This is a genomic window from Streptomyces sp. NPDC049915 (genome assembly GCF_040656475.1).
GTDB lineage: Bacteria > Actinomycetota > Actinomycetes > Streptomycetales > Streptomycetaceae > Streptomyces.
In genome coordinates, this window is the sequence record NZ_JBFAMH010000013.1 from 1 (window position 1) to 56923 (window position 56923).

The 56923-nt window shown below is 72.5% G+C and carries 45 protein-coding genes and 1 pseudogene (1 of these 46 cut by a window edge); 12 read left to right on the forward strand and 34 right to left on the reverse strand.

Features of this window, described 5'->3' with window-relative positions; genetic code table 11:
* Positions 1-150 precede the first annotated feature (150 nt).
* Entirely contained in the window at positions 151-549 is a 399-nt protein-coding gene (locus AB0J12_RS22625; protein ID WP_363266157.1) for a RidA family protein, read from the reverse strand.
* Positions 546-1727 carry an acyl-CoA dehydrogenase family protein gene (locus AB0J12_RS22630; protein ID WP_363266158.1) on the reverse strand — a complete coding sequence of 394 codons (1182 nt, stop codon included), beginning with the start codon at positions 1725-1727 and terminating at the stop codon, positions 546-548. Before AB0J12_RS22630 ends, AB0J12_RS22625 begins: the two co-directional genes overlap by 4 nt.
* A 140-nt stretch (positions 1728-1867) precedes the next feature.
* Between AB0J12_RS22630 and AB0J12_RS22635 the strand changes: the two genes are divergently transcribed.
* Together AB0J12_RS22635 and AB0J12_RS22640 are read left to right on the forward strand one after the other, a co-directional pair.
* A complete protein-coding gene (locus AB0J12_RS22635) occupies positions 1868-3451 on the forward strand; it encodes an AMP-binding protein (RefSeq protein WP_363266159.1) in 1584 nt (527 codons plus the stop codon).
* Positions 3452-3493: 42 nt separating this feature from the next.
* Positions 3494-4327, forward strand: coding sequence for a PaaX family transcriptional regulator C-terminal domain-containing protein (locus tag AB0J12_RS22640; RefSeq protein WP_363266160.1), 834 nt, complete (start codon positions 3494-3496; stop codon positions 4325-4327).
* Positions 4328-4354: 27 nt separating this feature from the next.
* Here the strand turns inward: AB0J12_RS22640 and AB0J12_RS22645 are convergent, their stop codons facing one another.
* Positions 4355-6730, reverse strand: a complete 2376-nt coding sequence (locus AB0J12_RS22645) for a bifunctional salicylyl-CoA 5-hydroxylase/oxidoreductase (RefSeq protein ID WP_363266310.1) — start codon at positions 6728-6730, stop codon at positions 4355-4357.
* 2 nt (positions 6731-6732) lie between these two features.
* Positions 6733-7560: an enoyl-CoA hydratase family protein gene (locus tag AB0J12_RS22650; protein WP_363266161.1), complete on the reverse strand. Its 828-nt coding sequence runs from the start codon at positions 7558-7560 to the stop codon at positions 6733-6735.
* A gap of 271 nt (positions 7561-7831) precedes the next feature.
* On the opposite strand from AB0J12_RS22650, the gene AB0J12_RS22655 reads away from it, so the two are divergent.
* Positions 7832-8284: an ATP-binding protein gene (locus tag AB0J12_RS22655; protein ID WP_363266162.1), complete on the forward strand. Its 453-nt coding sequence runs from the start codon at positions 7832-7834 to the stop codon at positions 8282-8284.
* Here AB0J12_RS22655 and AB0J12_RS22660 read toward each other — a convergent pair.
* From AB0J12_RS22660 to AB0J12_RS22690, 7 genes are all read right to left on the reverse strand, one after another.
* Positions 8244-9686, reverse strand: a complete 1443-nt coding sequence (locus tag AB0J12_RS22660; protein WP_363266163.1) for an amino acid permease — start codon at positions 9684-9686, stop codon at positions 8244-8246. The genes AB0J12_RS22655 and AB0J12_RS22660 overlap by 41 nt on opposite strands.
* A 126-nt stretch (positions 9687-9812) precedes the next feature.
* On the reverse strand, positions 9813-10820 hold the full coding sequence (argF, locus tag AB0J12_RS22665) for an ornithine carbamoyltransferase (RefSeq protein ID WP_363266164.1): 1008 nt from the start codon (positions 10818-10820) through the stop codon (positions 9813-9815).
* 97 nt (positions 10821-10917) lie between these two features.
* Positions 10918-12141 carry an arginine deiminase gene (locus AB0J12_RS22670; RefSeq protein WP_363266165.1) on the reverse strand — a complete coding sequence of 408 codons (1224 nt, stop codon included), beginning with the start codon at positions 12139-12141 and terminating at the stop codon, positions 10918-10920.
* A 120-nt stretch (positions 12142-12261) separates the two neighbouring features.
* Positions 12262-13956, reverse strand: a complete 1695-nt coding sequence (locus tag AB0J12_RS22675) for an HEXXH motif domain-containing protein (protein ID WP_363266167.1) — start codon at positions 13954-13956, stop codon at positions 12262-12264.
* Positions 13957-14088: 132 nt separating this feature from the next.
* Positions 14089-14319 carry a hypothetical protein gene (locus tag AB0J12_RS22680; protein ID WP_363266168.1) on the reverse strand — a complete coding sequence of 77 codons (231 nt, stop codon included), beginning with the start codon at positions 14317-14319 and terminating at the stop codon, positions 14089-14091.
* Positions 14320-14419: 100 nt separating this feature from the next.
* Positions 14420-15556, reverse strand: coding sequence for a caspase family protein (locus AB0J12_RS22685; RefSeq protein WP_363266169.1), 1137 nt, complete (start codon positions 15554-15556; stop codon positions 14420-14422).
* Complete coding sequence (locus AB0J12_RS22690) at positions 15553-16764, reverse strand: hypothetical protein (protein ID WP_363266170.1); 1212 nt, start codon at positions 16762-16764, stop codon at positions 15553-15555. The genes AB0J12_RS22685 and AB0J12_RS22690 overlap by 4 nt, the downstream gene beginning before the upstream one ends.
* Positions 16765-16915: 151 nt before the next feature.
* Between AB0J12_RS22690 and AB0J12_RS22695 the strand changes: the two genes are divergently transcribed.
* Positions 16916-18229, forward strand: a complete 1314-nt coding sequence (locus tag AB0J12_RS22695) for a cation:proton antiporter (RefSeq protein WP_363266171.1) — start codon at positions 16916-16918, stop codon at positions 18227-18229.
* Positions 18230-19091: 862 nt separating this feature from the next.
* On the opposite strand, the gene fxsT is transcribed toward AB0J12_RS22695, so the two are convergent.
* The 8 genes from fxsT to AB0J12_RS22735 all read right to left on the reverse strand — a co-directional run bounded on the left by fxsT (position 19092) and on the right by AB0J12_RS22735 (position 33548).
* Positions 19092-23570 carry an FxSxx-COOH system tetratricopeptide repeat protein gene (gene fxsT, locus AB0J12_RS22700; protein ID WP_363266172.1) on the reverse strand — a complete coding sequence of 1493 codons (4479 nt, stop codon included), beginning with the start codon at positions 23568-23570 and terminating at the stop codon, positions 19092-19094.
* Position 23571: 1 nt separating this feature from the next.
* Complete coding sequence (locus tag AB0J12_RS22705) at positions 23572-24621, reverse strand: MoxR family ATPase (protein ID WP_363266173.1); 1050 nt, start codon at positions 24619-24621, stop codon at positions 23572-23574.
* On the reverse strand, positions 24618-26168 hold the full coding sequence (locus AB0J12_RS22710; protein WP_363266174.1) for a hypothetical protein: 1551 nt from the start codon (positions 26166-26168) through the stop codon (positions 24618-24620). Before AB0J12_RS22710 ends, AB0J12_RS22705 begins: the two co-directional genes overlap by 4 nt.
* 228 nt (positions 26169-26396) lie before the next feature.
* Positions 26397-28943, reverse strand: a complete 2547-nt coding sequence (locus AB0J12_RS22715) for a polynucleotide kinase-phosphatase (RefSeq protein ID WP_363266175.1) — start codon at positions 28941-28943, stop codon at positions 26397-26399.
* Positions 28940-30448: a 3' terminal RNA ribose 2'-O-methyltransferase Hen1 gene (locus AB0J12_RS22720; RefSeq protein WP_363266176.1), complete on the reverse strand. Its 1509-nt coding sequence runs from the start codon at positions 30446-30448 to the stop codon at positions 28940-28942. Before AB0J12_RS22720 ends, AB0J12_RS22715 begins: the two co-directional genes overlap by 4 nt.
* A 20-nt stretch (positions 30449-30468) precedes the next feature.
* The gene (locus tag AB0J12_RS22725; RefSeq protein ID WP_363266177.1) at positions 30469-31659 is read right to left on the reverse strand and encodes an SGNH/GDSL hydrolase family protein; all 1191 of its coding nucleotides are present in this window, start codon (positions 31657-31659) and stop codon (positions 30469-30471) included.
* Complete coding sequence (locus AB0J12_RS22730; protein WP_363266178.1) at positions 31656-32237, reverse strand: TetR/AcrR family transcriptional regulator; 582 nt, start codon at positions 32235-32237, stop codon at positions 31656-31658. The genes AB0J12_RS22725 and AB0J12_RS22730 overlap by 4 nt, the downstream gene beginning before the upstream one ends.
* 387 nt (positions 32238-32624) lie before the next feature.
* A complete protein-coding gene (locus AB0J12_RS22735) occupies positions 32625-33548 on the reverse strand; it encodes an LLM class F420-dependent oxidoreductase (RefSeq protein ID WP_363266179.1) in 924 nt (307 codons plus the stop codon).
* A 176-nt stretch (positions 33549-33724) separates the two neighbouring features.
* On the opposite strand from AB0J12_RS22735, the gene AB0J12_RS22740 reads away from it, so the two are divergent.
* Entirely contained in the window at positions 33725-33889 is a 165-nt protein-coding gene (locus AB0J12_RS22740) for a hypothetical protein (RefSeq protein ID WP_363266180.1), read from the forward strand.
* Positions 33890-34096: 207 nt separating this feature from the next.
* On the opposite strand, the gene AB0J12_RS22745 is transcribed toward AB0J12_RS22740, so the two are convergent.
* The 4 genes from AB0J12_RS22745 to AB0J12_RS22760 all read right to left on the reverse strand — a co-directional run bounded on the left by AB0J12_RS22745 (position 34097) and on the right by AB0J12_RS22760 (position 36789).
* Positions 34097-34558, reverse strand: a complete 462-nt coding sequence (locus AB0J12_RS22745) for a DUF6099 family protein (protein WP_363266181.1) — start codon at positions 34556-34558, stop codon at positions 34097-34099.
* A gap of 182 nt (positions 34559-34740) precedes the next feature.
* Positions 34741-35112, reverse strand: coding sequence for a nucleotide pyrophosphohydrolase (locus tag AB0J12_RS22750; protein ID WP_363266182.1), 372 nt, complete (start codon positions 35110-35112; stop codon positions 34741-34743).
* On the reverse strand, positions 35109-36281 hold the full coding sequence (locus AB0J12_RS22755; protein WP_363266183.1) for an ATP-binding protein: 1173 nt from the start codon (positions 36279-36281) through the stop codon (positions 35109-35111). Before AB0J12_RS22755 ends, AB0J12_RS22750 begins: the two co-directional genes overlap by 4 nt.
* 91 nt (positions 36282-36372) lie before the next feature.
* Positions 36373-36789, reverse strand: a complete 417-nt coding sequence (locus tag AB0J12_RS22760; RefSeq protein ID WP_363266184.1) for a cell division protein SepF — start codon at positions 36787-36789, stop codon at positions 36373-36375.
* 198 nt (positions 36790-36987) lie between these two features.
* Here AB0J12_RS22760 and AB0J12_RS22765 point away from each other — a divergent pair, with 198 nt between their 5' ends.
* Positions 36988-38733 (forward strand): hypothetical protein, encoded by a 1746-nt coding sequence (locus AB0J12_RS22765; protein ID WP_363266185.1) that lies wholly within the window; start codon positions 36988-36990, stop codon positions 38731-38733.
* Between the two features lie 189 nt (positions 38734-38922).
* On the opposite strand, the gene AB0J12_RS22770 is transcribed toward AB0J12_RS22765, so the two are convergent.
* Complete coding sequence (locus AB0J12_RS22770; RefSeq protein WP_361788964.1) at positions 38923-40062, reverse strand: helix-turn-helix domain-containing protein; 1140 nt, start codon at positions 40060-40062, stop codon at positions 38923-38925.
* A gap of 132 nt (positions 40063-40194) precedes the next feature.
* On the opposite strand from AB0J12_RS22770, the gene AB0J12_RS22775 reads away from it, so the two are divergent.
* The 3 genes and pseudogenes from AB0J12_RS22775 to AB0J12_RS22785 all read left to right on the forward strand — a co-directional run.
* Positions 40195-41205, forward strand: coding sequence for a ferredoxin reductase (locus AB0J12_RS22775; RefSeq protein ID WP_363266311.1), 1011 nt, complete (start codon positions 40195-40197; stop codon positions 41203-41205).
* A gap of 7 nt (positions 41206-41212) precedes the next feature.
* A complete protein-coding gene (locus AB0J12_RS22780; protein WP_363266186.1) occupies positions 41213-42331 on the forward strand; it encodes an acyl-CoA desaturase in 1119 nt (372 codons plus the stop codon).
* Positions 42332-42540: 209 nt separating this feature from the next.
* Positions 42541-42781, forward strand: a pseudogene (locus AB0J12_RS22785) (transposase); the annotation flags it as partial.
* A 749-nt stretch (positions 42782-43530) separates the two neighbouring features.
* Here AB0J12_RS22785 and AB0J12_RS22790 read toward each other — a convergent pair.
* The gene (locus AB0J12_RS22790) at positions 43531-44871 is read right to left on the reverse strand and encodes a TRAM domain-containing protein (protein ID WP_363266187.1); all 1341 of its coding nucleotides are present in this window, start codon (positions 44869-44871) and stop codon (positions 43531-43533) included.
* Positions 44872-44944: 73 nt separating this feature from the next.
* Entirely contained in the window at positions 44945-46999 is a 2055-nt protein-coding gene (locus AB0J12_RS22795; protein WP_363266188.1) for an APC family permease, read from the reverse strand.
* Positions 47000-47122: 123 nt separating this feature from the next.
* On the opposite strand from AB0J12_RS22795, the gene AB0J12_RS22800 reads away from it, so the two are divergent.
* From AB0J12_RS22800 to AB0J12_RS22810, 3 genes are all read left to right on the forward strand, one after another.
* Positions 47123-47275, forward strand: coding sequence for a hypothetical protein (locus AB0J12_RS22800; RefSeq protein WP_363266315.1), 153 nt, complete (start codon positions 47123-47125; stop codon positions 47273-47275).
* A 171-nt stretch (positions 47276-47446) separates the two neighbouring features.
* Positions 47447-48118: a TrkA family potassium uptake protein gene (locus tag AB0J12_RS22805; protein ID WP_103783733.1), complete on the forward strand. Its 672-nt coding sequence runs from the start codon at positions 47447-47449 to the stop codon at positions 48116-48118.
* Entirely contained in the window at positions 48118-48789 is a 672-nt protein-coding gene (locus tag AB0J12_RS22810; RefSeq protein WP_361624895.1) for a TrkA family potassium uptake protein, read from the forward strand. Before AB0J12_RS22805 ends, AB0J12_RS22810 begins: the two co-directional genes overlap by 1 nt.
* A gap of 72 nt (positions 48790-48861) precedes the next feature.
* Here AB0J12_RS22810 and AB0J12_RS22815 read toward each other — a convergent pair whose 3' ends face one another.
* From AB0J12_RS22815 to dut, 8 genes are all read right to left on the reverse strand, one after another.
* A complete protein-coding gene (locus AB0J12_RS22815; protein ID WP_363266189.1) occupies positions 48862-49641 on the reverse strand; it encodes a DUF3159 domain-containing protein in 780 nt (259 codons plus the stop codon).
* Positions 49642-49644: 3 nt separating this feature from the next.
* Positions 49645-50043 (reverse strand): OB-fold nucleic acid binding domain-containing protein, encoded by a 399-nt coding sequence (locus AB0J12_RS22820; RefSeq protein ID WP_363266190.1) that lies wholly within the window; start codon positions 50041-50043, stop codon positions 49645-49647.
* A 92-nt stretch (positions 50044-50135) separates the two neighbouring features.
* A complete protein-coding gene (locus tag AB0J12_RS22825; RefSeq protein ID WP_363266191.1) occupies positions 50136-50819 on the reverse strand; it encodes a response regulator in 684 nt (227 codons plus the stop codon).
* On the reverse strand, positions 50816-53374 hold the full coding sequence (locus AB0J12_RS22830) for a sensor histidine kinase KdpD (RefSeq protein ID WP_363266192.1): 2559 nt from the start codon (positions 53372-53374) through the stop codon (positions 50816-50818). The genes AB0J12_RS22825 and AB0J12_RS22830 overlap by 4 nt, the downstream gene beginning before the upstream one ends.
* A 177-nt stretch (positions 53375-53551) precedes the next feature.
* Entirely contained in the window at positions 53552-54256 is a 705-nt protein-coding gene (locus tag AB0J12_RS22835; RefSeq protein ID WP_363266193.1) for an ABC transporter ATP-binding protein, read from the reverse strand.
* 174 nt (positions 54257-54430) lie between these two features.
* Positions 54431-55600 carry an alginate lyase family protein gene (locus AB0J12_RS22840; protein ID WP_363266194.1) on the reverse strand — a complete coding sequence of 390 codons (1170 nt, stop codon included), beginning with the start codon at positions 55598-55600 and terminating at the stop codon, positions 54431-54433.
* Between the two features lie 374 nt (positions 55601-55974).
* Positions 55975-56742: a DUF3710 domain-containing protein gene (locus AB0J12_RS22845; RefSeq protein WP_363266195.1), complete on the reverse strand. Its 768-nt coding sequence runs from the start codon at positions 56740-56742 to the stop codon at positions 55975-55977.
* Between the two features lies 1 nt (position 56743).
* On the reverse strand, positions 56744-56923 hold the end of the coding sequence (dut, locus tag AB0J12_RS22850) for a dUTP diphosphatase (RefSeq protein WP_363266196.1). Its footprint extends 372 nt past the window's final position; the window shows 180 of its 552 coding nt (coding positions 373-552); its start codon lies off the right edge, out of view; the stop codon is at positions 56744-56746.

Below are 56923 nucleotides of genomic sequence, written 5' to 3' on the forward strand. Positions count from 1 at the left end.
CCCCACCGGGCCGCCGCAGGCACAAAAAGGGGCGCGGGGAACTGCGCGACCAGCCACAAAGAAACCCGCAGACAAAAACCGGCCCAGGCGCCGCAGGCACCCGCACCCGCACAGACCAACAGCGGCCCGCCAAGCGCCCAAGCGCCCGCCTCACGGCAGGACGGCGAAACCGTCCAGTTCGACCAACGCTTCCTCGTCCCACAGGCGTACGACCTGGACGACCGCCATCGCCGGGTAGTCGCGGCCAGCCGACTCCCGCCAGATGCGGCCGAGTTCGGCGGCATGTGCGCGATAGGCGGCGACGTCCGTGGCGTACACGGTGACCCGGGCGAGGTCGGCGGGGGTGCCGCCCGCCGCGTGCAGCGCGGTCAGCAGATTGGCCAGCGCCCGCGCGAACTGCTCGGGCAGCGTCGTGCCGGTGACCTTGCCCTCGGCGTCCAGCGCGGTCTGCCCGGCGAGGAAGACCACGCGCGAGCCGCCGGCGACGACGGCGTGGGAGAAGCCGGCGGGCGGGGACATCCCGGGCGGGTTGATGCGCTCGGTGGTCACTCGGTGGCCTCCTGACGGGCGTACAACTCCTTGGCGATGATGGAGCGCTGCACCTCGCTGGCACCCTCGTAGATGCGCGGGGCGCGGACCTCGCGGTAGAGGTGCTCCAGCAGGTGCCCGCGCTGCAGCGCGCGGGCGCCGTGCAGCTGGACGGCCGTGTCGACGACGAACTGCGCGGTCTCGGTGGCCAGCAGCTTCGCCATCGCCGCGCGCCCCGGCACATCGGGGGCGCTCTCGTCGTACGCCGATGCCGCCGCGTACACCAGCAGGCGGGCGGCCTCGGTGCGCAGCGCCATCTCGGCCACCTGGTGGGAGACGGCCTGCAGGTCGCTCAGCGTGCCGCCGAAGGCGCCGCGACGGGCGGTGTGGGCGACGGTGGCGTCCAGAGCGGCCCGGGCCATGCCGACGGCGAAGGCTCCGACGCTGGGGCGGAAGAGGTTGAGGGTGCCCATGGCGACGGCGAAGCCGCGGTCGACCTCGCCGAGGACGTCGTCACCGGTCACGGGGACGGCGTCGAAACGCAGGGCCCCGATCGGATGCGGGGAGAGCATCTCCAGGGGGCTGCCGGTCAGTCCCGGGCGGTCGGCCGGGACGAGGAAGGCGGTGACGCCGCGGGCGCCGGCCCCGGGGGTCGTCCGGGCGAAGACGGTGTAGAAGTCGGCCTCGGGAGCGTTGGAGATCCAGCACTTGTCCCCGGTGAGCCGCCAGCGACCGTGCCCGTCGGGTTCGGCGAGCGCGGCGTCGTCGCCCCCGGACCCCCGCCGATCCTCCTCCCCTTCCGCCGCCAGCCCCAGCGCCCCCGCGTCCGAGCCCGCTCCCGGCTCGCTCAGGGCGAAGGCCGCGATCGCCGTGCCGTCGGTGACCGCCGGGAGCCAGCGGGTGCGCTGGGCCTCGGTGCCGTGGGCGTGCACGGGGTGGGCGCCCAGGCCCTGCAGGGCGAGGGCGGTCTCCGCCTCGGTGCAGGCGTACGCCAGGGACTCCCGCATCAGGCACAGATCGAGCGCGCCGGAGGTGAACACGCGGCGCAGCAGGCCCAGCCGGCCCAGTTCCGCGACGAGGGCACGGTTGACGTGGCCGGGCTCGCCCTTCTCGGCGAGCGGGCGGAGCCGCTGTGCGGCCAGGGCGCGCAGCTCGGCACACCAGGCGGTCTGTTCCGGTTCGAGCGAGAATGCGGGCATTGCCGGTCCTCTCTCCCACGGGCTCGCATCGACGATATCGCGTACCGTTGACTGTCGTCACCAAGGCGATACGCTCCCGACAAGCGAGCCCGGTAAGCGAGCCCACCACCACGGCCGACCCGGCAAGGGGGCGAACCGCCATGAACACCTCGGCGCACCTCGACACCTTCGCGCGCGACCACCTCCCGCCGCGCGAGCAATGGCCCGAGCTCCGCTTCGACCTCCCGGAGCTGCGCTACCCCGAACGGCTGAACTGCGCGGACGTCCTGCTGACCGGCCCCCCGGACGGCCGCCCCGCCTTCCGCACCCCCACCGGGGATTTGTGGACCTACGGCGACCTGCGCGCCCGCGTCGACCGGCTCGCGCACCTGCTCTCCCGTGACCTCGGTGTCGTCCCCGGCAACCGGGTGCTGCTGCGCGGACCCACCACCCCGTGGCTGGCCGCGTGCTGGCTGGCGGTGCTGAAGGCGGGCGCGATCGCCGTCACCGTGCTGGCCCAGCAGCGCCCGCACGAGCTGGCCACGATGTGTGAGATCGCCCAGGTCCGGCACGCGCTGTGCGACATCCGCGCCGTCGACGACCTGGCCAAGGCCGAGATACCCGGACTCGCCATCACCACCTACGGCGGCGACTCCCCCGACGACCTGCTGCGCCGCCCCGCGCCCGAGGAGCCGTACGTGGCCGTGGACACCGCGGCCGACGACGTGGCGCTGATCGCCTTCACCTCCGGCACCACGGGCCGCCCGAAGGGGTGCATGCACGTCCACCGTGACGTGCTCGCCATCGCCGACACCTTCTCCCGGCACGTCCTGAAACCCACCGCCGACGACGTGTTCACCGGCTCTCCCCCGCTCGGCTTCACCTTCGGCCTCGGCGGTCTGGTCGTCTTCCCGCTGCGCGCGGGCGCCGGCGCGCTGCTGCTCGAACAGGCGCACCCGGCGCAGCTGTTGCCCGCGATCGCCGAGCACCGCGTCTCGGTCCTGTTCACCGCGCCGACCGCGTACCGGGCGATGCTCGCCGAACTCGACGGCCACGACGTCTCGTCGCTGCGCCGCTGTGTGTCGGCCGGCGAGAACCTGCCGGCCGCGACCTGGCACGCCTGGCGCGAGAAGACCGGGCTGAGGATCATCAACGGCATCGGTGCCACCGAGCTGCTGCACATCTTCATCTCCGCCGCCGACGACGACGCCCGGCCGGGCACCACCGGCGTCCCGGTACCCGGATGGCAGGCGCGGGTGCAGGACGCCGACGGCCGTGAACTGCCCGCCGGCGAGCCCGGACTGCTCGCCGTGCGCGGCCCGATCGGCTGCCGCTACCTCGCCGACCCGCGTCAGCGCGAGTACGTCCGCGGCGGCTGGAACATCACCGGTGACACCTATGTCCGCGACGACGACGGCTACTTCCGCTATGTCGCCCGCGCCGACGACATGATCATCTCGGCCGGGTACAACATCGCCGGGCCCGAGGTCGAGGACGCCCTGCTGCGCCACCCCGACGTGGTCGAGGCGGCGGTCGTGGGCCGGCCGGACGAGGACCGCGGACAGGTGGTCGTGGCCCACGTCGTCCTGAAGGAGGGCGCGGTCCAGGACGCCGAGGCGCTGCGCTCGCACGTCAAGTCCGAGCTGGCGCCGTACAAGTGCCCGCGCGAGATCGTGTTCCTCGACGCGCTGCCGCGCACGGCGACCGGCAAGCTGCAGCGGTTCCGGCTGCGGGCGGACGAATGAGGTGCAAGCGAACGTGACCAGCAGCGATTCCGACGACCTAAAATGATCAACGTGTCCGACCAGCACGCTCCCCGGTCCCTGATCGTCACGCTCTACGGCGCCTACGGCCGCTTCGCCCCGGGCCCGGTGCCCGTGGCCGAACTGATCCGGCTGCTGGCCGCGGTCGGCGTCGACGCGCCCTCGGTGCGCTCCTCGGTGTCCCGGCTCAAACGGCGCGGGCTGCTGCTGCCCGCCCGCACGGACCACGGCGCGGCCGGTTACGCACTCTCCCCCGAGGCACGGCAGCTGCTGGAGGACGGCGACCGCCGTATCTACGCCACCGCTCCGCCGGAGGACGAGGGCTGGGTGCTGGCGGTGTTCTCGGTGCCGGAGTCGGAGCGGCAGAAGCGGCACGTGCTGCGCTCCCGGCTGGCCGGCCTCGGCTTCGGCACGGCGGCACCCGGCGTGTGGATCGCCCCGGCCCGGCTGTACGAGGAGACCCGGCACACCCTTCAGCGGCTGCGCCTGGACGGCTACGTCGACTTCTTCCGCGGCGAGCACCTCGGCTACACGCCGACCGCTCAGGCGGTGGCCCGCTGGTGGGATCTGGCGGCCATCGCCAAGGAGCACGAGGCGTTCCTCGACCGCCACGAACGCGTGCTGCACGCCTGGCAGCAGCGCGCCGGCACCCCGCCGGAGGCGGCCTACCGCGACTACCTCCTCGCCCTCGACACCTGGCGCCACCTGCCCTACGCCGACCCCGGCCTGCCCGCGCGGCTGCTGCCCGCGAACTGGCCGGGGGCGCGCTCGGCGGCGGTGTTCCGCGCCCTGCACGAGCGTCTGCGCGACGCGGGCGGCGAGTTCGCGGGCGTGACTCCCGGCCGGCCTGCGGCCTGACTCGGCGGCCGCCCGGCGCGGGCCGGTTCAGCGGCCCCCACCCAGCGCGAGGCGGGGCTTCGGCGCGTCCGTACGGCCCGTCTGCGGGCGGCGGCTGCCCGCGCGGTACGGTGTGGGCCAGACGGCGCCCGGGCCGGTGTAGCCCTGCTCGGCTGCCGCGTGCAGGGTCCAGTGCGGGTCGTACAGGTGCGGGCGGGCCAGCGCGCACAGGTCGGTGCGCCCGGCGAGAATCAGGGAGTTGACGTCGTCCCAGGAGGAGATGGCGCCGACCGCGATCACCGGGACGCCCACCTCCTGCCGGATCCGGTCCGCGTACGGCGTCTGGTACGACCGCCCGAACTCCGGCCGTTCCTCGGCGACGACCTGCCCGGTGGACACGTCGATCGCGTCGGCGCCGTGCGCGGTGAAGGCCCGGGCGATCTCCACGGCGTCCTCGGCGGTGGTGCCGCCGTCGGCCCAGTCCGTGGCGGAGATCCGTACGGTCAGGGGCCGTTCGGCCGGCCACACCTCGCGGACGGTGTCGAAGACCTCCAGCGGGAACCGCAGCCGCTTGTCGAGGCTGCCCCCGTAGGCGTCCGTGCGGCGGTTGGTCAGCGGGGACAGGAAGCCGGAGAGCAGATAGCCGTGCGCGCAGTGCAGTTCGAGCAGGTCGAAACCGGCCCGGGCGGCACGCACGGCGGCACCGGTGAACTGCTGCCGGATGTCGGTCAGTTGCGCGCGCGACAGCTCGCGCGGCACCTGGCTGCCCGGCTTGTACGGCAGCGGGGAGGGGGCCAGCACCGGCCAGTTGCCGTCCGTCAGCGGCTCGTCCATGCCCTCCCACATGAGCTTCGTCGAACCCTTGCGCCCGCTGTGACCGAGCTGCACACCGATCGCCGTACCGGGCGACTGCGCGTGCACGAAGGACACGATCCGTTTCCAGGCCGCCGCCTGCCTGCCGTCGTACAGGCCCGCGCAGCCGGGGGTGATCCGGCCCTCGGGGCTGACGCAGACCATCTCGGTCATCACCAGGCCGGCGCCGCCGAGCGCCCGGGCGCCGAGGTGGACGAGGTGGAAGTCGCCGGGGACTCCGTCGACGGCCGAGTACATGTCCATCGGGGAGACGACGACCCGGTTGCGCAGGGTCAGGCCGCGCAGCCGGAACGGCGTGAACATGGGCGGCGTGCCGGGCGGGCAGCCGAACTCTTGCTCCACGGACGCGGTGAAGCGGGCGTCGCGCAGGCGGAGGTTGTCGTGGGTGACGCGGCGTGAGCGGGTCAGCAGGTTGAACGCGAACTGCAGGGGCGGCTGGTCGAGGTACAGCGCGAGGTTCTCGAACCACTCCAGGCTGGCGCGGGCGGCGCGTTGCGTGGAGGCGACGACCGGTTTGCGCTCCTCCTCGTAGGCCGCGAGGGCCCGGTCGAGGGAGGGCTGTTCCTCCAGGCAGGCGGCCAGCGCGAGCGCGTCCTCGACGGCGAGCTTGGTGCCGGAGCCGATGGAGAAGTGGGCGGTGTGGGCGGCGTCGCCGAGCAGGACCACGTTGCCGTGCGACCAGCGGTCGTTGACGACCGTGCGGAAGGTGGTCCACGCGGAGTTGTTCGAGCGCAGCGGCCGGCCTCCGAGTGCGTCCGCGAAGATCTTGGCGCAGCGGGCGATCGACTCGCTCTCGGTCAGCTCGTCGAACCCGGCGGCCCGCCAGACCTCCTCGCGCATCTCGACGATCACCGTCGAGGCGTCGGCCGCGTAGGGATAACCGTGCAGCTGCATCACGCCGTGCTCGGTCTCGGCGATCTCGAAGCGGAAGGCGTCGAAGGCGAAGTCGGCGGCGAGCCAGATGTAACGGCAGCGGTGCGAGGTGACGCTGGGGCGGAAGGTGTCGGCGTAGGTCGCCCGGGTGGTGCTGTGGACTCCGTCGGCTGCGATGACCAGGTCGTACGTCGCCGCCAGGGTGTCCGCCTGCGGAGCATGTTCACGGAAGCGCAGTGCGACGCCGAGGTCCCGGCAGCGGTCGTGCAGGATCTGCAGGAGGCGTTTGCGGCCGAGGGCGGCGAATCCGTGGCCGCCGGAGGTGTGCTTCACGCCCCGGTGGACGATGTCGATGTCGTCCCAGCGGGTGAAGTCCTTCTGCAGAGCCGCGTAGACGACGGGGTCGGCGTGTTCGATGCCGCCGAGGGTTTCGTCGGAGAGGACGACGCCGAAGCCGAAGGTGTCCTGCGGGGCGTTGCGTTCCCACACGGTGATGTCGCGGGTGGGGTCCCTGCGTTTCAGCAACGCGGCCGCGTAGAGGCCGCCTGGGCCTCCGCCGGTGATCGCGATGCGTTGGGGGTGGTTGTTGTTCGCGGGCGGCTGCGGGTTCGTTGTGGCTGGTCGCGCCCCGCGGCGGAGCCGCATATCGGCACTGCCCCGCGCCCCTTGGGTGGGCATCCTCACCGCCCCCTCCATTTGGGAGGCCGCTTCTCCGTGAACGCCGCGTGGAATTCCGCGTAGTCCTCGCCGTTCATCAACAGGGCCTGGGTCGAGGCGTCCAGCTCGATCGAGGCCGCCAGTGGCATGTCCAGCTCGGCTGTCAGCAGGGCCTTCGTCTGGGCGTACGCCAGGGCCGGGCCGTCGGCCAGGCGGCGGGCGAGGGTCCGGGCTGCCTCGTCGGCTCGGCCGTCCTCCGTCAGTTCGCTGATCAGGCCGATGCGCTCGGCCTCCAGGGCGCGGACCGGTTCGCCGAGCATGAGCAGGCGGGTCGCGTGGCCCAGGCCGACGACCCGGGGCAGCAGGTAGGCCGCGCCCATGTCGCCGCCTGACAGACCGACGCGGGTGAAGAGGAAGGCGAACCGGGCCGACGGGTCGGCCACCCGGAAGTCCGCCGCCAGGGCCAGCACCGCTCCGGCGCCGGCGGCCACGCCGTGCACCGCGGCGATCACCGGGAACGGGCACTCGCGGATCGCCCGTACGACCTGGCCGGTCATCCGGTTGAAGTCCAGCAGCTGGGCCGTGTCCATGGACAGCGTGGCGCCGATGATCTCGTCGACGTCGCCGCCGGAGCAGAAGCCGCGGCCCTCGCCGGCCAGCACCAGGGCCCGCACGGACCGCTCGCGGGACAGTTCGGCCAGCAGGTCGCGCAGGTCGGCGTATGCGCCGAAGGTGAGGGCGTTGAGCTTGTCGGGGCGGGCCAGGGTGACGGTGGCGACCCCGTCGGCGAGCTCCACCCGCAGGTGTTCCCAGGCGGGGGTGCGGGCGGCGGAGCCGGTGAAGGGACTCATGCGGGCGGCCTCCTCACTGAGGGCTACCTCACGAAGCTATCACCGATCCGTGACTGTCGTCACGAGGGCGCAATACGACGGCCGGCACATTGGCCGAAGAACGTCACGGCTCCTCGATGACCCGGTAACAGGGAGACCCGTGGGGCTCGGCGGGGCGCGGTGACGGGTAGGTCGCCCGGTGCCGGGGCCGCTGGTTCCGGACGGCGCCCGGCCGGGGAACCGGACGGGCGGCGCCGTATCCTTCATACGTTGAAAGCAGGACAGCCTGCTGATGAACGGACTCGCTGTGTACGAACCCCCCACCTCGTCCGCCTCCTGGCGGATCGCGCTGCCGCACACCGCCGCGGCCGTGCCCGTGGCGCGCGCCCTGGTGCGCACGGCCCTGGCCGAGCTGGAGCACGGGGCGGACAGCGACACCGCGGAACTGCTGACGGCGGAGCTGGTCGCGAACGCCGTCGAGCACACCGCCGGGGGCTCGCCGATTGAGCTGGTCGTGGAGCTGCTGCCGTCCGGCTGCCAGGTCGAGGTGCACGACCCGGACCCGGCGCCGCCGGGCGATCTCACCCGGCCCACCTTCGCCATGCCGGATCCGTGGCAGGAGGGCGGGCGCGGGCTGCTGCTGATCCGCGCGCTCAGCTCGTCGTGCGGGCACCGCCCCACCGAGTCCGGCAAGGCGGTGTGGTTCAGACTCCCAGCCGTTCCCGCTCAGCGGCGTCCGGTGTGACCTCGGCGGCCCGGTGCCGCGCGAGCCGCGAGTTGCGGCGCCCGTAGGCGGCGTACACGCCCAGGCCGACGGCCAGGAAGGCGGCGAACTGGAGCCAGGCGCTCCAGCCCGTCTCGTACATCAGGTACAGGCAGAAGCCGACGCCGAGCAGCGGCAGCACCGGGTAGAGCGGGACCCGGAAGGTGCGGGCGAGGCCCGGCTCGCGGCGGCGCAGGGCGATGACGGCGATGTTGACGACGGCCATGATCGCGAGCGTGCCGATGGTGCACAGATCCACCACCGCGTCCAGCGAGGCGAAGGCCGCCGGGACGGCGAAGACGATGGCGATGATCATGGTGCCCGCGACGGGGGTGGAGGTGCGCGGGGAGACCTTCTCGAAGACGCGCGGGACCAGGCCGTCCCGGGACATCGACATCAGGATGCGGCTCTGGCCGTACATGACCGCGAGCGTCACCGAGGCGATGGCGACGACCGCGCCGAAGGCGATGATGCCGCCGCCGACCGTGGAGCCGGTGACCTGGTTGACGACGTAGGACAGCGCGGCGGGGCGGCCGGCGACCTCCTTGCCGCCGACGGCGCCGGTGGCGGCGAGGGCGACCGCGCAGTACAGCAGGGTCACCACGCCCATGCAGACCAGGATGGCCACGGGGATGTCCCGGCGCGGGTTCTTGGCCTCCTCACCGGCCGTGGTGATCGCGTCGAAGCCGATGTAGGAGAAGAACGCGGCCGTGGTGCCCGCGCCGATGCCGCCGAGCCCGGCCGGTGCGAACGGGGTGAGGTTGCCGTCCTTGAACGCGTAGAAGCCGATGGCGCAGAACGCGAGCAGGATGGCGAGCTTGACCGCGGCCATCGCGGCGGTCGCGCGGGCGCTCTCGCGCACCCCGCGCACCAGCAGCACGCAGGCCAGGGCGATGACGATCACGGCGGGGAGGTTCACGATCCCGCCGTCGCCGGGACCGGAGGACAGGGCGGCGGGCAGCTGCCATCCGGTGAGGCTGTTCAGCAGTTCGTTGACGTACTGGCTCCAGCCGACGGCGACGGCGGAGATGGACACGCCGTATTCGAGGAGCAGGCACCAGCCGACCAGGAAGGCGGTGGTCTCGCCGAGGCCGGCGTAGGCGAAGGAGTACGACGATCCGGAGACCGGGATCGCGCCGCCCAGTTCGGCGAAGGAGAAGGCGGTGAAGACGCAGGTGATCGCCGCGAGCAGGAAGGAGACGACGACGGCGGGCCCGGCCTGGGCGACGGAGTCGGAGAGGCCGACGAAGATGCCGGTGCCGACGATCGCGCCGACGCCGAAGCAGATGAGCTGGGACAGACCCATCGTGCGCTTCAGGCCGTGGCCGTCCCGGTCGGCGCCGGATTCGGCGACCAGGAGCGCGGGGGACTTGATGCGGGGCATGCGGGTGGTGCTCGTTTCTGGGGACGGATGCGCCCGGGTGGGGGCGCGCGACGGCCGCGGAAGGGGTGGCTCCGGGCCGCCGGACAGCATAAGGCCTGGTGGTCAGGCCGGGTTCGGATGCGGGGATCAGGCCAGGGTGGCGACGAGGACGGCCTTGATGGTGTGCAGCCGGTTCTCGGCCTCGTCGAAGACGACGGAGTGCGCCGACTCGAAGACCTCGTCGGTGACCTCCAGCGAGTCCAGGCCGTGGGTCTCGAAGATCTCGCGCCCGACCTTGGTGCCGAGGTCGTGGAAGGCGGGCAGGCAGTGCAGGAACTTCACGTCCGCGTTGCCGGTGGCGCGCAGCACGTCCATCGTGACGGCGTACGGGGCGAGGGCGGCGATGCGCTCGTCCCAGACCTCCTTGGGCTCACCCATGGACACCCAGACGTCGGTGGCGACGAAGTCGGCGCCGCGCACGCCCTCCTCGAGCGCCTCGGTGAGGGTGACGCGGGCGCCGGTCGACTCGGCCAGCTCGAGCGCCCGGTCGACGATCTCCTGGGCGGGCCAGTAGGGCTTCGGGGCGACGATGCGCACATCCATGCCGAGCAGGGCGCCGGTGACCAGGTAGGAGTTGCCCATGTTGAAACGGGCGTCGCCCAGGTAGGCGAAGGCGATCCGGCTGAGCGGCTTGCCGCTGTGCTCGGTCATGGTGAGCACGTCGGCGAGCATCTGGGTGGGGTGCCAGTCGTCGGTGAGCCCGTTGAACACGGGCACACCGGCGCAGGCGGCCAGCTCCTCGACCTTCTCCTGGCTGTCGCCGCGGTACTCGATGCCGTCGAACATCCGGCCCAGCACCCGCGCGGTGTCCCGCACGGACTCCTTGTGGCCGATCTGGGAGCCCGACGGGTCCAGGTAGGTGGTGTGGGCTCCCTGGTCGGCGGCCGCGACCTCGAACGCGCAGCGGGTGCGGGTGGAGGTCTTCTCGAAGATCAGCGCGATGTTCTTGCCGCGCAGGTGCTGCGTCTCGGTCCCGGCCTTCTTGGCGGCCTTCAGCTCGGCGGCCAGCTCAACCAGACCGCGGAACTCCTCGGGGGTGAAGTCCAGCTCCTTGAGGAAGTGGCGGCCGGCGAGGGCGGTCGGGACTGTCGCCATGGGGGCGCTCCAGAGGGACGGGGGACGGCTGACTATTGGAAGTCTATACGATGCACAACATTTATATACAGACGGCCCTATCTGCAGCCGCAGCCGGCTAGACGGCGTCCCGTTCCACCGGACAGCTCATGCACCGCGGACCTCCCCTCCCCCGGCCCAGCTCGCTGCCCGGGATCTCGATCACCTCGATGCCCTGCTTGCGCAGATGGGTGTTGGTGGTGGAGTTGCGTTCGTAGGCGACGACGACGCCCGGCTCGACGGCGAGCACGTTGCAGCCGTCGTCCCACTGCTCGCGTTCGGCGGCGTGCACGTCCTGGGTCGCGGTCAGCACACGGATCTCGCTCAGCCCGAGCGCGGCGGCGATCGCCCGGTGCATGTGCTCCGGCGGATGGTCGGTGACCTTCAGCTCCTTCTCGCCGGCGCCGGGCTCGATGGTGTACGAGCGCAGCATGCCGAGGCCCGCGTACTGGGTGAACGTGTCGCCGTCGACCATGGTCATCACGGTGTCGAGGTGCATGAACGCGCGCCGCTTGGGCATGTCCAGCGCCACGATCGTACGGGCCGAGCCGGCCGCGAACAGCTTGTGCGCGAGCATCTCCACGGCCTGCGGTGTGGTGCGCTCGCTCATCCCGATCAGCACCGCGCCGTTGCCGATGACGAGCACGTCACCGCCCTCGATGGTGGAGGGGTAGTCGGCCTGACCCTCGGACCACAGGCGGAACGGTTCCTCGCGGAAGAGGGGGTGGTGCCGGTAGATCGCTTCGAAGTGCACGGTCTCGCGCTGCCTGGCCGGCCACCGCATGGCGTTGACGGAGACACCGTCGTAGATCCAGGCGGAGGTGTCGCGGGTGAAGAGGTGGTTGGGCAGCGGGGCCAGCAGGAAGTCGTCCAGCTCCATGACATGGAAGCGGACGGAGACCGGCTCGGCGTGCTCCTGCAGGAACTCGCGCTTGGTCATCCCGCCGACCAGCGCCTCGGCCAGCTCGCGCGCGGGAAGGGTCTCGAAGGCGGCACGCAGGTGGTCGGTGGCGAGCGGGCCGTACTCCTTCTCGTCGAAGACGCGGTGCAGGACGAGCGACCGGGCGGCTGGGATCTCCAGCGTCTCGGTCAGCAGGTCGCCGAAGAGGTGCACGGTGACGCCGCGGTCACGCAGGACGTCGGCGAACCCGTCGTGCTCGGCGCGCGCCCGGCGCACCCAGAGCACGTCGTCGAAGAGGAGGGTCGTCTTGTTGCTGGGCGTGAGCCTTTTGAGCTCGAGGTCCGGCCGGTGCAGGATCACGCGGCGCAGCCGCCCGGCCTCGGAGTCGACGTGGAATCCCATGCCTCCATCCTGACCACCGGTTCCCGTCTTGACCCGTCACTCGCACGTTTCTCTTCTCCCCGGCTCGAGGAGAACGCCGCTCCCGCGCCGGGAGAGGGGGGCTTTCGACCAGGGCGGCGCTCACGCGGTGGGCTGGGGCTGGAGTCGTTCCGGGTGGGTGAGCAGGCGGCGGGTGGTGCGGCCCGGGTGGGCGCCGGCCCGGGCGACGATCCAGCCGGCCAGGGTGTGGGGTTCCGTCGGGCGGGCCGTCAGCAGTTCGGTGTAGCCGGTCAGCGCGGTGGCCGGGTCACCGGCGGCCAGGTGTTCGTCGGGGGTGCGCGGCGCCGTGGGCGCGGTGGCGAAGGCGTGGGTGCGCAGGTCGGGCCAGAAGGTGCGGTCCGAGCGGAAGCGCAAGGGGTGCGGCGTCGTGCGCGAGGCCGGTGCCGCCACGTTGCGCAGGCGCCACTCCGTGCGGTGCAGCAGGGCCGCCGTACGGGCCCGGACGAGGGCGGCCGGGGGAACCGGTTCGCGCAGCCAGCCGTCCAGCGTGGCCGCGAGGCCCGCGACCAGGGCACGGCCCTGGACGGTGAGGCGGCCGCTTGTCAGCAGGGTGCGCACCACGAGCCGGCTCTGCAGGCGGCGCAGGGCGAAGTGGTAGCCGGCGGTGTCGGCCGCCCGGTCGCCGCGGGCGCCGGCCAGCCGGTCCCGCCAGAAGCCGGCGACGCCGGTGAAGGCGTACGCCCCGTGCAGCAGGCCGGTCAGATGGCGCGGGTCGGCCCGCCAGGGGGCGTAGTACCGCTCCTCCCGGTCGTCGTCGAGCAGCGGGAAGAGGTGCAGCAGGGCGGCCAGCTTGCTGTGCTGGAACTCGTGGACGAAGGTCTCGGCGAGGGCCACCGCCAAGGACGGGCGGGAGATCACCATGCCGCCGTAGGAGTCGCCGCTGGAGGCGGACACCCGGACGGCGGGCGGCGCGGGCGGGGTCGCGGAGGTACGGCCGTAGGGGACGAGGGAGCGGATGAGGGCCGCGTCCATCCGGCCGGGGCCCGGCCCGCCGGAGGCGTCGAGCACCGCGGCGGCCTCCTCGAACAGCCGCTGCCAGGCCCGGGCCTCGGCGTCCTCCAGCCGGGCGGGCGGCAGCGGGTCGTCGAGGTCGCGGTAGGGATCGAGGTCGTCCAGGGGGACGGCGACCGGGCCCGCCGGGCGGTCGAGGGTGAGGGTGCGCAGCGGGAGCCAGCCGGTCTCCCCCGGTGTCCCACCGGTCCGCTCGCCCACGGCCGCGGTCGCCGGGCGGATCGTCAGCGCGGGCCCGCCGCCCGCGGTCAGGGTCAGTTCGCCGTCGCGGGTGACGGCACGGCCGGCCGTCAGCCCCGGTGCCGGGTCCGGGAGCCGGGCCAGTCCGAGGCCGGGCAGCGGCAGACGGCCGTCGGTGAGCGGGACGCGGAGGTCCGCGGCCGTACCGGCGAGCAGGGACGCGGAGACGGCGAGGGCGGCCAGGTGGCCGGCCTCCGCCCACAACGGCGGCCCCGACGCCGTGCCGTGCAGCCGCCGCAGTACATGGGCGAGCCAGCCGCCGGTGGCCGGAGCGAGCAGCAACCGGTCGACCGGCTCGGGCGCCCGCGCTGCGGCCTCCTTGACGACCCGCCAGGCCTCGGCGACGGACGTCACGGGCGTGGGCAGGTCCCCGGCGCGGTCGAGCAGCGTGCGCAGGAGCAGCAGCCGGCGGGCGCGCTCGGCCCGCTCCAGGAAGGCGACGGCCGCCTCCGAGCCGCCGCCGGCGGCGAGTTCGGCGAAGAGAGCGTCGGGCATGCGCAGAGGGGCGGGGCGCTCGCTCGTCATGGGCGGGACCTCCGGTCACGGGTACGGGCGGGCACGGCGCCACCGCCCGCGGTGCCGGCCGGCGGCGGACGAAAGGGGCTGCGGGCAGCCGCAGTTCGGGGCGGACGCGGCCTTCCGCCCGGGCGGTGCCCTCTACTCGGCCCGGGCGCCGCCGGGGCCGTCGCTGCCGCCCTTGACACCGCTGCGGGCGCGCAGGACCTCATCGAGCAGGCGGGCGCCGGCGGACAGCGGCGTCAGATCGTCCACGGCGGTCAAGGGCAGCGCGGCCACGTCCGTCAGATCCGACTCCCAGACAAGAGCGCCCGCGGCGCGGTCCGGATCACGGACGGCTGTGGCGTGCTGCACAGCGGGCGGCTGGTCCAAGATGCTCCCCCTTCTCGCACGGTGGCACGCAATGCCCCGCGTCCTGTTCCATCATGGCCATTCCTGCCCCGGTCGAAAACCGTACGATCACGCCACCCGATCATCCCCCATCGCGCGGGCTGCCCGGCGGGGGGCCGAATTCCCGCAGCGCGGCCGCCAGTTCCGCCGCGCGCTGGGCGTCGTCGTCCACGGACACCACCGCGTCGTACAGCTGCCACAGGGCCTGCTCCCCCTGCCGGGCGAGCCCGCCCAGGAGGCCCACCGCGTCCGTGCGGGCCCGGGTGTGACGGGCCAGCGTCCCGGTGACACGAGGGTCGAGCGCGCCGACCACCATCTGCCGTTCGACGGGGTCGGCCATCAGCGGATAGGCCAGCAGGGCGTCCACCGCGCGCTGCAGCGGGGAGGGGGAACGGGGCGCGGCGGGCGGCGGGACCGGAGTGAGGATGTCGCCGCGCTCGGGGCTTTGCAGCCGGATCTCCGGATACTGCAGGGTCCGGCCCGCTTCCCTGAGGGCCGCGATGCGTGCCCGGACGGCCGGAAACAGTTCCTCCGGATCGGGCAAGGCGGGCAGCGCCCCGGCGTGTTCGGCCAGCAGGCCGAGCAGGACGTCGGAGAACAGTCCGGTGCCGCGCACGGGGTCGTTGGCTGCGACCCGGCCTCGCCCGGCGGCCCGCAGCACGGTCTGCCGGTGCACCAGGGTGCGCCGGCCCACGGGCAGCGCGTCCGGCGGCAGGGGCTCGCGCAGTGCGAGGTCCTCCTCGAAGGTCTCGCAGGCGTCGACGACCCACCACTGCCCGGTCAGGGACGGCACGGCGTCGCTGCGGTACCGCTCCAGCGCGGAGTCCAGGTCGATGCCGAGCTTGTCGGCGGTGGTGGCGTCCGCGCAGAACAGCCGCAGATGCCCGGACCGGTCCAGCGCGCCGTGGCCGCCCCACCACACCCACAGCACGTCGCCCTGCGTCCGCGGCAGTTCCTGGACGAGGGCGCGGCGCAGCGTGGCCTGGTCGGCGGGCGCGTGCGGGACGTCGGGACGGTAGGGCGGCAACGGCGCGAGGTGCAGGCGCAGATGGTCGTCGGGTACGCCAGCGGCGCGCAGCAGGGCGTGGAAGCGGACCGCGTCGCGGGCCGGCCCGGGCAGGTCCCAGGCGGGGCCGGCGCCGTAGGACTCGATGCCGACGATCAGGGCGTGCACGCGCGCGGGGTCGACTTCCGGGGTGTGCGGGGAGGGACCGGTCACGGCAGGTGGTCCACGATGTGCCGGTACACCGCCGGGTTGGTCCAGTAGGCGCTGTGCGCGGCCGGGAACGGCTGGCGGCTGTCGACGGCGACGTCGGTGACCCGGCCCGGGAAGAGACCGGCGCCGAGGTAGGAGAGCAGGTCGCGGCGGTCGTAGAGATTGAGCCAGTGAGGGACGTGGGGCGGCAGCGGGGCGGGGTGTTCCAGGGTGGGCAGGGAGCCCGACTCGTACAGGAACGGCCCCTGGGAGCCGGCCGTCACCAGCAGCCGGACATGCGGCAGCGGGGCGGAGATCAGCGTGTCCAGGGCGATGATGCCGCCCAGGCTGTGGCCGAGGAGGACGACGGGGGGTTCGAGGCCCTCGACGAGCGAGCGCAGGCCGGCGCGGACGGCGGCGCCGCGGGCGAGGTAGCGCAGTACGTCACCGGCGGCGGGGTGGGCGGCCTCGGTGAGGGCGCGCCGGCGGCGCACGACGGCGCGGGAGGCGGCGGACCCGGCGGTGCGCAGCAGCAGGGAGCGCACACCGCGCTGCGTGCCCCGGGGTGGTGCACCCAGTGCCTCGGCGAGCCGGTCGGTGACGGCGTCCCGGGTGTCGCCGACCGGGACGAGCGGGGTGTCGGCGTCGAGGGCGTCGGCGATGACGCGGGCGGTCAGGCTGCGGGCGGCGACGGTGGCGAGGCCGTCGGGGAACAGGGCCTCGGCGGCGGGGGCGAGCAGGGGGTGGGCGGCCAGGTCGGTGGCGGCGCGGGCCAGGCCGGGGCCCAGCTCGGCGGCGGGCGCGTCGCCCTGGGCGGCCAGCGCGGCGAGCCGGGCCTGGAGCTTCTGCGCGGGCGGTACGGAACCGGGGGGCCGCTCGGCGGCTCCTTCCGCCGCTGCGGGGGCGGCGACGGCGAGTTCGGCGTACGGGTCGGTGTAGAGGGCGGCCCAGGCGGCGGTGTCCTCGTCGGAGTCCGCGGCGGCCGGGGCCTCGCCGGGCCACCGGGCCGGGCCGGCGGCGGGCGCCTCGGCGAGACCGCGGGCCGTTCCGGCGGCCGGGGGCAGGCTCGCTCCGCCCGCGGCGAGCGTGGCGCCGTGCGTGCCGCCCCAGTAGTGCGGCACGATGCGTAGTCCGTCGCGCAGCGCGGTCAGTCCGGCCGCGACGCGTCCCGCCGTCGCAGAGAAGGCCGGTTCGCGAACCCCTGTCCCATGAATGAAGACGACCGCCGTCATGTGCCCCCCGTGACACTGGTGCAGCGCGCTGTACGACTGCCGTTGGGACGTCAAGTTACCAGTACCATAAGGAGGTTGGGGTCGAGAGCGGGTTCGATCCCCGTCGGCGGCCGGGTGACCGGCTCGGCCCACCGGACCACTGGGGGACACCATGAGCCCTGACGCGCTCGTCCTGCACATCGTGGGTGCCTCGGCGCTGATCCTGGTGGCCGCGCATGCCGCCGGCTGGCTGGCCCGCCGGCTCGGACAGCCGTACATCGTCGGCCAGTTGACCGCCGGCATCGCACTCGGCCCGTCGCTGCTGGGCAGCGCGGCGCCCGGGGTGCACGAGGCGCTGTTCCCGAAGGGCATCTCACCGGCGCTGACCGGTTTCGCGCAGATCTCCCTCGTCGTCTTCCTGGTCTCCATCGGTTACGAACTGGACCTGCGGATCCTCGGTGACCGGGCGCGGTCGGCGGTGGCCGTGGCGGGGGCGGCGTTCGTGGTGCCGATGGCGGTGGGCGCGGGCTGCGCGCTGCTGTTCCGGGAGCAGCTGCGGCACCTCGGCATGGAGCGCGAGCTCTCCCCGGCCGTGGTGGTGTTCGCCGGGGTCGCCCTGTCGATAACGGCCGTTCCGGTGCTGACGGCCATAGTGCGGGAGAACGGCCTGGCCCGCACGGTGCCCGGGGTGGTCGGGGTGTCCGCGGCCGGGCTGCTCGACGTGATCGGCTGGACGGTACTGGCCGGGACGCTGCTGAACAGCGGCGCCGGCGACCAGGCGCTCGCCTGGCAGTGGCGGGCGCTGCTCGCGGTGGGCTTCATCGCGCTGATGCCGCTCGTGGCTCGGCCGCTGCTGCGCCGGCTGCTGTGGCGGACGGCGATGGAGCCGTCGCTGCGGATGGCGCTGCTGCTGGGGTTCGCGCTGGGGTCGGCGTGGGTGACGCACTACCTGGGACTGCACGTGATCTTCGGCGCGCTGCTCGCCGGTGCGGTGCTGCCGCGGGAGCAGGACGGCACGCTCGATCCGGATCTGGTCCGGCCGCTGCACGACGTCAGCTCGCTGCTGCTGCCGTTCTTCTTCGTCGTCTCGGGCCAGTCCGTCGCGCTGAACTCCATGAACGCCACCGGCTGGATCGCGCTGCCGGTCGTGACGGTGCTGGCGGTGGTGACGAAGGTCGGCCCGAGTACGGCGGCGGCGCGGCTGAGCGGTCTGGAACGGGACGACGCGCGCACGGTCGGCGTCCTGATGAGCACCCGGGGCCTGACGGAGCTGATCGCCCTCAACGCGGGCTACCAGGCCCACCTGCTGAGCGAACAGTTCTACACGGTCCTGGTCTTCATGGCCCTGGCCACGACCCTCCTCACCCAGCCGCTGCTGCGCCTGGTCGGCCGACTGTCCCACCCCACGCCGACGCCGACACACGCGGACGACACGTCAGGCCCCACCCACCCGAACCCGACGGAGACCCCGCTTCCGGGGGTGTGAGCCGACGGTTTTTTTGGGGGGTGTGAACCGACGGTTTCCGGGGTGTGAGCCGACGGTCGGGCCCCACCCGCCCTCCGCGGCGGGACCACGGCACGTAACTGAACGGCGCGAGGCCGGGTTCGGCGCGCGGACTGCGAACGGCGCGAGCCGGAGTTCGGCGCGGACCGGGAAGGGCGCGAACCGAGGGTTCGGCGGGTCGCAGGGACCCGGCCGCAGGGCTGGCGGGCCGCGCACGGCCCGTCCGGGCGGGAACCGCCCCCCGCCGCAGCCCTCTGCGCCGGGAGCCGCCCCCGTCCCGGCCGCCATCCGGCCGGAGGCCGAGGGCAGCCGCGCCGCCGCGCTACCGAAGGCCGGAGACCGCGCCCCGCCGGGACGGCCGAAGGCCGAGGACCGGCCGTGCCCGGGGGGCAGGGCGAAGACGGCCCAAGGCCGAACGCCGAGCGTGGCCGGGCCCGCGAGGTCCATGGCCGGGCGTGGCCCGGGGCGGCCCAAGGCCGAAGGCCGGGCGCGGTCGGGCCGGCGAGGCCAGGCCCAGTCAGGACGGCCCAAGCCCGAACACCGAGCGCGGGCGGGCCCGCGAGGCCAGACGCGGCCGAGACACCCCAAGGCCGAACGCCTAGCACGGCCGAAACCGCGACGCCAGGCGTTGCCCGAGGCGACCCAAGGCCGAAGGCCGGGGCGCGGCCGAGACCGCGACGCCAGGCCCGGTCAGGACGACCCCAGCCCGAACACCGAGCGCGGCGGGCCCGCGAGGCCAGGCCCAACCGGGACGGCGAAGGCCGGCCCCAACCGGGATCCCGGAAGCCGGCCCCGGTCGGGAAGAGCCGGAGATCGCAAGACCCCCACTGACGCCGCCGGCAGGCTACAGCGGCATCGGGGCCATGTCGCACTCGATGCGGCGGCGTTTGCGGGCCGCCTGGAGCCAGGGGTGGTCGGGGCGGACCACGCCGCCGGAGAAGCCGTCGACCGCCTTACGTTCCAGTTCGTCCGCCTCCCGGCCGCGGCCCAGGCCCCGCAGGTCCAGCGCGAGGTTGGCGGTGCAGGACAGGGTCAGCGGGTGCGTCTCCCCCGCGACCTCGGTGAGCAGCGGCAGGTTGGCCTCGTCGATCTCGCGCGCCCGCTCGAAGTCCAGTCCCGCGTACGCCGTGTTGGCCTGGCCGATGGCGACGGTCAGGGTCGTGACATGGCGCGGCCCGACCGTCTCCGCCAGCCGCAGCGCCGCGTCGTCCTCCAGTTCCTGCGCCTCGTCGAGCGCGCCCAGCGCCCGCAGCGTGGCGGCCAGGTTGGCCTTGGTCAGCAGGGTGTAGGCGTGGTTCTTGCCGAGCCGCTGCTCGTAGCGCAGCAGGGTGACCTCGGCGAGCTTCCGGGAGCCGTCCAGGTCACCGGCGAGGCGCAGGTCGACGGAGACGTTGGTCGCCGTCGCGAGCGCGTCGAAGTGGTCCTGCCCGTAGCGGTTGGTGAACCGGCGCAGGGTCTGACCGGCCAGCTCCGCCGCGTCGCCGAGCGCCCCGTCGCGGCGCCGGCACACCGCGAGGTTGCGCGCGATGCGCAGGGTGAGCGGATGCTCCTCGCCCATGGTGTCGCGCGCCCGCCGGTGCACGTCCTCCTGGAAGTCGCGGGCGCCGGGATAGTCGCCGCCCTCACGCATGTCGATGGAGAGCGCGTTGAGGGTGTTGAGGGTGTAGAAGCTCGCCGGTCCGAACAGCAGGTCGCGCAGCCGGGCGTTCTCCTGGTCCAGGGCCAGCGCCTCCTGGAACTTCCCGCACAGCCGCAGCTCCACGCCGTAGGAGTGGGTGGCGCGCAGGGTGATGGGGTCGTCGGTGCCGAACAGGGAGCGGGCCAGCTCGTACGCCTCCTTCGCCACGTCCCGGGCCTCGGAGACGCGGCCCTGGTAGCCGTAGGCGTCGGCCATCTCGCACAGGGAGTCGATCAGGACCTCCGGCTCGGCGTCGATGCGCCGGGAGATCTCCAGGGCCCGCTCGGTGAGCGGGATGGACTCGCCGACCTCGCCGATCTGGCGCAGCAGCCACGCGAAGCACTTCACCATCCGGATGACCTGGATGTCCTCCTCGCCGGAGGCGGCCACCCAGGCCGTCCACGCCTGCCGGGCGAGCGCGGCGGCGCCTTCGTGGTCGCCCCAGTAGTAGAGGAACCACACAGTGTCGGCGACCAGGTCGCGCACATAGTCGTCGGTGCTGGTCACGGCCTGCGAGGCGAGCACGTGCGGCAGCAGCGCCTGGTACGCGCGCCATTCGAGGGACGAGCCGGGCTGGCCGGGCTTGGCGGCCGACAGCAACTGGTGGGCCGCGTCGCGCATCTGCTCGCGCTCATCGACTCCCAGCTTGGCCAGGAGCACGGTCTGCAGCAGGCGGTGCATCTGGAGCGTGTCGGAGCGGGGGTCGACCCTGATCAGTGAGAACTGGCTCAGGTCGCGGATGGCGCGGTTCAGTTTGATCGACTCGCGCAGCAGCGGGTCGACCTCGGAGGTGATGCTCACCCCGCGGCTGCCGCGCAGCATGGAGCGCGGGATCGGCTCGGGGGCCATGCTGGCGCAGATGTCGAGGAGTTGCCGGGCTCCGGGGTTCTTCTCCTTGATCCGGTCCAGGGAGATGTTCCAGGCGGCCGCGACGGAGACCGGGTAGTCGGGCGACGGGTCGAGTTCGAGGATCTCGGGGCTGCGCTGGGCGAGGGCGTCCAGGTACTCGTCGACCTGCATGCCGGTCACCGCCCGCCAGGCGCCGGCCTGCTCGACGGCGAGCGGCAGGTCGCCGAGGGCCTCGGCGAGACGCTCGGCGTCCTCGTTGCTCAGGTCCGGCGAGCGCTTCTGCAGCAGCTCGACGGATTCCGCGCGTTCGAAGACGTTCACCGGCAGCGAGGTCGCCACCCGCTCCCAGCCGCGGTTCCGGGAGGTGACGATGACCTTTCCGGGGCCGTTGGTCGGGAAGTAGTTGCGGACCTTGTCGATGTCCTCGGCGTTGTCGAAGACGAGCAGCCAGTTGTCGTACGGCTTGCCCGTGCGCAGGGCCTCCAGGACGGCCGGCACGGCGGTGTTGGCGGCAGGGGCGGCGGCGCTGTCCTGTCCGGTGGGCGCAACGCCCAGCTGGGCGGCGAGGCTGGCCAGCGCGGCCAGGATGAGGCTCTCCCGCTCGGCGGGGATCCAGCAGATCACCTTGTAGTCGTGCTGGTGGGTGTAGATGTACTCCAGCGCCAGCTGGGATTTGCCGACACCGCCCAGGCCGTGCAGCGCGTTGGGCAGCACGGCCGTCGTGTCCTGGGCGCTGAGCTGCTCCTCCACGGCCCTGAGCAGCACCCGGCGGCCGACGAACGAGGTGTTCCTGAGCGGAACGTTCACCAGGAGGGCCGGCGTCGCGGTCGTGGTGCTCTGCATGAGCGGTTCAGCCTCCGGGGCTTGTGGTTGGGTAGCGTCGGTCACCAGGCTCACGTGGTCTCCAGCGGTCTCGGGTTCGGTCGACGCTGGATCACTGCCTTCCGGACCCGGGGGAGCGAGCACCGCGTCCCCCTGGTTCACCGCTGTGGGTGAAGCATTCGACAAACCGGTGCCCACCCGTTCAGCCGAACCGGCGTCGCCGAACGCCCGGCCGCCGGACGGCCGGTCGCCGTAGGGGGACAGCTGCGGCTCGATGCGCCGGGCGCGCTCGCCGTACGGCCCGGCCAGCGCCCGCATGACGGCGAGTTCGCTGCGGGCCCAGCCTCGGGCGGCCGGGTCGGGCAGCCTGGCGCCCCCGGGGTCGCGCAGCGCGGCACGCAGCGCCACGCCCCGCTCCCCCGCGGCGGGCAGGTCGCCCACCACGCTGACGGTCCGGGCGAGTTGGGAGCGGGTGGTGGTGGCGAGCAGCGCCTCGCGCACCCCGTCGGCGAACTCGGGGTGGTCGTCATCGCGGTCCCAGTCGATCAGTCCGCCCATGAGGATCTCGGCGAGGTGGTCGGGGCGGGTCTCCGGCATGGTGCGCCGGCGCAGTTGCTCCACGAGGTCGAAGTCGAAGGGAATGGCGGCTAGTTGGGCGGCCAGGGCGCGGGCGGCGGGGGTGGCGAGGGTGAGGAACCGGCGTACGGCGGCGGCCGCGGCGCGCGGGAAGCGCGGCGCGCGCAGTCCGGGGGCGGGCGCGCCTTTGCTGAGGGTGCCGGCCAGGACGACGGGCAGCGCGCGGCGCACTCCGCGTTCACCGGTGACGAGGTCGGCCCAGGCGGCGATCGAGCCGTGCCGCAGGGAGAGCAGGGGCACGGGGACGGCGCCGTCGCCGGCGGCGGGCAGCGGCCGCAGCGGGTCGGGGCCGCCGGGTGGCGCCCAGTGCCGCAGCGAGGCGTTGGCGGCGCCGAAGCCGCCGGCCTCCAGCGTGGCGTCGTAGGGGTTGAGGGAGGTGCGGTGGCGCAGGTGGGGCGGCAGCAGGTGGACGACGGCGGTGGGGCCCGCGTGCGCGAGGCGGCCGAGCAGGGTGTCGGCGGCGGTCGCGGCCCAGCCGTGGGCGAGTCCGTCGGTGACGAGGAGGAAGACGCGGCCGCCGCGGCCGTCGAGGAGTTCGGCCGGGTCGGCGGCCTCCCGCCCGGTGGGCCAGCGCAGGGTGGCGGTGCCGGTGCGGGGGACGGTGACGCGGACGGTGCGCACCCCGCGGAAGGCGCCGCTGTGTTCGGCGGCCTCGGCGAGGCGGGCGACGGGGTCCTCCCAGATCCGCATGGTCGGCGCGGCGTCCACGAGGAGGACCAGGTCGAAGGCGCAGGTGCGGGCGGGGCGCAGGAAGGGCAGCCACAAACCGTCCACGACTCCCTGTTCGGCGGTGGTCTCCTCGTCGAGTTCGAGGGTGTCGCGGGATGGGATGCGGCGGGCGAGCCGGTGCAGGGCGCGGGCGAGCAGGGCGGTGGCCCTGCCGGGTCCGGGCTGGGGCGGCTCGTCGGCGGGCAGCAGCGGGCGGCCGAGGTGCAGCGTGCGGGTGCCGGCGGGGTCGGGTAACAGCCAGGCGGCGCGGACCGCTTCGCCGGTCACGGGCCCGGGAACGGGGTCGCTCTCGGGCTGCGTGGACGGGGGCGGATGGTGCGGGAGCGCGGAGGGCACGTCGGGGGCGAGGTCTTCGTCGGGCGGGGTGAGCGGGGGCCGTTCGGCCGGTGCCGCCGCGTCCGTGGGTGTGTCCGGGCGGGTACCGGCGTCCGCGCTGGGAGCGGGGCCCGGGTCGTGCCGGGCCCAGTGCGCGGCGAGCCACACCGCGTCGGCGATCTCCTGCCAGTGCGGCAGGGAGGGCTCCGGTTCGGGGAACGCCGAAGGAGGCGACGACCACCCCGTGACGGGTCCGCCGTCGCCCAGTCCGGATGCGCGCTCCCTACCGGTCAATTCAGCGGCCCTTCGCGAGGTCGCGGAGCAGCGTTTCGACGAGCTTACGCCCGTCACCATCCGTCTGGAAACCACCCGCCGTAGTCATCTGGACAGCGTTGAGTAGCTGATCGAGGCTGTGGGTGCCACCCGCCTGGACGCGCTGGACGAACTCCTCCACCAGCTCCTCGGCGCCCTCGGGCCGGGTGCCGAGGTGCCCCTCGATCATCGCCAGCAGCCGTTCGCGGCCGGGTGGGCGCATCTCCAGGGGCAGGCACCGGCGCCGGAAAGCGGCCGGAAACTCACGTTCCCCGTTGCTGGTGATCACCACGACCGGGAACTCCCGGCACTCCACGCGCCCGTGTCGCACGTCGGCGCGGCCTCCGGGGTCGCTGGTGTGGACGCGTGCCGTGTCGGCGGCGTCGCGCACCAGCTCCGGGACGTCATAGCTTCCGTTCTCCAGGACGTGCAGCAGGTCGTTGGGCAGGTCGATGTCGCTCTTGTCGAGTTCGTCGACAAGCAGCACCCGGGGACGATCGTAGGGCAGCAGGGCGGTGCCCAGGGGCCCCAAGGTGACGAAGTCACCCAGTCGCGGCGGGAGTTGACTCTCTCTTGGCTCGGGCCGGGATTCGGCGCCCGGCAGTGCGGCCTGCCAGGCGGCGATCGCCTGGGCGCGGCCCATGGCGTCATGGACGTACAGGCCGTCCTTGAGGGTGGTGCGGCTGACGATGTTCCATTCGAGCACCCGGCCGAGGCCCAGTTCGCGGGCGATCAGATAGGCGAGGGTGGACTTGCCGACGCCGGGCGGGCCGGTGATCAGCAGGGGCCTGCGCAGCACCAGCGCGGCGTTGACGACGTCGATCTCGTCGGCGTCGAGCCGGGGGGCGAGGTCGCGCGGGCCCAGGCGGCGCTGGGCGGCCTCGGGGTCGTCGGGCGGCGCCGGCTGCGGCGGGCCGCCGCGGAACCGGCGCCAGGGCGGCGGTTCCGGCAAGGGGGGCGGGGCGGCCCGGGGCCGCCCGGTGGCGTCGAAGACGCGCCAGCCGCCGCCTGCCGTGTGCTCCTGCGCGCTCATGCCGGTGCCTCCTCGCTGGCGAGATCGCCGGGATCGGGGGTCTGAAGGTCGACGAGCCGGGTCGGATCGTCCCAGAAGAAGCCGATGTGCCGGCCGAGCAGACGGCCGGGCCCCTCGGTGTGCCGGGCGGCGCTCTGCCGCAGCCGGTGGACCACGGCGGGGATCTGCGCGGGGGTGGGCACGGCGGCGAACACGGCGGTCACCACTTCGCGCCGCTCCTCCGGGAACACTCCCCTGCAGTCCCAGACGGCCAGCCCTATCCCTTCCGCGATGGCGGCCTTGAGCGCCTCCAGCGCGGGCGCGCTGTCCGGGGCGTCCAGCACGACCGCCGTGTGGGAGGTCTCCCCGGCGAGTTCGGCCTGCCACGCGTCGAGCCGCTCGGCGTCCGGTTCGCTCCAGTGGTGCACCCCGACGCCGCCCTGCCGCAGGGTGTCCCAGCGCTGCTGCCACTGCTCGCGCACCATGCCGTCGCGCGAGCGCATCCGCTCCAGGGAACGCAGATGGATCCCGTACCGGGTGCCGAGCGCGAGGGGGCGCCCGTCGCCGACCCGGTACGGCAGCGCGGCCACATCGTGGTTGAGGAGGTCGTACGGAAGGACGAATTCCACGTACGGCGGCGGGGGCCGGCGCCCGCTCGGCTGCGGCTCGGGCGGGACGGTCCACAGCCGGGCGCCCTGCCGCAGGGCGGCTTCGACGGCGGGGCCGAGGCCGTCGAGGGTGGTGGTGACGGGTTCGCAGGGCTGTGGGTCCCAGTGGCCGGGGACGGTGTTGAGCCAGGGGCGCACCAGCACCTCGCCGGTGCCGTCCCGGGCGGGTTCCACGGCGACGATCAGACAGCGCGGGATGTCGGGGTCGGCGGCCGCCGCGGGGCGGGCGCCGCGGCGCTGTTCGAGCTGTGCGGCGAGGCCGGCGCGGCGGGCCCAGTCGCCGGCCCAGCCGGACAGGGCGGTGCGGTGGGCGGGCGTGGCGGCGAGGGCCGCGGCCCGGTCGAGGAGGAGCACGGCGGGCGGGAGGCCGTCGGGCTGGGCGTTGCACTCCAGGACGTAGCCGAAGAGCTGGTCGGGGGTGAGGCCGAGGGGGAGGAACAGTCCGTTGAGTTCCTGGACGAGGTCGTCGCGCAGCCGGCCGGCGGGCAGCTCGCCCTTGGCGAGGACGGCGCGTGCGCTGTTCTCGTCGACGCGGGTGAGCGGGCCGGGCAGCAGGTCGTCCTCGATCGGCGGGGCGGCGGGTTCCAGCAGCCCCTCCAGCCGGTCGCCGGCCGGGCCGCCCTCGAAGACGCGCACCATGTCCACCAGGACGCGCTCGCCGCCCTCGACGTTCAGCGCGGCGCGCACCAGGGTCACGACGTCCTCGCGCTGTTTGACGCCGCGGAGGTCGACCGGGCGGCGCAGGTGGTCACCGAGGATGGCGGCGAACTGGACGCGCCCCTGGGCGTCCTCCATGCAGCTCAGCTCGCACAGCGCGTCGGTGAGATGTAACAGCAGGCCCACGCCCTGCGCGTGCCCGGATGCGTCCTCGGGTCCGAACGACCCCGCGCCTGTCTTCACCGACTTTCCCCCTGAGTCGGTTCACCTGCCTGACCGACCAGCGAAGTTAGCACGGCAACCAGCGGTTAACCAGGGACGAACGGGACTTGCGTCATGATGTCCGGCCAGGACCGCCCCACCGGGGACGACCTGGCCGGAACCGATCGCCCGGGCGGCCGGGAACCTCCGTTCGGGGCGGCCCGGAGGAGCCCCTTACCCGAAGAACGCGGCCGCCGCGATGCACACGGCTCAGAGCCGGGGGTCCACCGGCTCCGACTCCAGTGCCAGCACGCCGAACACCGCCTCGTGCACCCGCCACAGCGGCTCGCCCTCCGCGAGCCGGTCCAGGGCCTCCAGACCCAGGGCGTACTCGCGCAAAGCCAGCGACCGCTTGTGGTTGAGGAACCGCTGCCGCAGCCGGGCCAGGTGGCCCGGGCGGGTGTACTCCGGACCGTAGATGATCCGCAGGTACTCGCGGCCGCGGCACTTGATGCCGGGCTGCACCAGCCGGCCCTCCGGGCCGCGCACCAGTGCGCCCAGCGGCTTGACGACCATGCCCTCGCCGCCGCGGCCGGTCATCTCCAGCCACCAGTCGACGCCCGCCTGCACCGACTCGGGGTCGCCGGTGTCGACGTACAGCCGCCGGGTGGTCTGGAGGAGACCGGTGCCGTCGTGCTCCACCAGCTGGTCGAGCAGGGCGAGCTGCTCGTCGTGCGGCAGCGCGGCGAGGCTGCGGCCCTGGACGGCGAGGATCTGGAACGGCGCCAGGCGCACGCCGTCCAGGCCGTCGGTGGTCCAGCAGTAGCGGCGGTACGCCTCGGTGAACGCGGCGGCATCGGCGGCCCGGTCCCGCTGGCGGGCGAGCAGGCCGGTCACGTCGACGCCCCGGGCCGCGGCGCCCTCCAGCGCGGCCAGCACGCCCGGGAACACCGCGCCCGACGCGGCGCCGACGGCCGCGTACTGCGAGCGCAGCAGCCCGGAGGCCTTCAGCGACCACGGCATGAGCTCGGCGTCGAGCAGCAGCCAGTCGGTGTCGAGTTCGCTCCACAGGCCGGCCTCGCCGATCGCCGTGCGCAGCCGGCCGAGGATCTGCTCGGTGACCGACTCGTCGCTGAAGAACGGCCGCCCGGTCCGCGTGTACAGGGACCCGGTCGGTCCGTCCACGCCGAACCGCTTGCGGGCCGCCTCCGCGTCCCGGCACACCAGGGCGACCGCCCGCGAGCCCATGTGCTTCTCCTCGCACACGACCCGCTCGACCCCGTCCGCCGCGTAACTCGCGAACGCCTCCACCGGGTGCTCCAGGTAGCCCTCCACCTTGCTGGTAGCGGTGGGTGCCATGGTCGGCGGCAGGTACGGCAGCAGCCGCGGGTCGGTCGCGAAGCGGCTCATCACCTCCAGCGCGGCGGCCGCGTTCTCCTCCCGGACGGCGACCCGCCCGGCGTGCCTGGTCTCCACCGCTCGGCGTCCGTGCACGTCGGCCAGGTCCAGCGGCCGGCCGTCGTGTCCACCGGGCGCCTCGGCGCGCAGCGGCTTGACCGGCTCGTACCAGACCCGCTCGGCCCGTACGTCGACCAGCTCCCGCTCCGGCCAGCGCAGCGCGGTCAGCTTGCCGCCGAAGACGGCGCCGGTGTCCAGGCAGATGGTGTTGTTGAGCCAGGTGGCCTCCGGGACGGGCGTGTGGCCGTAGACCACGGCGGCCCGGCCGCGGTAGTCCTCGGCCCACGGGTAGCGCACCGGCAGCCCGAACTCGTCGGTCTCGCCGGTGGTCTCGCCGTACAGGGCGTGCGAGCGGACCCGGCCGGAGGTGCGGCCGTGGTACTTCTCCGGCAGACCCGCGTGGCAGACGACGAGCCGGCCGCCGTCGAGGACGTAGTGGCTGACCAGGCCCTCGATGAACTGCCGTACCTCGCCCTTGAACTCCTCGCTCTCGCCCTCCATCTGGGCGATCGTCTCGGCGAGGCCGTGGGTGTGCTGGACGGCGCGGCCCTTGAGGTGGCGGCCGAACTTGTTCTCGTGGTTGCCCGGCACGCACAGTGCGTTGCCCGACTTCACCATGGACATCACACGGCGCAGCACGCCCGGGCTGTCCGGGCCGCGGTCGACGAGGTCGCCGACGAACACGGCGGTACGGCCTTCCGGGTGGACGCCGTCGGCATAGCCCAGCTTGCCGAGCAGCGCCTCCAGTTCGGACGAGCAGCCGTGGATGTCGCCGACGATGTCGAACGGGCCGGTGAGGTGCGTGAGGTCGTTGAACCGCTTCTCGGTGACGACCGTGGCGTGCTCGATCTGGTCCACGCCGCGCAGCACGTGCACCTTGCGGAAGCCTTCGCGCTCCAGGTGGCGCAGGGAGCGCCGCAGTTCGCGGATGTGCCGCTGGATGACCCGGCGCGGCATGTCGGCCCGGTCGGTACGGGCCGCGTTGCGCTCGGCGCACACCTCCTCGGGGACGTCGAGGACGATGGCGATGGGCAGCACGTCGTACTGCTTGGCCAGGTCGATCAGCTGCCGTCGGGCGTCCTGCTGGACGCTGGTGGCGTCCACGACGGTGCGGCGGCCGGCGGCGAGCCGCTTGCCGGCGATGTAGTGCAGGACGTCGAAGGCGTCGCGGGTCGCGCTCTGGTCGTTCTCGTCGTCACAGACCAGGCCGCGGCAGAAGTCGGAGGAGATGACCTCGGTGGGCTTGAAGTGGCGGCGGGCGAAGGTCGACTTGCCCGAGCCGGAGGCGCCGACGAGGACGACGAGGGAGAGGTCGGTGACGGGCAGCACACGGCCCTCGGTGGTGGTGGTCTCGGTCATGCCGCCTTCGCCTCCTTCTCGCTCTTCTCGGCCTTGTCGAGCTTCTCGGTCTTCTCTGTCTTCTCGGTCTTCTTCAGGAACACGGCCATCTGGGTGGGCGGGCCGACCTCCGGGTCGTCCGGGCCCACCGGGCGGAACTCCACGTCGTAGCCGTGCCGTTCGGCCACCGCGTGCGCCCAGGCTCGGAACTCCTCGCGCGTCCACTCGAAGCGGTGGTCGCCGTGCCGGACATGTCCGGCCGGGAGGGACTCCCAGCGCACGTTGTACTCGACGTTCGGGGTCGTCACGACGACCGTGCGGGGGCGGGCGGAGCCGAACACCGCGTACTCCAGCGCGGGCAGCCGGGGCAGGTCGAGGTGCTCGATCACCTCGCTGAGCACGGCAGCGTCGTAGCCCTTGAGCCGGGTGTCGGTGTAGGCGAGGGAGCCCTGGAGCAGCTTGACCCGTGCCGCCTGCCGCTCACCCATCCGGTCCAGCTTCAGCCGCCGGGAGGCGATGGTGAGCGCTCGCACCGACACGTCGACGCCGACGATCTCGGTGAACCGCGCGTCCTTCAGCAGCGCCTGCACCAACTGGCCCTGTCCGCAGCCGAGGTCGAGCACCCGGGCGGCTCCGGTCTCGTGCAGGACGGCCGTGATGGCGTCGCGGCGCCGCACGGCGAGCGGGGTCGGCTTCTCCTCCTCCTCGGTCTCCGCGGCGACGGCGTTGTCGATCTCCTCGACGTCCGCGTCGTCGGTCTCGGCGAGCCGCACCAACTCCAGCCGTTCCATCGCCTGCCGGGTGAGCGACCAGCGGCGGGACAGGAAACGGCTGGTGATCAGCTTCTGCTCCGGGTGGCCGGGCAGCCAGCCCTCGCCGGCCCGCAGCAGCTTGTCGACCTCGTCGGCGGAGACCCAGTAGTGCTTGGCGTCGTCCAGCACGGGCAGCAGGACGTACAGGTGCCGCAGCGCCGCGGAGAGGGTCAGCGCCTGCGACTGGAGGACGAGACGCACGTAGCGCGAGTCGCCCCACTCCGGGAACTCGCTGTCCAGGGCGACCGGTTCGGCGCTCACCGTCCAGCCGAGCGGCTCGAAGAGTGCGCGTACCAGGGCCGGACCTCCCCGGGCGGGCAGCGCGGGTACGTCGATGCGCAACGGCAACGGTTCGGCGGCGCGCTCGGGGCGGGCGGTGCACACCCCGCGCATCGCGCTGGAGAACACGCTGCTCAGCGCGACGGCGAGGAGCGAGGACGCCGCGTACGGGCGGTCGTTGACGTACTGCGCGAGGGCCGCGTCGGGTGCGCCGCCGCGGCCCTTGCCCTTGCCGCGCCGCACCAGCGCCACCGGATCGACCTCCAGCAGCAGCGCCGCCGTGCAGCGCTCGGCGTCCGCCTCGGGGTAGAGGACGTGCGCGGTGCCGTAGGAGGTGGAGAACGCCTGCGCCTTCTCGGGATGCTTGTGCAGCAGGAAACCGAGGTCGGTCGCCGGGCGTTCCGCCGTGCCGGTGGTGCTGATGGTCAGGAACATGTGAGCGAGTTTCCCGGCCGTCAGGCGGCCGGGCCACCGGTTTTCGCCACGACCTCCGGGAGCGTCCTGTGCAGGACGTCCGCGAACCGGGTGCCGATACGGCGGTGGGTGGCGCCGTCGGGATGGAGCCCGTCGGGCAGCGGCAGCTCGGCGTGGTCGTCCTCGCCGTACAGCTCGCGGCCGTCGAGGTAGCGCAGGTGCGGGTCCTCGGCGGAGCGCTCGGTGACGATCCGGGACAGTTCCTCGCGGATGACGGTGAGGGTCAGTTTCCCGGCGGCGACCTCCGCCGGGTCGCCGGTGGCGCGGAAGTTCAGCCGCCCCTCGGCGAGCGCCGCGAAGTCGAAGGCGCCGGGCCCTGGCGTGTCCTCGTGCATCGGGCAGTACAGCGGGGAGACGACCGTGAGCGGTGTCGTCGGGTGCCCCTCGCGGACGGTGTCGAGGAAGCCGTGGACGGCCGGCCCGAAGGCGCGCCTGCGCATCAGGTCGGCGTTGACCAGGTTGATGCCGATCTTGAGGGTGATCAGATCGGCGGGGGTGTCCCGGATCGCGCGTGCGGTGAACGGGTCGAGCAGCGCGCTGCCGCCGAAGCCGAGGTTGATCAGCTCCACTCCGGCGAGCCGGGCGGCGAGCGCCGGCCAGGTGGTGGTCGGTCCGTCCGCGTCGGACCCGTGGCTGATGGAGCTGCCGTGGTGCAGCCATACGGGGCGGCCCCGGTCGGGGGCCGGCTCGACGGGGGCGTCGGTGCGCAGGGCGACCAGTTCGGTGTGCTCGTTGTGCGGCAGCCAGATCTCGACGTCCTTGTCCCGGTCGGGCAGACCGGAGAAGCGCAGGGTGCGCACCGGGCCGGGGCGGATGTCGGAGGCGCCGGTGGTCAGGTCGATCGTGACGGTGTTGCCGTCGTCCGCGGTGGCGCTGCCGGCCGGGCGGCCGTCGACGAGCAGCTCGTACACGCCGTGCGGGCGGGGCGGGGCGCCGCGGTAGACGCGCTTGGTGGCCAGCACGTCCAGCTCGACGGCGGTGGCGCGGGTGCGCAGGGCCAGGCGGACGCCGCTGGGCTGCGACTCGGCGAGGGCGAGCTGCGGGTCGTCGTTCTGGGCGCGGGCACGGGCGGGCAGGCGGTGCGGCAGCAGCCCGTGCGCGGTGCGCTCCAGCTCGAGGGCGCCGCGCAGGTGGGCGGCGGTGAGGGGGGTGGTGATCCAGTCGGCGGTCATCGGGGTCCTCCGGGTGCGGGCCAGTTCCGCAGCAGGGCGTCGAGGGCGTCCAGGACGCGTTCCCAGCTCTCCTGGCTGTCGGGGGCGCTGTGAGCGAAGCCACCCCCCAGCTCGAGGCTGACGTAGCCGTGGAAGACGCTGCCCAGCAGCCGGACCGCGTGGGTCTGGTCGGGTTCGGTCAGGTCGTAGCCGCGCAGCAGCGCCCGGGTCATCCGCGCGTGCCGGACGCCCGCGCTCGCGGACGCGGTGTCGGGGTCGAGGGGCAGGCGGGTCGCGGCATAGCGGCCGGGGTGCTCGCGGGCGTAGTCGCGGTAGGTGTTGGCGAGGGCGGTCAGGGCGTCCTTGCCGGCCCGGCCGGCGAGTGCGTCGGCGGCCCGGTCGGCGAGTTCACCCAGCGCGAGCAGGGCGATGCCGGTCTTGAGGTCCTGGGAGTTCTTCAGGTGCGAGTACAGGCTCGCGACCTTGACGTCGAAACGCCGGGCGAGCGCCGAGACGGTCACCTGGTCGAAGCCGACCTCGTCGGCGAGTTCAGCACCCGCCCGGATCAGACGGTCGGCTGTCAGTCCTGCACGCGCCATGACCTTCCTCTCTTCTGCCATCAACGAGTATGCAGCTGCCTAAAGCTTGTAGGCAAATGCGGATGACATAAAGGAGGGCGGCGAGCCCTGCCCGAGGCCGCTCGGCCCCGGCGGTGCGGCGGTGCGGCGGTGCGGCGGTGCGGCGGTGTGGCGGTGCGGCGGTGCGGCGGTGTGGCGGTGTGGCGGATGATGCGGCGGGCGATGCGGGCGAGCCGTGCACGCCGGCCGTGCGCGCGGGCGGTGCGCGCGGGCGGTGCGCGCGGGCGGTGCGCGCGGGCCCGCCGGTCGCAGGCCCGGCCCGCCGGTTGCGGAACCGGCCCGGGGCGGCCCGTGCCCGCCCGCGACGGGCACGAACCCCGGGGCGGTCACGGGCGCGGTGCGCGGGGCCTACGACAGCTGGGACTGCACCTGGGCCGAGATCAGCTCCAGGTGGTCCAGGTCGGCCAGGTCGAGCACCTGGAGGTAGACGCGGCTCGAGCCGATCTCGGCGTACCGGCCGATCTTGTCGACGACCTCGGCCGGGGAACCGGCCAGGCCGTTCGCCTTCAGCTCGTCGACCTCGCGGCCGATGGCGGCGGCACGGCGGCCGACCTCGGCGTCGTCGCGGCCGACGCAGACGACGAGGGCGTTGGAGTACACGAGGTCGTCGCCCTTGCGGCCGCTCGCCTCGGCGGCGACGCGCACCCGGCCGAACTGCCGCTCGCTGTCCTCGACCGAGGCGAACGGGACGTTGAACTCGTCCGCGAAGCGGGCGGCCAGGCGCGGCGTGCGGGTGGCGCCGAGGCCGCCGACGAGGACCGGGATCTTCTCCTGCGCGGGCTTGGGCAGCGCGGGCGAGTCGGTGAGGTCGTAGTGGGTGCCGTGGAAGTCGAAGGTGTCGCCCTCCGGCGTCCCCCACAGGCCGGTGACGATCTCCAGCTGCTCCTCCAGGCGGCCGAACTTCTCCTTCGGGAAGGGGATGCCGTACGCCGTGTGCTCCTCCTCGAACCAGCCCGCTCCCAGGCCGAGTTCGACGCGGCCGCCGGACATCTGGTCGACCTGGGCGACCTGGATGGCGAGGACACCGGGCAGCCGGAAGGTGGCCGCGGTCATCAGTGTGCCGAGTCGGATACGGCGGGTCTCGCGGGCGAGGCCGGCGAGGGTGATCCAGGCGTCCGTGGGGCCGGGGAGCCCGTCGGTGTCGCCCATCCTCAGATAGTGATCGGAGCGGAAGAAGGCGTCGAAACCGAGGTCCTCGGTGGCCTTCGCCACGGTGAGGAGGGTGTCGTAGGTCGCGCCCTGCTGCGGTTCGGTGAAGATGCGAAGATCCATGCCCTCCATCCTCCACACCGCGGCCGCCGGTCCTGTCACCGGTCCCCGTGGCCTGGGCGTGGCGATGATCGTCGGCTCGGGCGGAGCCGGACCGCCCGGCGCCCGCGCCGGCGGTGACCGCCGTCGCGCCACCGCGCCGGTCCCCGCGAGGGGGGCCGTGGGCCGAGGAGGCCGTCATGTCCGATGAGTCCGTACGGGGCGTCGCCCGGCCGAAGCGGCTGCTGCAGCAGATGGAGGAGCTGATGGCGGCGCTGAACGCGGACCTGTCGGCACTCGACGCGGACCTCCAGTCGGCGACGGGCACCTCACGCATCCCCCGGGAGGAACCGGAAGCGAGCTGAGCCCTCGGGGAGCGGGTGCGGGTGCACGGCAGGGCTCGCCGCGGGCGCCGTGGCCGGGGGCGGGGGCGTCCGCCGTGGCGCCGCGGCCATAGACGGGGGCGACTGCCATTGGGGCACCGGCGCCAGGTGGGCGGACCGGCGGTCCGGCGGACCGGCGGACCGGCGGACGGACAACGAGCGTCACAGCGCTCCGCAGCCCGCGGCAGTTCACCGCTCCGGTAACGCCTCCTCGCGGGTGGCCAGTTTGCGGAGCATCCAGTGGATGCGGTCGCGCGATTCGTCGGCCGCGTCGATCGCCTCCATGCACTGCCAGTACGTGCCCTCGCCGTCCGCCCCGCCGGCGATGCCGACGAGGGCGATGCCGACGTCGGCGAGCAGGGCGTCGAGCGCGAGCAGCGTCTGCCGGGCGTCGTCCAGGGCGGTGAGCTGAGCGGCGCGTAATTCGCCCGGGTCGAGGTCGGGCGGGTCCAGGACTCCGCAGCCGCGCCCCGCCAGCTCCGTCAGCCCCAGCGCCTCGCCGCGCAGTTCGGGCGGACCCGAGACCGCGAGACGGCTGCCGATCGCCTGGGCGAGGGCCTGCGCCTGCCAGACCTCTCGCAGGGTCCGCGACGGATCACTGCTCGCCGCCAGCGCCCGTCTGCTCGTCAGGATGAGCCTCACCGCGTCCATGCGCGCCCCCGGTGACGATCCGACGTGTGTCTCGCACGTCTGCCCGAACTCCCTTGTCCACTACCCAGCGTGAAGGCATGTGGGGCGAAAAGCCAGAGGAAGGCGGAAATCTGCGGACAACAAATCGATTTCGGGCGGCTGAACGACTGCGGAGAGTGAAAGCGGAGGCATCTCGTCCAACGTCAGCCGCCACCAACACCGTTGTCGTCTCCGCCTGTGTCCCCGCCCCCGGGCGCCGGGAACCGCTGCTCGTTCCGCTCGATCTTCTCCGCCAGAGCCGTCAGCGGGTCGACGCCGAGCACCTCGCATAGTTGCAGCAGATACGCGAGCACGTCGGCCACCTCGTCGCGGACCCGGTGGGCGGTGTCCGGGTCGCCCATCACCCCCGCCGACTCCTCCGGCGTCAACCACTGGAAGATCTCGACCAGTTCGGCGGCCTCCACGCTCAGCGCGGTCGCCAGGTTCTTGGGCGTGTGGTACGGCTGCCAGTTGCGGGCGGCCGCGAACTCGGCCAGCCTGCGCTGCAACTGCGCCAGATCCGGGTGCTTCGTCACGGGTCCAGGTGTACCACCGTGACGCCGTCGATCCCCGCCGCCCACGAGGCGTCGGCCACAGCGCCGACGCAGCGCATATGGCCGCGCTCGCCCATCCGCACCGCCAGCCGCGCGATCTCCGCGCGCTGCCGTGGGTCCAGGCAGCGGTCGAATCCGTCGGCGAGCACGGTGAGTTCCTGCAGGGCGGACGGCACCTCGCCGACCGGGTCGACCTCCAGAATGCCGGGCCCGGTGAGCAGCACCAGGGCCAGCGCGAGATAGCGCAACTCGCCGTCGCCGAGCCGGGCCAGCGCCGTAGGGGCGCCGCCGTCCCGTTCCAGCCAGGCCCGCACGGTCCCGTCGCTGTGGAGTTCGGCCACCACGTCGGTGGCGGGGACGGCGCAGCCGTCGCGCAGCGCGGCGACGAGCAGCGCGTGCCGGCGGCCGCACTCGGCGCGGGTGCGCCACAGGACGTCGGCGAGGTTGTCGCAGCCGGTGAGCAGCCGGCCGGAGCTGTTCGGGACGGGCGCCCGCATCCGGGAGGGGCGGGGGTCGCAGGCGAACACCGAGCGCAGTGCGACGAGGAGTTGCTCGGCGGCGGCCAGCACCTGGCGCTGCCCGTCCGTCTTGCCGGCGACGCGCAGCGGCAGCAGGGCGGTCCCGAGCCGGTCGTCGGGCAGCGGGGCGCGCGTCACCGGGGCGGAGCCGGCGGTGTGCCAGGCGGCCTGCACGGCGCGCCGCGTGGGATCGACGAGCGCGGTCTCCAGCAGGACGGTCCCGCCGGCGGTGAGGCGCTCCCCCACGACGCGCAGTTCGGGCTCGGCCTGTACGGCGAGGTCGAGCCGTACCGGGCCGACGGGACCGTCGGCCGTACAGCCGATGCGGAAGCCGCGCCGCCGCTGGGCGTCGGGCCGGGCCTGGTCCGGCACGCAGGAGAGCGGATCCGGGAAGACCTCTTCGAGTTCGGCGCCCGCGGCGAGCCGCGCGAGTGCCGTGTAGGCGCACAGCGCGCTCGACTTGCCGCTTCCACTGGGCCCGGCGAGCAGCGTGAACGCGCCGTCCAGGGGCAGAACGACTCGCCGGTGCACGGCGAAGGCGGACAGCCGCACCTCGGTGACCCGCGGCCGCACCGGCCTCACCACGTCCGGCTCCCGGGAAGCGGACAACGACGAAACGGAAGAAACGCCCATACGGCGGACGCTAGGCCCACCCGCGTCCAGCGAACCGTTACGCCGGGGTCAGCTTCCTCCTATCGAGGGACGCGCGGCGTGGACGCGCCCGTCAACTCCCCGACAACCCCGTGTTCTCCATCAGCCCGCTGACCTCCGTGCCGTGCGGGGTGAGCAGGAACACGTTGCGGTCGACGCGGTGCATGCCGCTGGCCAGACCGAAGACCACGCCGGTGGAGAAGTCGAGGACGCGCTTGGCGACCTCCGTCTCCGCACCGGTCAGGTCGAGGAGGACCGGAATGCCGGCCATCAGGGTCTCGGCGACCTCACGGGCGTCCGCGAAGACATTGACCCGCAACACCACGAAGCGGCGTCGCATCTCCGTCTCCGCCTCCGGCAGAGAGCGGTGGTTGACCGCTGACGGCCAGGAGTCGCGGCCGCGCAGGGGTACGACCTGGGCGAGCCCTTCCCACTGTTCATCGGTGACGTCGTAGCGGTTCACCGTTCCCCCGTTCCGACTCGCACTCATCTCCTGCACCAGGCAATTCTTACGCCACGTCACCTGTTCGGCCCAACAGCGACACGGTCCGCGACCGGGCGAGCCGGTCACACCGTCCCGTATGCCGACTTCCTCCCGGACTGCCACCGCTCATCTGGGTCACACCGGAATCTTCACCTCCGGCCGCACCCCGTTCACCGGGCGCTCTTAGCGTTCCATGCCGTGCACATGGCATACACCCAGCCGGCTGCTCCCGCTCGCCGCCCGCGGCCGGCGCCGGCCGCCCACCTCGAGCAGCCTCCGCCCGCGCAGTGGCACCGGGTCCTCACCCTGCTCGCCGCCATCAGCCTCTTCATCGGCACCCGCACCGTGTGGACGCAGGCGGCGACCCACCGGCTCCCCGTGGCCCTGGTGATCACGGCGTGCTACGCGTCGATCCTGGCGTGCGGGGTGCTCACCGTGGTGACCCGGCGTCACCGCACCTTGGCGCGCCTGGATGTGGCCGTCCTGCTGACCGCGGTGACGCTCACGCTGTGCACCTGGGTGATGAACCACAACGGCGCCGACGAGGCCGTACTGACCACCCAGGCCGCCCGCGAGCTGGTCGCCGGGCACCCCGTCTACGGACAGCCCTGGCCCTGGCTGTTCGGCCCCGGCATCGCCCTCACCCCCACCGTCGACGGCGGCTACGACTACACGTACGGCTATCCCCCGCTGGCCCCGCTGCTCACCGCGCCGTTCCTGTGGCTGGGCCACTCCGGCACCCCGGCGACGCTGGTCACCACGGCCGCGCTGCTGGTGGCCGCGGTCACGCTGTGGCGGATGCTGCCGGTGCCGTGGCGTTCGGCGGCGACGATGGTCTGCCTCGGCTTCGGCTTCCTGCCGTCCTACGCCCGCCTCGGCTACCCCGCGATACTGGGCCTCGCGCTGCTGGTCCCGGTGGTCGTGCGCTGGCCGAGGATCGGACAGGGCGGGCGGCTCGGCGCCGCCGGGATCGCCCGCGCCGCGTGCCTGGGCGCGGCCTGCGCGGCCCAGCAACTGCCGTGGTTCCTCACACCGTTCCTGCTGGCCGGCCTCTACGCGGTGCGCCGCGGCGAGCTGGGCGGACGCGAGGCCGGGCGGCTCCTGCTGCGGGTGCTCGGGATCGTCTTCGCCACCTGGCTGCTGATCAACACGTACTTCGTGGTGCACGAGCCGCGCACCTGGTTCGAGGGGATCCTGCTGCTGATCACGCAGGGCGCGGTGCTGCACGGCCAGGGCCTGAACGTCGTATCGCTGCTGCTGACCGACGGCAGTGACCGGCTGGACTGGTACGGGCACGCGAGCATGCTGCTGCTGGCCGGGCTGCTGGCGGTGTTCATGCTGTTCGTACGCCGCCTCGGGCCCGCGGCCACCGTGCTGCCGTGGTGCGCGTTCTATCTCGCGACGCGCTCCCAGGACGGCTACTACCTGCTGATGACGCCGCTGTGGCTGGCCGCCGTGGTGACGGCGCCGGCCGCCGAGTTCGCGGGCGCCTGGCAGCCGCGGCCCCGATGGCTGCCGGCCGGCCGGCGGCGCCGCCAGGCGCTGGCCGCGGCGGGCGCGCTGCTGCTGGCCCCGGCACTGGTGAGCGCCCTGGTCGCGGCGACGGGGACGCCACCGCTGCGGATGCGGGTCACCGAGGTGCGGCACGCGACGCCGAGCAAGGTGTCGCTGCTGACGGTACGCGTGACCAACACCGGCGACCACCCGCTCACCCCCCACTTCATGCTGACCACGGGCGAGGGCATGGGCCGCTACTGGACGGTGGTGCGCGGCCCGGCCACCATGCCGGCGCACGACACGGCCGTCTACGCACTGCGACCGCCCAAGGGCACGTTCCCCGTCTCCCGCAACAACGCGAAGGTCCGGGTCCGGCTGCGCGCGTTCACGGGCGACCCGCAGACCCTGTCGAGCGTGGACGTACGGCATCTGCTGCTGAGACCGCGCAGATGACGGACCGCACGGCGGAGACGAGCGACCCGCCCAGTAGTACTCGCGCAGGTGCAGAGCAGGGTTCTTCTTCCTTCCCATGCCCGGTACGGGAGAGCCGCCCCAGGTCGACCACGGGGACGCGGTGCTCGCGGGTGACCCCGCGCATGGTGCCGGCGTCCGCCGGGAGTTCGTGGACGGTCGAAGTACGCGTCAGCTGACCCGGAGACCGACCGCCAGCGTCAGTTCAAGGACCCGGTGTGGCGATGCGAGATCCGGAAACAGCTCCCGCAGCTGCGACATCCGGTACCGGACTGTCTGGGGATGGACGAACAACGCTGCCGCCACCTCGTCCCGCCTGCCCTGGTGCAACAGCCACGCCCGCAACGTCTCCTCCAGCCGCCGTGCGGTCGCGACAGGCAAGGTGTGCAACGGTGCGAGGGCTCGGGCACGCAGGTCTGCCAACGCGTCCACGTCGGCGCTCAGCACCAGCTCGGGCAGATGATCCTCGGTGTCGCGAATATCAGAGGAGAGGGAGCGCGCGCGTACGGCTCGTGCGTACGAGGCGGACGCACGAGTCCATGGCCGGGCCGGGCCGACCACTGCGGTGCGGTCGGTCAGCTGCCGCAAGAGATGTGATCGGTCGGCATCGGGGACGAGCAGCACACCGGTGGCGTCCGGCAGATCGTCGAGGACGAGGGTGCCCGGGTCGAGCGCCCGGTAGGCAGGCCGGGCCTGGGCGGCGGGCAGCAGGACCGCGGTCACCGAAACCGGAGGCTGCCACCCGGCCCGTTGAGCAGAGGCCAGCAACACGTCCGGGCTCGCGCCGGCGAGGAGGTCGCGAGCCAGGTGTTCCAGGTGGCGCTCGTGGGCCCTGCCCCGGGCGGCCAGTTCGTCCGCGTGGCCCGCGGCGCTCGCGGCGGAGAGCTCGTCGATGTAGGCGAAGGTCAGCTCGGCGAACTTGGCCACCTCGGCGGCGGGCAGACCTGCGGGTACGGCACCCGCTGCCAGGCATCGCCAGGCCACGCGGGCGCCGACGCGGTAGGCGCTGAGCAGGGCGTCCATCGAACGGCCGTCGCGCACCTCGCCGCGGCCCAGCTCGTAGGCTGCGTCACCGGCGTCGCCGCCCGTGGCGTTCCCGCTCGCGAGGTCCAGGTAGTGCCCCAGGGCGGTGCGGACGGCTCGGCGGATGGTGGCGCCCATGTGGCCCGACAGGGCGTTGGCGTAGGAGGGGACCTCGTCGATGATCGCCTGGACGACCTCGTCGGCGGTGGTCTTCAGCGCGGCCCTCAGTGCGGTGACCGTCGTCTCGTCCAGGGCCAGTTCGCTGGCCCTCCGGATTGCATGGCTCACGTCTTTGTTCCCTGCGAACAATTCAGCCGACCAGATTTACGTCCTGCGGTCAGGACTTTACGCCTTGAGGCGCAGCAAGCTGGAGTCATGACGAGTGCAGCCCTCCGCAGCAGGGCGTGGAAACTGCTGGAGATGGTCACGACGCCACTGCTGCCGTCGGACTACCTCGACCTGGTCAGCCCACTGCGTGCGGGCGCTGACCTGCGTGGGCGCATCGAGGCCGTGCACCCCGAGACGGGTGCCGCCGCGACCATCGTGATCAGGCCGGGGCGGGGCTGGCGCGGCCACACAGCCGGTCAGTACGTGCGGATCGGGGTCGACGTCGACGGCGTGCGCCTGTGGCGTGCCTACTCCCTCACTTCGCCGACGAACCGCCAGGACGGCCGCGTCACGATCACCGTGAAGGCGATCCCGGACGGCAAGGTCAGCAACCACCTGGTCCGCAGGGCGAAACCGGGCACGCTGATCCAGCTCGATCAGCCGACCGGAGACTTCGTGCTGCCGCAGGCCAAGCCCGCCAAGGTGCTCTACCTGACGGCCGGAAGCGGCATCACGCCCGTGATGGCCATGCTGCGCGACACCGAGTTCGACGACGTCGCCATGGTCCACTGCGCGCCACGGCCGCAAGACGTGATCTTCCGCAACGAACTGCACGACCTGGTCGCGGCCAAGAAGCTTCGGCTCACCGAGGTGCACACCGCCACGGACGGCATGCTCGACATCGCCCGTCTCGACGAACTCGTGCCCGACTGGGCCGAGCGCGAGACGTGGGCTTGCGGACCCGCGGGCCTGCTCGACGCCGCCGAAGACCACTGGACCGAGCACGGCGTACAAGAGCGCCTGCACACCGAACGTTTCCGCCCCGGCATCCTCGTCGCCGGCGACGGCGGCGAGGTCACGTTCAGCGCCACCGGCAGGACCGTCGACGCGGACGGCGCCACGCCGTTGCTGGACATCGGCGAGGAGGCCGGCGTGCTCATGCCCTCCGGGTGCCGCATGGGCATCTGCTTCGGCTGCGTCACGCCGCTCAAGGCGGGCGCCGTCCGCGACCTGCGCACCGGTGAGATCACCGAGGCCGAACCGGGCGTCCTCATCCAGACCTGCGTGTCCGCCGCGGCGGGCCCCTGCGACATCGAACGGTAGGAGCACCTTGACCGCCATCGACCCCACCGCCCACCTGACCGCGGAGCAGATCGAGGAGCTTGGCCGCGAGCTGGACGCGATCCGCGACGAGGTGATCGCCGGCCGCGGCGAGAAAGACGCCGCCTACATCCGCAAGGTCATCTCGGCGCAGCGCAAGCTCGAGCTGGTCAGCAGGGGCGTGCTGCTGTTCTCGATCTTCCCGCCCGCCTGGCTGATCGGCACCGCCGGGCTGTCCGTGGCGAAGATCATGGACAACATGGAGATCGGCCACAACGTCCTGCACGGCCAGTGGGACTGGATGCGGGACCCGAAGATCCACTCCACCACCTGGGAGTGGGATCACGTCTCACCGGCCGACCAGTGGAAGCACTCGCACAACGAGCTGCACCACACGTACACCAACGTGATCGGCAAGGACAACGACCTCGGCTACGGCATCATGCGTGTCGACGAGGACCAGAAGTGGCACCCGTTCCACCTCGGACAGCCGCTGTGGAACTTCCTCAACGCCTGCTTCTTCGAGTACGGCATCGCAGCGTACGACCTGGAGCTCGGCAAGAACCTGCACAAGCGCCGCCGCAAGAACCCGGAGTTCCGCGCGCGGGCCAAGGCCGTGGGCCGCAAGATCCGCAAGCAGGTGCTCAAGGACTACGTGATCCACCCGCTGCTGTCGGGCCCGTCGTTCCTCCCCACGCTCGCCGCAACGTTCACCGCGAACCTGGTCCGCAACATCTGGTCCCACTCGGTGATCATGTGCGGGCACTTCCCCGAGGGCGTGCAGGTCTTCGAGCGCCGGTCGATCAGGGGTGAAACGCGCGGCCAGTGGTACCTGCGCCAGATGATGGGCTCGGCGAACATCAGCGGCAGCAGGGCCATGCACTTCATGACCGGCAACCTGTCGCACCAGATCGAGCACCACCTGTTCCCGGACCTGCCGAGCAACCGGTACGCCGAGGTCGCGGTGAAGGTGCGCGCGCTGTTCGAGAAGTACGAGCTGGAGTACGTCACCGGGCCGCTGCCCAAGCAGGTGTTCTCCGCGTGGCACAAGGTCTTCCGGCTCTCGCTGCCTAACAAGAAGCCCAAGGTCAAGACGCCGGACCGCGGGCAGGAGCTCGTCGCAGCCTGATTCCCGGTACTGGTTCAGATCTTTCGGCCGTACCGGCGGCGCCGCCGGGTTCCGTGAGATCCGTAGCGGACGTTGGGCGACCGCGACATCAGACCATACGACACAGGATCCGCGGCAGCCCAATGTCCAGCCGCGCTGCCTGGACGTGCACCAGGAGCTCAGCACACAGCCCCCGGCGAGGTGTTGTAGTGCGCTGCCCTGTCATGGCCGGCGACGGCAGCAGCTTCCCGAGCGCCGCCCACCTGGCCTCCTACGCCGGCCTCGCACCGGCCACCAAATCCTCGGGGACCTCCATCCACGGCGAACGCGCCCCCAGGGAACCGACAGCTCACACGCGCGATGTTCCTCTCCCCGTTCGCCGCCCTCCACGACCCCGCCTCCCGCACCTACTACGACCACTGCCGAGCCCGAGGAAAGACCCACACCCAGGCCCTCCTCCGACTCGCCCGGTAAGTGATGAGGCAGCAGGCGACACGACCACCGATCGCTCCCGGGCATGACGGGTGGGCGGGTGCGCTCGCAAATCAGGCGCTCCTCCGAGAGCAGCACAGGAACAAGGACCGCGTAAGGCCGCCGACCGCATGGTGCGTGCCAGTGCAGCCGATCTCACGGCCGGAAGCCGCACCGGAGCGCTCCGGTGCGGCTTCGTCGTCTCACGGCTCCGCACAGATGTCCTGCCAGATCCGGCGGGCTCGCCGTATCACCCGCTATGGCACAGCTGTCACGAGCTGGGCGGATCCTCCCGGAGGAGAGGGCCCTGACCTGCGGTTTCATACCCGCGCTGGAGGAGCTGCACGCCCATGGACGGTCTCTACAACCTGGCCCTGGTCAACAAGTGAGAAAGACACATAAGGCTTGCGGACGGGCGGCACCGATGCCGTTGGCGCCGCCCGAGCCGCACCACGTCCTTGCCCGGCAACCCGTCTTGAAGGCAGGCAGGAGCGCCTCCGCGGACATGGCTGTGTCCCAGGGCCCGCGCCAGGACCTGCCGCCTCATCAGCGCGAGCGTCACATGAGCGTCAGCGCCGCCCTACGCGGCCCCGGCGACGACCGAGGGCACCACACGCCCGTCTTCCCGGCAATGACCGGAACAGCAGGTCAGAGGCGGTCGTACGGCATGCGGCGTGCTCCACCCGTTGCACCCACGCAAACAGGTCGACCCAACCCGCCAAGACCGACCTCATCCGTAAAAGAGCAGGTCAGGAGCCCTTGTGGGCGGGCTCGAGAATAGCCACGCACTCCACGTGCGACGTCATCGGAAACAGATCGAACGCCCGCAGCGTCCGCACCCGGTACCCCCCGTCCCGGAAGTACGCCAGGTCCCGGGCCAGCGCAGCGGGGTCGCAGGCGACGTAGGCGATGCGGCGGGCGCCCAGGGAGGAGAGGTGGGCGACCGTCTGGCGGCCGGCGCCGGCCCTCGGGGGGTCCAGGACGATGAGGTCGACCTCCGTGATGCCGGTGCGCGGCAGGACCGACTCGACCTTGCCCTGTTCGATGCGGACCCGGGGGAAGTCGGCGAGGTTGTGCCGGGCGTCCTCGACGGCGCGCTTGCCGGACTCGATGCCGAGGACCGCGCCCTGCTCGCCGAGGCGGTCGGCCAGGGCGCCGGCGAAGAGGCCGACGCCGCAGTACAGGTCCAGGGCCATGTCGCCCTTGCGGGGCAGCAGGCCCTGCATGACCGCGGTGACGAGGGTGTCGGCGGCCTTCGGGTGGACCTGCCAGAAGCCGCCGCTGCCGACCCGGTAGGTGCGGTCGTCGGCGCGCTCGCGCACGAAGGGGCGGCCGTGGACGCGGTGTACGCCGCCGTCCTTCTCGTCCACGCGCATCACCGAGACCGGACGGTCCAGTTCGACCAGGGGCAGGCGGCCGCCCGGGCGCGGGGTGAGGATCACCTGGCGGTCCTGCGAACCCGTCGCCGCGATCGCCTCCACCGACTCCATGCCCGACCAGTCGCGCTGCTCCACGCCCAGCTCGCTGACACCCTCGGCCGCGATCATGCAGTGGTCGATGCGCTCGACCTCGTGCGAGCGGTGGCGGCGCAGACCGGCGTGGCCCTCGGCGTCGACGGCGTACTGCACGCGCGTGCGCCACTGCGGGACCTGGCCGGCGGGCAGCTTGTCGCCCTCGGCCGGGACCACCGTGCCGTCCCAGCCGGCCTCCTCGGGCGTCAGCCCCGCGAGCCGCTCCAGCTGCTCGGCGATCACCTCGCCCTTCAGCCGCCGCTGGGCGCCGGGCTTGGCGTGCTGCCAGTCGCAACCGCCGCAGCGGCCCGGACCGGCGAAGGGGCACGGCGCCTCGATGCGGTCCTTGGAGGCCTCGAGGATCTCCACGGCGTCCGCACGCAAAAACCGCGCGCCCTCCTCGCCCTCGGTCACCCGGGCCACGACCCGCTCGCCCGGCAGCGTGTGCCGGACGAAGAGGACCTGGCCCTCGGACGTGCGGGCGATGCAGTGACCGCCGTGGGCGACGGGGCCGATCTCGACCTCGAACTCGGCCCCGACCAGCGACCCCGCCTGCGAGTTGTTCTCTTGTGCCTGCATGGCGGGGTGACTCCAGAGGGGGTGAGGGGGACGGACGGACAACAGCCCACCAGTCTACGTGGTCGCGGGAGAGCTACTTCCGGTTCTCCGTCCCCTTCGCCCGCTCGCCCTGCGTCAGCGGACCACGCCGTACCGAACCGGGCGCGTTCCACTCCTGCCGCCTGCGGGCCCGCTTCTTGGCGGCCTCGGAGGACTCCAGCTGGTAGGGCACCGAGGTGACCATGATGCCCGGGGTGAACAGGAGGCGTCCCTTCAGCCTGAGCGCGCTCTGGTTGTGCAGGAAGTGCTCGTACCAGTGGCCGACCACGTACTCGGGGATGATCACCGACACCGCGTCGCGCGGGCTCTCCCTGCGCAGGCCCTTGACGTACTCGATGACCGGCCGTGTGATCTCGCGGTACGGCGAGTCCAGCACCTTCAGCGGTACGTCGATGCCGCGCCGCTCCCACTCCTCGCGCAGCGCCTTGGTCTCGACCGGGTCGACGTTGACCGTGAGCGCCTCCAGGGAGTCGGAGCGCATCAGCTTGGCGTAGGCGAGCGCGCGCAGCGTCGGGCGGTGGATCTTGGAGATCAGCACCACCGAGTGGACGCGCGAGGGGCGGACGCTGTCGTCGCTGGGGCCCTCGGGCGCGGCGATCTCCGCGGCCACGGCGTCGTAGTGACGGCGGATCGCGGTCATCGTCACGTAGAAGATGCACATGCCGAGCAGGGCGACCCAGGCGCCGTGCGTGAACTTCGTGACCAGGACGACGACCAGCACCAGACCGGTGAAGAAGGCGCCGAAGGTGTTGATCGCGCGGGAGCGGATCATATGGCTGCGCTTGGCCTGGTCCTTCTCGGCGGCGAGGTGCCGGTTCCAGTGCCGGACCATGCCGATCTGGCTGAGCGTGAACGACACGAACACACCGACGATGTACAGCTGGATCAGCCGCGTGGAGTCGGCGCCGTAGATCAGGACCAGGAGGGTCGCCGTGCCGGCCAGCAGCACGATGCCGTTGGAGAAGGCCAGGCGGTCGCCGCGGGTGTGCAGCTGACGCGGCAGGTAGCGGTCCTGGGCGAGGATCGAGCCGAGCACCGGGAAGCCGTTGTAGGCGGTGTTGGCGGCGAGGAACAGCACCAGCGCGGTGGCCGCGGCCAGTACGACGAAGAAGAAGCTGCCCTTGCCGAACACGGCCTCGGCGACCTGAGTGATCACCGGGTTCTGGACATAGTCGACGCCGACGCCGACGCCGTTCTTCAGCAGGTCGGTGGCCGGGTTCTCGGCCATGCGGACCTTGGTGGTCAGGGCGAGGACGATGATGCCGCAGAACATGGTGACGGCGAGCAGGCCCATGGCCGCCAGGGTGGTCGCGGCGTTCTTGGACTTGGGCTTGCGGAAGGCGGGCACGCCGTTGGAGATCGCCTCGACGCCGGTGAGCGCGGCACAGCCGGAGGAGAAGGCGCGCAGCAGCAGGAAGACCAGCGCGAAGCCGGCCAGGCCCTGGTGCTCGGCCTTGATGTGGAAGTCGGCGGTGGGTGCCCGCATGGTGTCGCCGAGGACCAGGCCGCGGAAGGCGCCCCAGGCGATCATGATGAAGACGCCGGCGACGAAGACGTACGTCGGGATCGCGAAGAGCTTGCCGGACTCCTTCACGCCGCGCAGGTTCATCACCGTCAGCAGGATGATCACGGCGACGGCGCAGACCACCTTGTGCTCGACGACGAACGGGATCGCCGAGCCCAGGTTCTCGATGCCGGAGGAGATCGACACCGCGACGGTCAGGACGTAGTCGACGAGCAGCGCGCTCGCCACGGTCAGACCGGCCTTGGGGCCGAGGTTGGTGGTGGCGACCTCGTAGTCGCCGCCGCCGCTTGGGTAGGCGTGCACGTTCTGTCGGTAGGAGGCGACGACCGTGAACATCAGCACGACGACCGCGAGGGCGATCCAGGGGCTGAAGTGGTACGCCGACACGCCCGCGATGGACAGGACCAGCAGCACCTCCCCTGGCGCATAGGCCACGGAGGACAACGGGTCGGAGGCGAAAACGGGAAGGGCGATGCGCTTCGGCAGGAGAGTTTCCCCCAGCCGATCACTGCGCAGTGCGCGCCCGATGAGAATCCGTTTGGGCACGTCGGTCAGTTTGGACACAACAGAGGATCGTAAGCCTTCGAACACGGGCTCGCCCACCTGCCGTGGCCGATCTGCCGCACGAGTGGAATCGGCGCTTCACAGCGCTACGGATTCCGCAGGTGGGGCGGTGCCCGTGCCTAGATGGCTGGACTCCCGCCCCGCCGCACCTCGGAGGTCACCGTGCCCGCCACCGCAGAGCTGATCGGCGCCGCCGTCACACTCCTCGGCCTCGGATTCCTCACTCTGCGCAGCGTGCGCAGCATCACTCGCCGCCGGGCCACACAGCCGCGCTGAGCCCGTCGTTCGGATCATCCCGGCGCGGCGAGGGCCGGCACGCACCTCGCGGGAAGGACAGGACGTAACCGGCCCGGGGGTGCACAGCCCGCGGCGTGCCTGTGTAGCTTGGTCGCCGGTCTGAGACCCTGTTCGAGCCACGTGAGATCTCTTGACACCGGAAGGACGGTCGTGCACATCGTCATCATGGGCTGCGGCAGAGTGGGTTCCGCTCTCGCCCAGACCCTGGAGCAGCAGGGGCATACGGTCGCTGTGATCGACCAGGACCCCACCGCCTTCCGACGTCTCGGTTCCTCGTTCGGGGGCCGCCGGGTCACCGGGGTCGGCTTCGACCAGGACACCCTGCGCGAGGCCGGCATCGAGGAGGCGGGCGCTTTCGCCGCGGTCTCCAGCGGCGACAACTCCAACATCATCGCCGCCCGGGTGGCCCGCGAGATGTTCGGTGTCGAGAACGTCGCGGCCCGTATCTACGACCCCCGTCGCGCCGAGGTCTATCAGCGTCTCGGCATCCCGACGGTCGCCACGGTCCGCTGGACCGCCGACCAGATGCTGCGCCGTCTGCTGCCCTCCGGCTCCGAGCCGCTGTGGCGCGACCCCACCGGGGGTGTGCAGCTCGCCGAGGTGCACGCCTCGGCCGCCTGGGTCGGGCACAAGATCAGCAAGCTGCAGGAGGAGACGGGCGTCCGGGTGGCGTTCCTGACCCGCCTGGGCGAGGCGATCCTGCCCACCTCCCAGACGGTGCTGCAGGAGGGCGACCTGGTGCACGTGATGATGCGCAGCGACGAGGTCGAAAAGGTCGAGGCGGCCTTCGCCAAGGGCCCTGAAGAGGAGGGCGGTCACTGATGAGGGTCGCCATTGCCGGTGCCGGCGCGGTGGGCCGCTCGATCGCGGGCGAACTGCTGGAGAACGGCCATGAGGTGCTGCTGATCGACAAGGCGCCGACCGCGATCTCGGTCGAGCGCGTCCCGCAGGCGGAGTGGCTGCTCGCCGACGCCTGCGAGATCACCTCCCTGGACGAAGCGGCGCTGCAACGCTGCAACGTCGTGATCGCCGCGACCGGCGACGACAAGGTCAACCTCGTCGTCTCCCTGCTGGCGAAGACGGAGTACGGCGTTCCGCGCGTCGTGGCCCGGGTGAACAACCCGAAGAACGAGTGGCTGTTCAACGAGTCCTGGGGGGTGGACGTCGCCGTCTCCACCCCGCGCCTGATGTCGGCCCTGGTCGAGGAGGCGGTGAGCGTCGGCGACCTGGTCCGGCTGCTGCGCTTCAGCCACGGCGACGCGAACCTGGTCGAGCTGACCCTGCCGGAGGAGTCGGCGCTGGCCGGCACGCAGGTCGGCGACGTGGAGTGGCCGCAGGACACCTCACTGGTCACCATCATCCGCGGCACCCGCGTTCTCACGCCGTCCCGCGAGGACTCCCTGGAGCCGGGCGACGAGCTGCTGTTCGTGGCCGCCCAGGCCCGCGAGGGCCAGCTGGAGGACCTGCTGTCGGTGCGACGCGACGACAGCTGACGGTTCCGGTTCCGATTACGGCGAGGGGGCGCCCGGTGTACACCGGGCGCCCCCTCGCCGTATGCGTCGGCCTTACGCTTCCCGGCGGTGGCGGCCGCCCGTGGACTCCGTCGGCTCGGGGCTTTCCCCGCGCTCCGCGGCCAGGGCCGTCGCCTTGCGCTCCTGTTCGGCCTTCTCCTCGGCCTCCATCTCCGCGAAGACGTCGATGGGCGCCGGCGCCTTCGCCAGGAAGACCCACGTCAGCCAGACGGCGAGCAGGAACGGCGGGATCTTCAGCGCGACCAGCACCCAGCCGAGCTGGGTGGTGTCGGCCCACCAGTACAGCGGGAAGAGGATCGCGCACTTGGCGAGCAGGATCAGGCCCCAGGCCCAGCTCGCCTTGGCGTATGCCTTCTTGCGTCCCGGGTTGCGGGTGCGCCAGGAGAGGTTCTCCTTGAACACCGGGCCGAGGATCAGACCGATCAGCGGAACCCCGGCGATCGTGGTGACGATGTACGCCAGCGCCAGGCCGAGGGTGTACAGCATGCCCGGCAGATAGAAGTCCTTGGCGTTGCCGGTCATCATCGCGAAGACGACACCGAAGGCGACGCCGAAGACGCCGCTGAAGGCGTGCTTGACGGTGTCCCTCATCGCGAGGCGCACCACGACCAGCACCAGGGACACGGCCACCGCGGCGATCGCCGACAGATGGAGGTCCTTGTTGATCGTGTAGATCGTGACGAAGAGGAGGCCGGGGACCACCGTCTCGACCATGCCCCGCACTCCGCCGAACGCCTCGAACAGCGCGGCCTCCGTCACCGCCCGGGCGTCGTTGGCAGATGTGTCGTCGGTCGGCTTGTCGAGTGACGTCACCGGCTACTCCCGTCCGAGGGGTCGCAGTTCGTATTTGGGGTTGAACAGCACCCGGCGGCCCCGGCTCATCGAGATCCGGCCCGATGCGATCAGCTTGCGCCCCGGTTCTATCCCCACGATGGAGCGCCGGCCGAGCCACACCACGTCCAGCGCGGCGGTGCCGTCGAACAGCTCCGCTTCCAGAGCCGGGACACCCGCGCGCGGACGCAGGGTGACCGTGCGCAAGGTACCAGTAACCGTAACGATCTGACGGTCCTTGCAGTCACCGATCCGGGTACAGCCCGCCGTCTCGGCGTCCTCGCGCAGCTCCTCGGACTCCAGGTCCTCCTGCGACGAGGAGAGCCGGTCGAGCATCCGCCGGAACCGGCCCGCCGGCTTTTCGGAACGAGGAACAGCACTCATATCTGAAGCGTACCGGGGTGCACTGACGGCTACGTACTCCCCGTGTCGGCCCTCACACACCCTCCCCGGGCCGAAGGCCGGGCTCGGCCGGGCTAGCGCTCGAACCGGTACCCCATCCCCGGCTCCGTGATGAAGTGCTTCGGGTGCGAGGGGTCCGCCTCCAGCTTGCGGCGCAGCTGCGCCATGTACACCCGCAGGTAGTTCGTCTCCGTCCCGTACGACGGCCCCCACACCTCCTGCAGCAGCTGCTTCTGCCCGACCAGACGGCCGCTGTTGCGCACCAGCACCTCCAGCAGATGCCACTCCGTCGGCGTCAGGCGTACGTCCCGGCCACCACGGTCGACCTTCTTCGCGGCCAGGTCGACGGTGAACTCGGCCGTCTCCACCGTGACCTCCTCCTCGCCGGCGCCGACGGGCTCGGCGCGGCGCACGGCGGCCCGCAGCCGGGCGAGCAGCTCGTCCATGCCGAACGGCTTGGTGACGTAGTCGTCGGCGCCCGCGTCCAGCGCCTGCACCTTCTCGTCGGAGGAATGCCGCGCGGACAGCACGATGATCGGCACCCGGGTCCAGCCGCGCAGCCCCTTGATCACCTCGACGCCGTCCATGTCCGGCAGGCCCAGGTCGAGCACCACCACGTCGGGGTGGCGGGCGGCCGCGATCCTCAGGGCGCCGGCGCCGTCGTGGGCCGCGTCGACCTCGTACTTGCGGGCCTTGAGGTTGATCACGAGGGCGCGCACGATCTGCGGCTCGTCTTCGATCACGAGCACCCGGGTCATGTGGCCTGCCTTTCTGAGGGAACCGACTGCACCGAGCCGTGCTGCGGGGGCCGGCCGGCGGCCGCCCGGAGGCTGAGGACCATGGTGAGACCGCCACCGGGCGTGTCCTCGGCGTTCAGGGTGGCGCCCATCGCCTCGGCGAAGCCGCGCGCCACGGCAAGACCGAGGCCGACACCGGCGCCTCGCGGTGCGTCGCCGTAGCGCTGGAAGGGCGCGAAGATGCGTTCCTTGGCCTCGTCCGGGACGCCCGGGCCACGGTCGACGACCCGCACCTCGACCCGGTCGGCCATCGCACTCGCGGCCACCAGCACGGGCAGCGCCGGCGGGCTGTACTTGACGGCGTTCTCCACGAGGTTGGCCACCGACCGCTCCAGCAGCCCGGCGTCTACGGCGACCATGGGCAGTGTCTCGGGGACGTCCAGCTCGACGCTGCCCTCAGGGACGCCGCCGAGCGCCATCGGCACCACCTCGTCGACGTCGATCTCGCGGATGATCGCGGTGACCGTGCCGGTCTGCAGCCGGGACATGTCGAGGAGGTTGCCGACCAGGTGGTCGAGCCGGTCGGCGCCCTCCTCGATCGCCGCGAGCAGTTCCGCCTCGTCCTCCTCGGACCACTCGACGTCGTCGGAGCGCAGCGAGGAGACGGACGCCTTGATCCCGGCGAGCGGGGTGCGCAGATCGTGGCTGACGGCGGCGAGCAGCGCGGTGCGGATGCGGTTGCCCTCGGCCAGCTGTTTGGCCTGGTCGGCCTCCTGCTGCAGCCGCCGGCGGTCCAGGACCAGGGCGGCCTGCGCGGCGAACGCGGCGAGCACCCGGCGGTCCTCGGCGGGCAGCACCCGGCCGGTGAGCGCCAGCGCCATGTGATCGCCGACCGGCATGTCCACGTCGGCGTCCTCCGGCCGCTGAACGGGTCCGCCGAGCCCCGCGCGCCCGGCGCAGGTCCACGGCGCCACATCGCTCTCACGCTCCAGCAGGGCCGCCGACTCCATCCCGAACGTCTCCCGCACCCGCTCCAGCAGTGCCTCCAGGCTGGTCTCGCCGCGCAGCACGTTCCCGGCGAGGAAGGAGAGGATCTCCGACTCCGCGCGCAGCCGGGACGCCTGCTGGGTGCGCCGGGCAGCGAGGTCGACGACCGAGGCCACCGACACCGCCACCGACACGAAGATCACCAGAGCGAGGATGTTCTTCGGGTCGGCGATGGTGACCCGGTGCACCGGCGGCGTGAAGAACCAGTTCAGCATCATCGAGCCGAAGGCCGCCGCGACCAGCGCCGGCAGCAGCCCGCCCACCAGGGCCGCCGCCACCGTCAGCCCCAGGAACAGCAGCATGTCGTTGGTCAGGCCGAGCGACGCGTCGATGCCGGTCAGCAGCAGGGTCATCAGCACCGGGCCGGCGCCGCCCACCAGCCAGCCCCACAGCACCCGTGAGCGCCCGAGCCGTGCACCGCGCGCCATGGGCAGCCCGCGGCCCTTGGCGACCTCCTCGTGCGTGACGATGTGTACGTCGAGGTCGGGTCCGGACTCACGGGCGACCGTGGCGCCGACCCCGGGGCCGAAGACGTACTGCCAGCTCTTGCGGCGCGAGGAGCCCAGCACGATCTGGGTGGCGTTCACCCCGCGGGCGAACGCGAGCAGGGCGGCGGGGATGTCGTCGCCGACGACATGGTGGAAGGTGCCGCCCAGGTCCTCCACCAGCGTGCGCTGCACGGCCAGCTCCTTGGGCGAGGCCGCGGTGAGGCCGTCGCTGCGGGAGATGTACACCGCGAGCACCTCCCCGCCCGCGCCCTTCTCCGCCAGCCGCGCCGCCCGCCGGATCAGCGTGCGCCCCTCGGGGCCGCCGGTCAGGCCCACCACGATCCGCTCCCGCGAACCCCATATCGCCGACACGCGGTGCTCGGTGCGGTACCGCTGGAGGTAGGCGTCCACCCGGTCCGCCACCCACAGCAGCGCCAGCTCGCGCAGCGCGGTCAGGTTGCCGGGCCGGAAGTAGTTCGACAGGGCCGCGTCGACCTTGTCCGGCTGGTAGATGTTGCCGTGCGCCATGCGCCGGCGCAGCGCCTCCGGCGACATGTCCACCAGCTCGATCTGGTCCGCCCGGCGCACCACCTCGTCCGGCACCGTCTCCTGCTGCCGCAACCCCGTGATCGACTCGACGACGTCGCCGAGCGACTCCAGGTGCTGGATGTTGACCGTCGACACCACGTCGATGCCGGCGGCCAGCAGCTCCTCGACGTCCTGCCAGCGCTTGGCGTTGCGGGCACCGGGGACGTTGGTGTGGGCGAGCTCGTCCACCAGGGCCACCTGCGGGCGGCGGGCCAGCACCGCGCCGACGTCCATCTCGGTGAAGCGCGCGCCCCGGTACTCCAGCTCCCGGCGCGGCACCGCCTCCAGACCGTGCAGCATCACCTCGGTGCGCGGCCGCCCGTGGTGCTCGACGAACCCCACGACGCAGTCCGTACCGCGCTCGACCCGCCGGTGCGCCTCGGACAGCATCGCGTAGGTCTTGCCGACACCGGGTGCCGCTCCCAGGTAGATCCGAAGCTTGCCGCGTGCCATGAACCCATTGTCTTCCGGTGTGACTGCCCCTACGCAGCGTCGACCTTACGACCCACGGGAGCGACAAAAGGGGCGTGGGGGCGGGCAGTGGACACCTTTGACGCGACCCTGACGCCGCCGGACGACGGAGATGGGCCCGGCACCGACCTCCGCCGGCGCCCCTTCTCAGGCTCCGGCTCAGGCCCCGGCACCCGCCTCGCCGATCTCGCCGTCTCTCAGCTCCAGGACCCGGTCGGCCAGGTCCAGCAGCGTGGCGTCGTGGGTGGCGACCAGGGCCGTGACGTTCTCGCTGTGGACGACCGCACGGAGCAGCTCCATCACGGCGTGGCCGGTCTCCGCGTCCAGCTGCCCCGTCGGCTCGTCGGCTATGAGCAGCGCCGGCTCGTTGGCCAGGGCGCGGGCGATGGCCACCCGCTGCTGCTGACCCCCGGACATCTCATCGGGGCGCTGCGCGGCGTGCTCGGCGAGACCGACCAGGGACAGCAGCAGTTGTACGCGCTGCTCCCGCTCGCGGGGGTCCGCGCGGCGCAGTCGCATCGGCACGCCCACGTTCTCGGCGGCGGTGAGGATCGGGATGAGGCCGAAGGACTGGAACACGAATCCGACCCGGTCCCGGCGCAAAGCGAGCAGCCCCTCCTCGCCCAGGTCCGACAGATCGCTGCCCTCGATGATCACCCGGCCCCGGTCCGGCTGGTCGAGCCCGCCGACGATGTTGAGCAGAGTCGTCTTGCCGGAGCCCGAGCGGCCCTTGAGAGCGACGAGTTCGCCGCGCGGGATCCCGAAGGAGACCCCTTTGAGCGCATGGACGGCGGCTGCGCCCTCGCCGTAGGACTTGTGCACGTCCTCGACGCGCACCATCGTCTCGGTGACGACCTTCGTCATGTGTGCTCCCCCTGTTCCCCCGTGGACGCGGGGTCCGCGGACCGGGCGCCAGTATCACCACCGGGCGCCCGGTCCCTCAATGGTTCTCTTCGGTTCTCGATCGTTCTAGCCGGTTCGTCCTCGCCGGCTGTTGTGCGCTCTCACTTCCTCATCGGACGAGACCCCCTCAGCGGTTCACGCCGGATTGTCACCGTGGGTGAGGGTTTCCCAGGCCACGAAGAGGTTGTTGCTGCCGGCCGGGCGGTTGCGCTCGGTCAGGGCCTGGGTGTTGGTCATGGCGACGCCGAGGCGGTTGTGCAGCGCGTTGTAGCCGACCTCTGTGACCGGGCCCAGCCCGAGCTTGAGGGATCCGCCGCACAGCCGGCTCGGGACGGCCGTACCCAGTTCGTACCGGGCCTGGAAGCCCAGTGCCTGGCGCAGCCGCTCGCCGACGTCGGTGCCGTACAGGTCCTGTCCCTGGATGCGGCTGGTCTCGGCGACGTGGGAGATGGCGGAGATGCCGTAGCCGGTGTGGACGAAGTCGCGGCAGGTCTCCTGGGTGAGGCCGGTGACGAAGGTGGACTGTCCCTGCCAGTACCTGACGATCTTGTCGCGGGTGTCGAGGTGCTGGCTCGGGACGGTCTTCGGCAGGTCGCCGTCGGAGGCGAGGTAGACGTAGGCGGCGGTGCGCGTACGGAAGGCGGCCATGGCCCTGTCGTAGGAGGTCCTGTCCTCCAGGAAGACGGAGATGCCGATCGCCGCCTCCATCATGGACAGCTCCCAGTTGCCGTTGGAGTTCGAGCCGTTGATCACCTCGGGCAGGTAGACGTTGCGCAGCATGGTGGCGAAGCGGGCGGCGTTCGGCCATGCGCCTGCGTATGCGTACTTGATGATCTCGGCGGCGCGCGGCCAGGTGGAGCCGGCCCATCCGGTCTGCAGGGGTGCGTTGCTGTTGGTGTGGTCCTGGATCACGGCGGACCAGGCGTCCATCAGCTGGATGGCCTTCTTCGCGTACCGGTCGTCGCGCGTGACGTACCAGGCGAGCGCGTCGGTGTACGCGGCGAGGGCGTCCTCGCGTTCGTCGGTGCAACCGTAGTTCGGGTTGGAGTACGAGCCGCACTCGACGGTCGCGCGGGGCGCCGGGGTGCGGTTCAGATCGGCGTACTTGCTCGCCAGCAGCTGGTCGAAGGCTCCCTTCCAGGGCTGTGCGCCGGCCAGCACCTGGGTGCGGGCGAAGTCCAGCTGGCTACGGGAGACGGTGACTCCGGGGTGGACGAAGGAGGCGGGGGCGGAATGGGCGGCGGGCGCGGTGAAGGCGCCCAGCAGCAGAGAGGCCACCACTGCGAGCAGCGCGGCACGACGCATAGCGACTCCGTTCTTGTATATGAACGTGGAGCGCCTTTATGAACGCAGGCGTTGGCCGGAGACCATAGGTACGGACCAATGCGCCGTCAAGGGGTCACGCATGCGAAAGGGCCGCACCCCATATGGGTGCGGCCCCGCGTCGCTCGATCGAGCAGGCGTCTAGGCCCTGTCGTTTGGATCACCCGGCGTCGCGGGGTCTGGCACGCACATCTGCGGCGTTGTCGTCGGTTGCCAACTCCCCCGAGCTCTTCGAGCAGGGGGGACCCCCACCGCGTTGGCGCCCTCCTCCGCCCTGCAGCTGCACGCGCCAGACCCCGCTCGGGTCGGCCGGAAGGCACCGCACCTCACGGCCGGCCTGATCCAAACGACAGGGCCTAGCGGACCTCGGTGATCTCCGGCCCGCGCTGCAGCTGGCCCATGCCGCCGGAGAAGCGGGAGGCCTCGTCCTCCTGCTGTTGCTGCACGCTCTCGGGCACCATCTGGGCGTCGTTCGGCAGCTTCAGCACGATCGGGTCGCGCGGCGCCATCGGCCCCTCGCCCCGGACCACGACCGTGTCCCGGAAGATCTGCTCCAGCAGGCCGGCGGCCTGCGGCTGCACCGCGCCCTGCCCGGAGATCACACCGCGCAGGAACCAGCGGGGCCCGTCCACACCGACGAACCGCACGACCTGGAAGCCGCCCGTGCCGTCGGGCAGCTGCACCGGCACCTGGGCGCGCAGCTCCCAGCCGAGCGGACCCTCGACCTCGTCGACGATGCCACCCTGCTGGGTGATGCCGGAGCCGATCTCCTCGCGTACCTCGCCCCAGATGCCCTCACGCTTGGGCGCGGCGAAGGCCTGCAGCTGGATCGCGCTGTCGCGCAGGACGACGGTCGCCGCGACGATCGCGTCGCCGGCGACCTCCACGCGCAGTTCCATGCCGTCGACGCCCGGCACGAACAGGCCACCGAGGTCCACGCGGCCCTCGGCCGGGTCGCGCACCTCGGAGACGTCCCAGGGCCCGTCGGGCCGCGGCTCCGGCTCGAGCCGTACGCGCTCGCGCTCGCCCTCTTCGTCCGCCTCGGTGTCGACGCTGTCGACGACCTGCTCGGCCTCGCCGGCCGCGTCCTCGGCGGCATCCCTCTTCTTGCGACGTCCGAACACGTCACTGTCCTTCCCGGTCGGATACGACCGAAGCGTATCGATTCCCACCCGTCGGGCCGCCCTCGGCGACCTGACCGCTCGTGCCGCTTTCACCGCCCACCGCGGCATGGCCCCCGGTGGACCCGAAGCCCCCCTCGGCCCGTGCCGAGTCGGGAAGTTCCGCGACCTCCTGGAAGCGGAC

What these genes read in the sequence shown, in the direction of transcription:
- AB0J12_RS22630 (WP_363266158.1), bottom strand. Translation starts at nt 1,727, where the DNA reads ATGCCCGCATTCTCGCTCGAACCGGAACAGACCGCCTGGTGTGCCGAG.
- AB0J12_RS22635 (WP_363266159.1), top strand. Translation starts at nt 1,868, where the DNA reads ATGAACACCTCGGCGCACCTCGACACCTTCGCGCGCGACCACCTCCCG.
- AB0J12_RS22640 (WP_363266160.1), top strand. Translation starts at nt 3,494, where the DNA reads ATGATCAACGTGTCCGACCAGCACGCTCCCCGGTCCCTGATCGTCACG.
- AB0J12_RS22645 (WP_363266310.1), bottom strand. Translation starts at nt 6,730, where the DNA reads ATGCCCACCCAAGGGGCGCGGGGCAGTGCCGATATGCGGCTCCGCCGC.
- AB0J12_RS22650 (WP_363266161.1), bottom strand. Translation starts at nt 7,560, where the DNA reads ATGAGTCCCTTCACCGGCTCCGCCGCCCGCACCCCCGCCTGGGAACAC.
- AB0J12_RS22655 (WP_363266162.1), top strand. Translation starts at nt 7,832, where the DNA reads ATGAACGGACTCGCTGTGTACGAACCCCCCACCTCGTCCGCCTCCTGG.
- AB0J12_RS22660 (WP_363266163.1), bottom strand. Translation starts at nt 9,686, where the DNA reads ATGCCCCGCATCAAGTCCCCCGCGCTCCTGGTCGCCGAATCCGGCGCC.
- argF (WP_363266164.1), bottom strand. Translation starts at nt 10,820, where the DNA reads ATGGCGACAGTCCCGACCGCCCTCGCCGGCCGCCACTTCCTCAAGGAG.
- AB0J12_RS22670 (WP_363266165.1), bottom strand. Translation starts at nt 12,141, where the DNA reads ATGGGATTCCACGTCGACTCCGAGGCCGGGCGGCTGCGCCGCGTGATC.
- AB0J12_RS22675 (WP_363266167.1), bottom strand. Translation starts at nt 13,956, where the DNA reads ATGACGAGCGAGCGCCCCGCCCCTCTGCGCATGCCCGACGCTCTCTTC.
- AB0J12_RS22690 (WP_363266170.1), bottom strand. Translation starts at nt 16,764, where the DNA reads ATGACGGCGGTCGTCTTCATTCATGGGACAGGGGTTCGCGAACCGGCC.
- AB0J12_RS22695 (WP_363266171.1), top strand. Translation starts at nt 16,916, where the DNA reads ATGAGCCCTGACGCGCTCGTCCTGCACATCGTGGGTGCCTCGGCGCTG.
- AB0J12_RS22705 (WP_363266173.1), bottom strand. Translation starts at nt 24,621, where the DNA reads ATGAGCGCGCAGGAGCACACGGCAGGCGGCGGCTGGCGCGTCTTCGAC.
- AB0J12_RS22715 (WP_363266175.1), bottom strand. Translation starts at nt 28,943, where the DNA reads ATGACCGAGACCACCACCACCGAGGGCCGTGTGCTGCCCGTCACCGAC.
- AB0J12_RS22720 (WP_363266176.1), bottom strand. Translation starts at nt 30,448, where the DNA reads ATGTTCCTGACCATCAGCACCACCGGCACGGCGGAACGCCCGGCGACC.
- AB0J12_RS22725 (WP_363266177.1), bottom strand. Translation starts at nt 31,659, where the DNA reads ATGACCGCCGACTGGATCACCACCCCCCTCACCGCCGCCCACCTGCGC.
- AB0J12_RS22730 (WP_363266178.1), bottom strand. Translation starts at nt 32,237, where the DNA reads ATGGCGCGTGCAGGACTGACAGCCGACCGTCTGATCCGGGCGGGTGCT.
- AB0J12_RS22735 (WP_363266179.1), bottom strand. Translation starts at nt 33,548, where the DNA reads ATGGATCTTCGCATCTTCACCGAACCGCAGCAGGGCGCGACCTACGAC.
- AB0J12_RS22740 (WP_363266180.1), top strand. Translation starts at nt 33,725, where the DNA reads ATGTCCGATGAGTCCGTACGGGGCGTCGCCCGGCCGAAGCGGCTGCTG.
- AB0J12_RS22745 (WP_363266181.1), bottom strand. Translation starts at nt 34,558, where the DNA reads ATGGACGCGGTGAGGCTCATCCTGACGAGCAGACGGGCGCTGGCGGCG.
- AB0J12_RS22755 (WP_363266183.1), bottom strand. Translation starts at nt 36,281, where the DNA reads ATGGGCGTTTCTTCCGTTTCGTCGTTGTCCGCTTCCCGGGAGCCGGAC.
- AB0J12_RS22760 (WP_363266184.1), bottom strand. Translation starts at nt 36,789, where the DNA reads ATGAGTGCGAGTCGGAACGGGGGAACGGTGAACCGCTACGACGTCACC.
- AB0J12_RS22765 (WP_363266185.1), top strand. Translation starts at nt 36,988, where the DNA reads ATGGCATACACCCAGCCGGCTGCTCCCGCTCGCCGCCCGCGGCCGGCG.
- AB0J12_RS22775 (WP_363266311.1), top strand. Translation starts at nt 40,195, where the DNA reads ATGGTCACGACGCCACTGCTGCCGTCGGACTACCTCGACCTGGTCAGC.
- AB0J12_RS22790 (WP_363266187.1), bottom strand. Translation starts at nt 44,871, where the DNA reads ATGCAGGCACAAGAGAACAACTCGCAGGCGGGGTCGCTGGTCGGGGCC.
- AB0J12_RS22800 (WP_363266315.1), top strand. Translation starts at nt 47,123, where the DNA reads ATGGCTGGACTCCCGCCCCGCCGCACCTCGGAGGTCACCGTGCCCGCC.
- AB0J12_RS22810 (WP_361624895.1), top strand. Translation starts at nt 48,118, where the DNA reads ATGAGGGTCGCCATTGCCGGTGCCGGCGCGGTGGGCCGCTCGATCGCG.
- AB0J12_RS22820 (WP_363266190.1), bottom strand. Translation starts at nt 50,043, where the DNA reads ATGAGTGCTGTTCCTCGTTCCGAAAAGCCGGCGGGCCGGTTCCGGCGG.
- AB0J12_RS22825 (WP_363266191.1), bottom strand. Translation starts at nt 50,819, where the DNA reads ATGACCCGGGTGCTCGTGATCGAAGACGAGCCGCAGATCGTGCGCGCC.
- AB0J12_RS22830 (WP_363266192.1), bottom strand. Translation starts at nt 53,374, where the DNA reads ATGGCACGCGGCAAGCTTCGGATCTACCTGGGAGCGGCACCCGGTGTC.
- AB0J12_RS22835 (WP_363266193.1), bottom strand. Translation starts at nt 54,256, where the DNA reads ATGACGAAGGTCGTCACCGAGACGATGGTGCGCGTCGAGGACGTGCAC.
- AB0J12_RS22840 (WP_363266194.1), bottom strand. Translation starts at nt 55,600, where the DNA reads ATGCGTCGTGCCGCGCTGCTCGCAGTGGTGGCCTCTCTGCTGCTGGGC.